This window comes from Pseudovibrio exalbescens (assembly GCF_028737195.1).
Lineage (GTDB): Bacteria > Pseudomonadota > Alphaproteobacteria > Rhizobiales > Stappiaceae > Pseudovibrio > Pseudovibrio zosterae.
In genome coordinates this window covers 1-57671 of record NZ_JAQZAJ010000006.1, presented here as the reverse complement: position 1 = coordinate 57671, position 57671 = coordinate 1, and the positions used below count along the sequence as shown (strand labels likewise).

Annotated in this window: 52 protein-coding genes (1 of these 52 running past the window's edge); 16 read left to right on the top strand and 36 right to left on the bottom strand. The window is 56.4% G+C overall.

Annotation, left to right across the window (positions count from 1 at the left end; genetic code table 11):
• The 3 genes from hydA to PUV47_RS16220 all read right to left on the bottom strand — a co-directional run.
• Window positions 1-1350, bottom strand: the 5' portion of a protein-coding gene (gene hydA / locus PUV47_RS16230) for a dihydropyrimidinase (RefSeq protein ID WP_274219639.1). It extends 105 nt beyond the left edge of the window; the window shows 1350 of its 1455 coding nt (coding positions 1-1350); its start codon is at window positions 1348-1350; the stop codon falls past the left edge of the window.
• A 66-nt stretch (window positions 1351-1416) separates the two neighbouring features.
• On the bottom strand, window positions 1417-2685 hold the full coding sequence (locus tag PUV47_RS16225; RefSeq protein WP_274219638.1) for a Zn-dependent hydrolase: 1269 nt from the start codon (window positions 2683-2685) through the stop codon (window positions 1417-1419).
• 152 nt (window positions 2686-2837) lie between these two features.
• Entirely contained in the window at window positions 2838-4166 is a 1329-nt protein-coding gene (locus PUV47_RS16220; protein ID WP_274219637.1) for an aspartate aminotransferase family protein, read from the bottom strand.
• Window positions 4167-4911: 745 nt separating this feature from the next.
• Here PUV47_RS16220 and cofG point away from each other — a divergent pair.
• From cofG to PUV47_RS16180, 8 genes are all read left to right on the top strand, one after another.
• The gene (gene cofG, locus PUV47_RS16215; protein WP_274219636.1) at window positions 4912-6051 is read left to right on the top strand and encodes a 7,8-didemethyl-8-hydroxy-5-deazariboflavin synthase CofG; all 1140 of its coding nucleotides are present in this window, start codon (window positions 4912-4914) and stop codon (window positions 6049-6051) included.
• A complete protein-coding gene (gene cofH / locus PUV47_RS16210; protein ID WP_274219635.1) occupies window positions 6048-7355 on the top strand; it encodes a 5-amino-6-(D-ribitylamino)uracil--L-tyrosine 4-hydroxyphenyl transferase CofH in 1308 nt (435 codons plus the stop codon). The genes cofG and cofH overlap by 4 nt, the downstream gene beginning before the upstream one ends.
• A 4-nt stretch (window positions 7356-7359) precedes the next feature.
• Complete coding sequence (gene cofD / locus PUV47_RS16205; RefSeq protein ID WP_274219634.1) at window positions 7360-8340, top strand: 2-phospho-L-lactate transferase; 981 nt, start codon at window positions 7360-7362, stop codon at window positions 8338-8340.
• On the top strand, window positions 8337-9029 hold the full coding sequence (gene cofC / locus PUV47_RS16200; protein ID WP_274219633.1) for a 2-phospho-L-lactate guanylyltransferase: 693 nt from the start codon (window positions 8337-8339) through the stop codon (window positions 9027-9029). Before cofD ends, cofC begins: the two co-directional genes overlap by 4 nt.
• Window positions 9026-9838 (top strand): coenzyme F420-0:L-glutamate ligase, encoded by an 813-nt coding sequence (cofE, locus tag PUV47_RS16195; protein ID WP_274219632.1) that lies wholly within the window; start codon window positions 9026-9028, stop codon window positions 9836-9838. Before cofC ends, cofE begins: the two co-directional genes overlap by 4 nt.
• Window positions 9835-10503, top strand: a complete 669-nt coding sequence (npdG, locus tag PUV47_RS16190) for an NADPH-dependent F420 reductase (RefSeq protein WP_274219631.1) — start codon at window positions 9835-9837, stop codon at window positions 10501-10503. The genes cofE and npdG overlap by 4 nt, the downstream gene beginning before the upstream one ends.
• Before the next feature lie 50 nt (window positions 10504-10553).
• Window positions 10554-11582 carry a TIGR03842 family LLM class F420-dependent oxidoreductase gene (locus PUV47_RS16185; RefSeq protein ID WP_274219630.1) on the top strand — a complete coding sequence of 343 codons (1029 nt, stop codon included), beginning with the start codon at window positions 10554-10556 and terminating at the stop codon, window positions 11580-11582.
• Window positions 11583-11864: 282 nt separating this feature from the next.
• Window positions 11865-12491, top strand: a complete 627-nt coding sequence (locus PUV47_RS16180) for a TetR family transcriptional regulator C-terminal domain-containing protein (protein ID WP_274219629.1) — start codon at window positions 11865-11867, stop codon at window positions 12489-12491.
• A 69-nt stretch (window positions 12492-12560) separates the two neighbouring features.
• Here PUV47_RS16180 and PUV47_RS16175 read toward each other — a convergent pair whose 3' ends face one another.
• The 4 genes from PUV47_RS16175 to PUV47_RS16160 all read right to left on the bottom strand — a co-directional run bounded on the left by PUV47_RS16175 (window position 12561) and on the right by PUV47_RS16160 (window position 17396).
• Window positions 12561-14360 carry an IlvD/Edd family dehydratase gene (locus PUV47_RS16175; RefSeq protein ID WP_274219628.1) on the bottom strand — a complete coding sequence of 600 codons (1800 nt, stop codon included), beginning with the start codon at window positions 14358-14360 and terminating at the stop codon, window positions 12561-12563.
• Window positions 14361-14406: 46 nt separating this feature from the next.
• The gene (locus PUV47_RS16170) at window positions 14407-15729 is read right to left on the bottom strand and encodes a TRAP transporter large permease (RefSeq protein ID WP_413697816.1); all 1323 of its coding nucleotides are present in this window, start codon (window positions 15727-15729) and stop codon (window positions 14407-14409) included.
• A complete protein-coding gene (locus PUV47_RS16165) occupies window positions 15729-16292 on the bottom strand; it encodes a TRAP transporter small permease subunit (protein ID WP_274219627.1) in 564 nt (187 codons plus the stop codon). The genes PUV47_RS16170 and PUV47_RS16165 overlap by 1 nt, the downstream gene beginning before the upstream one ends.
• 78 nt (window positions 16293-16370) lie before the next feature.
• Window positions 16371-17396 carry a TRAP transporter substrate-binding protein gene (locus PUV47_RS16160; protein WP_274219626.1) on the bottom strand — a complete coding sequence of 342 codons (1026 nt, stop codon included), beginning with the start codon at window positions 17394-17396 and terminating at the stop codon, window positions 16371-16373.
• Window positions 17397-17567: 171 nt separating this feature from the next.
• On the opposite strand from PUV47_RS16160, the gene PUV47_RS16155 reads away from it, so the two are divergent.
• Entirely contained in the window at window positions 17568-18602 is a 1035-nt protein-coding gene (locus PUV47_RS16155; RefSeq protein ID WP_274219625.1) for a LacI family DNA-binding transcriptional regulator, read from the top strand.
• 106 nt (window positions 18603-18708) lie between these two features.
• Here PUV47_RS16155 and PUV47_RS16150 read toward each other — a convergent pair whose 3' ends face one another.
• The 4 genes from PUV47_RS16150 to PUV47_RS16135 are packed head-to-tail and all read right to left on the bottom strand — an operon-like array spanning window position 18709 to window position 23978.
• Complete coding sequence (locus tag PUV47_RS16150; RefSeq protein WP_274219624.1) at window positions 18709-19197, bottom strand: DUF2306 domain-containing protein; 489 nt, start codon at window positions 19195-19197, stop codon at window positions 18709-18711.
• Window positions 19198-19242: 45 nt separating this feature from the next.
• Window positions 19243-20424: an osmoprotectant NAGGN system M42 family peptidase gene (locus PUV47_RS16145; RefSeq protein ID WP_274219623.1), complete on the bottom strand. Its 1182-nt coding sequence runs from the start codon at window positions 20422-20424 to the stop codon at window positions 19243-19245.
• A complete protein-coding gene (gene ngg / locus PUV47_RS16140; protein WP_274219622.1) occupies window positions 20421-22199 on the bottom strand; it encodes an N-acetylglutaminylglutamine synthetase in 1779 nt (592 codons plus the stop codon). The genes PUV47_RS16145 and ngg overlap by 4 nt, the downstream gene beginning before the upstream one ends.
• 3 nt (window positions 22200-22202) lie before the next feature.
• Window positions 22203-23978, bottom strand: a complete 1776-nt coding sequence (locus PUV47_RS16135) for an N-acetylglutaminylglutamine amidotransferase (protein WP_274219621.1) — start codon at window positions 23976-23978, stop codon at window positions 22203-22205.
• A gap of 85 nt (window positions 23979-24063) precedes the next feature.
• On the opposite strand from PUV47_RS16135, the gene PUV47_RS16130 reads away from it, so the two are divergent.
• Entirely contained in the window at window positions 24064-24540 is a 477-nt protein-coding gene (locus PUV47_RS16130) for a MarR family winged helix-turn-helix transcriptional regulator (protein WP_274219620.1), read from the top strand.
• Between the two features lie 42 nt (window positions 24541-24582).
• On the opposite strand, the gene PUV47_RS16125 is transcribed toward PUV47_RS16130, so the two are convergent.
• Together PUV47_RS16125 and PUV47_RS16120 are read right to left on the bottom strand one after the other, a co-directional pair.
• Window positions 24583-26415, bottom strand: a complete 1833-nt coding sequence (locus tag PUV47_RS16125) for a PHA/PHB synthase family protein (protein ID WP_274219619.1) — start codon at window positions 26413-26415, stop codon at window positions 24583-24585.
• A gap of 226 nt (window positions 26416-26641) precedes the next feature.
• Complete coding sequence (locus PUV47_RS16120) at window positions 26642-26950, bottom strand: ArsR/SmtB family transcription factor (RefSeq protein ID WP_274219618.1); 309 nt, start codon at window positions 26948-26950, stop codon at window positions 26642-26644.
• 250 nt (window positions 26951-27200) lie between these two features.
• Here PUV47_RS16120 and PUV47_RS16115 point away from each other — a divergent pair, with 250 nt between their 5' ends.
• The 4 genes from PUV47_RS16115 (at window position 27201) to PUV47_RS16100 (ending at window position 30454) form a co-directional block, all read left to right on the top strand.
• The gene (locus tag PUV47_RS16115) at window positions 27201-28088 is read left to right on the top strand and encodes a LysR family transcriptional regulator (protein ID WP_274219617.1); all 888 of its coding nucleotides are present in this window, start codon (window positions 27201-27203) and stop codon (window positions 28086-28088) included.
• 112 nt (window positions 28089-28200) lie between these two features.
• Entirely contained in the window at window positions 28201-28833 is a 633-nt protein-coding gene (gene wrbA, locus PUV47_RS16110; RefSeq protein ID WP_274219616.1) for an NAD(P)H:quinone oxidoreductase, read from the top strand.
• Window positions 28834-28835: 2 nt separating this feature from the next.
• Window positions 28836-29480 (top strand): DsbA family oxidoreductase, encoded by a 645-nt coding sequence (locus PUV47_RS16105; RefSeq protein ID WP_274219615.1) that lies wholly within the window; start codon window positions 28836-28838, stop codon window positions 29478-29480.
• A gap of 104 nt (window positions 29481-29584) precedes the next feature.
• Complete coding sequence (locus PUV47_RS16100; protein ID WP_274219614.1) at window positions 29585-30454, top strand: EamA family transporter; 870 nt, start codon at window positions 29585-29587, stop codon at window positions 30452-30454.
• 30 nt (window positions 30455-30484) lie between these two features.
• On the opposite strand, the gene PUV47_RS16095 is transcribed toward PUV47_RS16100, so the two are convergent.
• From PUV47_RS16095 to PUV47_RS16045, 11 genes are all read right to left on the bottom strand, one after another.
• Entirely contained in the window at window positions 30485-31075 is a 591-nt protein-coding gene (locus PUV47_RS16095; RefSeq protein WP_274219613.1) for a TetR/AcrR family transcriptional regulator, read from the bottom strand.
• A 163-nt stretch (window positions 31076-31238) separates the two neighbouring features.
• Entirely contained in the window at window positions 31239-32021 is a 783-nt protein-coding gene (gene phnX, locus PUV47_RS16090; RefSeq protein ID WP_274219612.1) for a phosphonoacetaldehyde hydrolase, read from the bottom strand.
• 12 nt (window positions 32022-32033) lie between these two features.
• On the bottom strand, window positions 32034-33230 hold the full coding sequence (locus PUV47_RS16085) for a 2-aminoethylphosphonate--pyruvate transaminase (RefSeq protein ID WP_274219611.1): 1197 nt from the start codon (window positions 33228-33230) through the stop codon (window positions 32034-32036).
• A gap of 55 nt (window positions 33231-33285) precedes the next feature.
• Entirely contained in the window at window positions 33286-34047 is a 762-nt protein-coding gene (locus tag PUV47_RS16080; protein WP_274219610.1) for an inositol monophosphatase family protein, read from the bottom strand.
• 98 nt (window positions 34048-34145) lie between these two features.
• Window positions 34146-35648, bottom strand: coding sequence for a sulfatase-like hydrolase/transferase (locus tag PUV47_RS16075; RefSeq protein ID WP_274219609.1), 1503 nt, complete (start codon window positions 35646-35648; stop codon window positions 34146-34148).
• On the bottom strand, window positions 35648-36154 hold the full coding sequence (locus tag PUV47_RS16070; RefSeq protein ID WP_274219608.1) for a GNAT family N-acetyltransferase: 507 nt from the start codon (window positions 36152-36154) through the stop codon (window positions 35648-35650). The genes PUV47_RS16075 and PUV47_RS16070 overlap by 1 nt, the downstream gene beginning before the upstream one ends.
• Complete coding sequence (locus PUV47_RS16065) at window positions 36151-37182, bottom strand: ABC transporter ATP-binding protein (protein WP_274219607.1); 1032 nt, start codon at window positions 37180-37182, stop codon at window positions 36151-36153. The genes PUV47_RS16070 and PUV47_RS16065 overlap by 4 nt, the downstream gene beginning before the upstream one ends.
• The gene (locus PUV47_RS16060; RefSeq protein ID WP_274219606.1) at window positions 37179-38180 is read right to left on the bottom strand and encodes an ABC transporter ATP-binding protein; all 1002 of its coding nucleotides are present in this window, start codon (window positions 38178-38180) and stop codon (window positions 37179-37181) included. Before PUV47_RS16060 ends, PUV47_RS16065 begins: the two co-directional genes overlap by 4 nt.
• Window positions 38180-39301 (bottom strand): ABC transporter permease, encoded by a 1122-nt coding sequence (locus tag PUV47_RS16055; protein ID WP_274219605.1) that lies wholly within the window; start codon window positions 39299-39301, stop codon window positions 38180-38182. The genes PUV47_RS16060 and PUV47_RS16055 overlap by 1 nt, the downstream gene beginning before the upstream one ends.
• Window positions 39301-40305 carry an ABC transporter permease gene (locus tag PUV47_RS16050; protein ID WP_274219604.1) on the bottom strand — a complete coding sequence of 335 codons (1005 nt, stop codon included), beginning with the start codon at window positions 40303-40305 and terminating at the stop codon, window positions 39301-39303. The genes PUV47_RS16055 and PUV47_RS16050 overlap by 1 nt, the downstream gene beginning before the upstream one ends.
• Window positions 40306-40381: 76 nt before the next feature.
• Complete coding sequence (locus PUV47_RS16045) at window positions 40382-42415, bottom strand: ABC transporter substrate-binding protein (RefSeq protein ID WP_274219603.1); 2034 nt, start codon at window positions 42413-42415, stop codon at window positions 40382-40384.
• 129 nt (window positions 42416-42544) lie between these two features.
• Between PUV47_RS16045 and PUV47_RS16040 the strand changes: the two genes are divergently transcribed.
• Window positions 42545-43423, top strand: coding sequence for a LysR family transcriptional regulator (locus PUV47_RS16040; RefSeq protein WP_274219602.1), 879 nt, complete (start codon window positions 42545-42547; stop codon window positions 43421-43423).
• A 93-nt stretch (window positions 43424-43516) separates the two neighbouring features.
• Here the strand turns inward: PUV47_RS16040 and PUV47_RS16035 are convergent, their stop codons facing one another.
• The 7 genes from PUV47_RS16035 to PUV47_RS16005 form a co-directional block, all read right to left on the bottom strand.
• Entirely contained in the window at window positions 43517-44563 is a 1047-nt protein-coding gene (locus tag PUV47_RS16035; protein WP_274219601.1) for a M42 family metallopeptidase, read from the bottom strand.
• 140 nt (window positions 44564-44703) lie between these two features.
• A complete protein-coding gene (locus PUV47_RS16030; protein ID WP_274219600.1) occupies window positions 44704-46146 on the bottom strand; it encodes a carbon starvation CstA family protein in 1443 nt (480 codons plus the stop codon).
• 162 nt (window positions 46147-46308) lie between these two features.
• Complete coding sequence (gene btsR / locus PUV47_RS16025; protein WP_274219599.1) at window positions 46309-47019, bottom strand: two-component system response regulator BtsR; 711 nt, start codon at window positions 47017-47019, stop codon at window positions 46309-46311.
• Window positions 47019-48701, bottom strand: coding sequence for a sensor histidine kinase (locus tag PUV47_RS16020; protein ID WP_274219598.1), 1683 nt, complete (start codon window positions 48699-48701; stop codon window positions 47019-47021). Before PUV47_RS16020 ends, btsR begins: the two co-directional genes overlap by 1 nt.
• 169 nt (window positions 48702-48870) lie before the next feature.
• Window positions 48871-49644 (bottom strand): heme ABC transporter ATP-binding protein, encoded by a 774-nt coding sequence (locus tag PUV47_RS16015; RefSeq protein WP_274219597.1) that lies wholly within the window; start codon window positions 49642-49644, stop codon window positions 48871-48873.
• 12 nt (window positions 49645-49656) lie between these two features.
• Window positions 49657-50760: a FecCD family ABC transporter permease gene (locus tag PUV47_RS16010; protein WP_425313781.1), complete on the bottom strand. Its 1104-nt coding sequence runs from the start codon at window positions 50758-50760 to the stop codon at window positions 49657-49659.
• 14 nt (window positions 50761-50774) lie between these two features.
• On the bottom strand, window positions 50775-51617 hold the full coding sequence (locus PUV47_RS16005; protein ID WP_274219596.1) for a heme/hemin ABC transporter substrate-binding protein: 843 nt from the start codon (window positions 51615-51617) through the stop codon (window positions 50775-50777).
• Window positions 51618-51964: 347 nt separating this feature from the next.
• Between PUV47_RS16005 and PUV47_RS16000 the strand changes: the two genes are divergently transcribed.
• Window positions 51965-52279, top strand: coding sequence for an antibiotic biosynthesis monooxygenase family protein (locus PUV47_RS16000; RefSeq protein WP_274219595.1), 315 nt, complete (start codon window positions 51965-51967; stop codon window positions 52277-52279).
• Window positions 52280-52543: 264 nt separating this feature from the next.
• On the opposite strand, the gene PUV47_RS15995 is transcribed toward PUV47_RS16000, so the two are convergent.
• From PUV47_RS15995 to PUV47_RS15975, 5 genes are all read right to left on the bottom strand, one after another.
• Entirely contained in the window at window positions 52544-52930 is a 387-nt protein-coding gene (locus PUV47_RS15995; RefSeq protein ID WP_274219594.1) for a RidA family protein, read from the bottom strand.
• Complete coding sequence (gene pdxY / locus PUV47_RS15990) at window positions 52927-53796, bottom strand: pyridoxal kinase PdxY (protein ID WP_274219593.1); 870 nt, start codon at window positions 53794-53796, stop codon at window positions 52927-52929. The genes PUV47_RS15995 and pdxY overlap by 4 nt, the downstream gene beginning before the upstream one ends.
• Before the next feature lie 33 nt (window positions 53797-53829).
• Window positions 53830-55101, bottom strand: coding sequence for a tryptophan permease (gene mtr / locus PUV47_RS15985; RefSeq protein WP_274219592.1), 1272 nt, complete (start codon window positions 55099-55101; stop codon window positions 53830-53832).
• A gap of 76 nt (window positions 55102-55177) precedes the next feature.
• On the bottom strand, window positions 55178-56578 hold the full coding sequence (locus PUV47_RS15980; protein ID WP_274219591.1) for a tryptophanase: 1401 nt from the start codon (window positions 56576-56578) through the stop codon (window positions 55178-55180).
• Window positions 56579-57372: 794 nt separating this feature from the next.
• Window positions 57373-57671, bottom strand: a 299-nt coding sequence (locus PUV47_RS15975; RefSeq protein WP_274219590.1) for a hypothetical protein, incomplete at its 5' end; no start/stop codon positions are given.

Here is a 57671-nt window from a genome sequence, read left to right as displayed (position 1 = left end):
AGCGATGAACTCGCCCTTTCCGGGTTCGGCCTTCACCATGTTTTCTTCAATGGCAACACGGCCACGTGTCAGGGTAAAGCGCGGAAGGCCGGTCACTTCCTTGCCTTCGAACACGTTGTATTCGATCACCGATTGCTGGCTGGTCGCGCTGATGGTCTTGGACCGGTTCGGATCCCACACCACAATGTCTGCATCCGCGCCTTCCAAAATGGCCCCCTTGCGAGGGTAGATGTTCAAGATCTTTGCAATGTTGGTGGAGGTCACGGCCACGAACTCGTTCATGGTGAGCCGGCCGGTCCCCACACCATGGGTCCAAAGCATGGGCATACGGTCTTCCAGGCCACCGGTGCCATTGGGGATCTTGGTGAAGTCACCAATGCCAAAGCGCTTCTGCTCAATGGAGAAAGCGCAGTGGTCCGTCGCCACCACCTGCAAGGACCCCGCCTGCAAGCCGGCCCACAGACTGTCCTGATGCGCCTTGTTGCGGAACGGCGGCGACATGACGCGCTGTGCAGCATGGTCCCAATCCGGGTGCTTGTACTCGCTTTCGTCTAGTGTCAGATGCTGGATCAACGGCTCTCCGAACACGCGCATTCCCTTCTGGCGCGCACGGCGAATGGCCTCATGCGCTTGCTCACAGGATGTATGCACGATGTAAAGCGGCACACCTGCCATGTCGGCAATCATGATTGCGCGGTTGGCGGCTTCCCCCTCCACTTCAGCAGGGCGAGAATAGGCATGGGCCTCAGGACCGTTGTTGCCTTCTTCCAGCAGTTTTTGCTGCATGGTGGCAACCACGTCGCCGTTCTCGGCATGTACCAAGGGCATGGCGCCAATGGCCGCGCAGCGACGGAATGAGTCAAACATCTCGTCGTCGTCCACCATCAAGGCCCCCTTGTAGGCCATGAAGTGCTTGAAGGTGTTGATGCCTCGATCGACAACCTGTTGCATCTCGTTGAAAATCTGCTCGTTCCAGGAGGTGATCGCCATGTGATAGGAGTAGTCGCAGTTCGCCGCGCCCGACTTGCGCTCCCAGATCTCCAGCGCCTCCAACAGAGATTGGTCCGGGGTAGGCAGGCAAAAGTCCACCACCATGGTCGTTCCGCCAGCAAGGCCTGCGCGCGTACCGCTCTCGAAATTGTCCGCAGAAAAAGTCCCCATGAAGGGCATTTCAAGGTGCACGTGGGGGTCGATCCCGCCCGGCATCACATAGCAGCCGCTGGCATCCAGCACCGTATCGCCAGTCAGGTTCTCGCCAATCTCCACAATGCGATCGCCTTCAATCAGAACATCCGCCTCATAGGTCAGATCAGCGGTTACAATCGTGCCGCCCTTGATAACTGTTGTCATTGTTGTCCCTCCTTCTATGGAAAGGGCGCTGTCTCATCCCGCGTTCGGGAGAGCAGCGCCCTGTTTTTATTCCGCAAGCTCGGCTGTCTCGACGATGCCAGCCGTTTCCAGCACCGCATGGTAGAGAACATCGGCCCCCGCCTTGGCCCAGTCCTTGGTGATCTCCTCATCCTCGTTGTGACTAAGACCATCCACACAGGGGCACATGATCATGGCTGTGGGCGCAAGTCGATTGATCCAACAGGCGTCATGACCCGCACCGGAAATGATGTTTTGGTGCGAGTAGCCCAGTCGTTCGGCTGCCTCCCGCACCTTGGATACGCACGCAGGGTCAAAGGTCACGGGATCAAAATGGCCGACAACCGCAATGTCTATGCCCAGTCCCAGCTCCGCAGCAATCTTCGGCGCTTCTGCTTCCAGCTTTGCCTTCATGCCATCCAGCACGTTCTGGTGGGGGGAGCGGAAATCGATGGTGAACACCACCTTGCCCGGGATCACGTTTCGAGAGTTGGGATAGACGTCGCAATGGCCGATCGCCCCCACAGCCTCCGGCTGGTTTTCCATGGCGATCTGGTGCACCAGCTCGGTGATGCGGGCCATTCCCAGACCGGCATTCTTGCGCATGCCCATGGGGGTTGAGCCGGTGTGGCTGTCCTTGCCGGTCAGCGTCACTTCCAGCCACCACAAGCCCTGCCCGTGGGTGACAACGCCGATGTCTTTTTGTTCCGCTTCCAGAATAGGGCCCTGCTCAATGTGCAACTCAAACATTGCATGCAGCTTGCGCTGGCCCACAGGCTCTTCGCCCACATAGCCAATACGCTTCAGCTCATCGCCAAACTTCTTGCCTTCAGCATCTTCCCGGTCGTAGGCCCACTCTTGGCTGTGCACGCCTGCAAACACGCCCGAGGCCAGCATGGCCGGGGCAAAGCGGGTGCCTTCCTCATTGGTCCAGTTTACCACTTCAATGGAGCGCTCGGTCTTGATGCCCTGATCGCGCATGGAGCGCACCACTTCAAGGCCTGCCAAAACACCCAGCACACCATCATACTTGCCGCCTGTTGGCTGTGTATCGAGGTGCGACCCGATCATGACCGGATCAAGGTCCGGATTGGTCCCTTCAAGACGGGCAAACATGTTGCCCATGCTGTCGATGGCCATGGTCATGCCCGCCTCCTCACACCACTTGGTGAACAGGCGGCGGCCCTCCGCATCCTCGTCGGTCAAGGTTTGCCGGTTGCATCCACCGCGCACACCCGGGCCAATCTTGGCCATTGCCATCAGGCTGTCCCATAGACGGTCTGCGTCGATGCGGTGGTTGGACCCTGGATTGCTCATTGCTCTCCCCCAAACGTGAGTGGTCACGGGCAGCCGTGCGCGCGCCCCTCGTCTTGATGATTTTCACGGTCTGCACGCGTCGGAAGGTGATGTTGTTATAAGTGTCGCGTGCGGCTTTAGGCGGCGGGTTTCCCCGCCACCGAAAATGAGTGTCAGTCCAGTGACTTCAGGACGTCCCCAAGCGTGCCGATCAAGGTGTCTATCTCGTGCTTTTCAATGATCAGCGGCGGTGACATCGCAATGATGTCGCCCGTAGTGCGGATCAGCACACCCTTTTCATAGGCCTTCAGGAACGCGCTGAACGCACGCCGGGTTGGCTCACCCGCGATCGGCTCCAGCTCTACCGCGCCGATCAAGCCCCCGCAGCGGATGTCGATCACAAAGGGATGATCCTTCAGGCTGAACAACGCCTCCTGCCAATAAGGGGCCAGCTCATGCGCACGCTCAAAAAGCTGCTGCTCCTTGTAAACGTCCAGCGAGGCGAGACCTGCCGCCGAAGCCAGCGGGTTACCGGAATAGGTGTAGCCGTGGAACAGCTCGATCATGTATTCCGGGCCGTTCATGAATGCGTCGTGGATTTCATCACTCGCCAGCACAGCCCCCATGGGCACAATGCCGTTGGTCAGGCCCTTTGCCGTGGTGATCATGTCCGGCTGGACACCAAAGTAGTCTGCTGCAAACGGCGCGCCAAGGCGGCCAAACGCAGTGATCACCTCGTCAAAAATCAGCAGAATGCCATGCTTCTTGGTGATCTCACGCAGGCGTTGCAGATACCCCTTCGGCGGGAACAGCACCCCGGTAGAACCGGCCATCGGCTCCACAATACACGCCGCCACAGTCTCCGGCCCGTGCAACGCAACAATGCGCTCCAGCTCGTCAGCCAGCTCCATACCGTGCTCCGGCATTCCGCGGGTAAAGGCATTCTTCTCCGGCAGATGTGTATGCGGAAGGTGATCAACGCCTGTCAGCAGGCTGCCGAAATGACGCCGGTTGTTGACGATCCCGCCTACCGAGATGCCGCCGAAGTTCACACCATGATAGCCGCGTTCGCGGCCCACCAGCCGGGTGCGCGAGCCCTGCCCTTTGGCCCGATGGTAAGCAATGGCAATTTTCAGCGCGGTCTCAACCGACTCCGAACCGGAGTTGGTATAGAACACGTGGTTCAGATCACCCGGCGCCAAATCGGCCAGCCGGTTTGCCAGCTCGAACGCCTTCGGATGCCCCATTTGAAATGCGGGCGCATAGTCCAGTTCCGCCACTTGTTTCTGAATGGCTTCAACAATCTTTGGCTGTTTGTGCCCTGCATTCACACACCAAAGCCCAGCGGTTCCATCCAGCACCTGACGCCCATCCGCCGTGGTATAGTACATGCCCTCAGCAGCAACAAACATGCGGGGTTCACGCTTGAACTGGCGGTTGGACGTGAACGGCATCCAGAATGCGCTCAAGTCATTTGGTGCCGATGTGGAAGCTTCACTCATAGTCCCCTCCTGGCCTTTTTTGACCATTTGATAAATTCTGATGGATTTTGCAGTCTAGTCAACAATCCTGATTTATCAGATTGGCGCTGCTCTGCGTATCAACGCCCTTTTTCTGGGCTCATCAAAGTTTTTTATTTAGAATTTCAATCAGGTAAGCATGGTTATTATTTGGCCTGCATACGCTAAAATTTGCGCATCTCAGCCCTCTACAAACCCTCCTCCCGGAATTATTATGTACTCTCGTAGGGTCGGCAGCTCCTCTTTAAACAAAACACGATGGATGAAACGGATTCGCATTTTCGCTCCCGCAAATGCTCATCTTTCGTTTCGGACCATGCAACTTGCTGCCATCCGCTTCAATGAGCATAAAGGTCAAGGCCCCTCCCCGCGCATCACCTTGCGTCATAAGGGAATATATTTTTATCTTATGGTCAAATAATTTTTTCGCTGGAGCAGTCTCACCGGCATCAATCACTGTCGCCAGTCAATGAATCATGCACCTTCAGACCCGAATCTCGTATAAGCAATAAAAATATTCAACCGTCGCACATGCATTAATCATTCTTCTATTTTTTGATCAATTCGATATCATTGTGATATTTTCCAGTAATATTCAAACTTTGATTGCGCAAAATTTTATTTTCAACCATTTCAATAACCTAGGGTCATCTTGCTGCGCGCATCACGAAATCCGAGTTGACAGATTTTTACCTACCGATAAATTTTTTATCAGGAGGTAAAATTTATGATTTCACTTCATGACGCGAAAATGCTCGCTGATGCCTCACCAGCTGTCCTAGAGGAACTGATGCAAGCGGCCTGCGAAGTACGCCGCGCCCACTGGGGCGATACCGTGACGTATTCGCGCAAAGTGTTCGTACCTCTTACCAATATGTGCAGGGACACCTGTGCGTATTGCACTTTTGTCAAACATCCGGATCACCCAGAGGCAACCATCATGTCGCCGGACCAGGTGCTGGCCGTTGCAAGGCGGGGTGAGGCCGCAGGCTGCAAGGAACTTCTGTTCAGCCTCGGAGAAAAGCCGGAGCTGCGCTATGAGAAGGCGCGCAAGGCGCTGAACATGCTCGGTCACGACTCCTTGGTGACCTATCTGGCGGAAATGTGCCAGTTGGTGCTGGATGAAACCTCCCTGCTGCCCCACGTGAACGCGGGCACATTGGCAGACGATGAGATCGACCAGCTGCGCCCTGTCAGCGCCTCCATGGGCATGATGCTTGAAACCATAAGCAAGCGGCTGACGAAAAAAGGGGAAGCGCACTACGCCTGCCCCGACAAAGTGCCCCTGCAACGCCTCAGAACGCTCGAGCGCACGGGTCAAAAAAGCGTCCCCTTCACAACAGGTCTGCTCATCGGCATCGGCGAAACCTGGGAAGAGCGTATTGAAGCCCTCTTCGCCATCAACGAAGCGCACAGGCAGTACGGCCATATACAGGAAGTCATCATTCAGAACTTCCAGCGTAAGCCGGACATCGCCATGGCGAACCATCCTGAGCCCACCCTTGATGACATGCTGCTCACATTGGCCGTGGCCCGCCTCATGCTTTCGCCCACGATCAGCATTCAAGCACCGCCCAACCTGCACAAGCGCCACGCCGATTATCTTGCCGCTGGCATCAATGACTGGGGCGGCATTTCGCCCGTCACCATTGACTACATCAATCCCCAACACGAATGGCCGCAGATCGACCGGCTTGCACAGGCCAGCGCCGAGGCGGGCCTTACCCTGCAGGAACGGCTCACGGTCTATCCCGCCTATCTGAAGAAACCACAGCAATTTCTTGATGAAAAGTTGGTGTCCCGTGCAACAGCCATGGCCCGTGCCGATGGCCTTGCCCGTCACCAGGTTGCAGGAGGCACCCAATGACCCACGCTTTTGACAATGTGGTGCCTTTGGCATCCACCCGGCACAACGTTTCTCTTGAAAGTCTTGGGGTCGACAGCGCCGGGCTGTCCGCGCCCGTGCGCAGCGCCTTGGAGCTGGTTCTTGATGACGGCGAAGTGTCCCAAGCGCAGGGCAAAACGCTTTTTGAAGCACAAGGCGCTGACTTGCAGGCTATTTTGCGCACAGCGGATGCCCTGCGCGCGCGTACCAATGGCGATCGGGTTGGCTTCGTTGTCAATCGGAACATCAACTTCACCAATGTATGCTACATGGGCTGCAGGTTCTGTGGCTTTGCCAAGCGCACGGAAGATGCGGGGGCAGAGTGGCTAACGCTTGAGCAGATCGTGGGCCGCGCTCAGGAAGCATGGGACCGGGGCGCAACAGAGCTGTGCATTCAAGGAGGCCTCCATCCGAAAATGGATGGCACCTACTACCGGGATATCTGTCTCGCCATCAAGGCAGCTCTGCCGGATATGCACCTTCATGCCTTCTCCCCCTATGAGGTCTGGTATGGGGCGCAAAAACGGCGCATGTCGTTTGCCGACTTCCTGCAGGATCTCAAAGAATGCGGCCTTGGCTCCATGCCCGGCACTGCCGCCGAAATCCTTGATACGGAAATTCGCAGGCAGCTGACCCGCAACAAGCTGAGCACAGAGAACTGGATAGAGATCATCCGCGCCGCCCACAGTGTTGGCATTCCGACCACTGCAACCATCATGTACGGCCACATTGATGGTCCGGAACATTGGGCCGCCCACATCGCCTTGCTGCGCGACATTCAAAAAGACACGGGCGGTTTCACGGAGCTGGTTCCCCTCAGTTTCGTTCATACGGACAGCCCGCTTTATCTGGAGAACCCGGAGAAGGTGCGTCAGGGGCCGACCGCCAACGAGGTGGACAAGATGCACGCGGTGAGCCGCATCATGCTGCATGGCTGGATCGACAACATTCAGGTGTCTTGGACCAAGCTCGGCGCAGAACGCGCCCGCGCTTTGCTTGCCTACGGCGTCAATGATCTGGGCGGCACCTTGATGAACGAGAGCATTTCTCGGGCCGCGGGGTCAGACCATGGTCAGGAAATCACCGCCCACGAAATGGTGCAGATCATCCGCAGCGCAGGACGCGTCCCCTATCAGCGCAACACGGTCTACCGGGAGCTGGAATGCTTCGAGCATCACGACCCCAAAGAGCAGAAGCCTTTGGTGGAGCGGAAGGCCCAGCATCAACCACTGGATTTTTTGGAGATGTTCCCAGAAGTCGCCCCACAGACTGCAACAGGAGCATGAGCTGATGTGTTGCCAACTGCTCGAAAAGCCCAAGGTTGTTCTGCTTGCTGGCGGCGTCGGCGGTGCCAAGATGGCAGAAGGCCTTGCAGGGATTGCGGGCATCGACTTGAAGATCATCGGCAACATTGCAGATGATGAGGCCTTCCATGGTCTTTGGGTCTCTCCAGACATTGACACCCTGACCTACTCTCTGGCTGGCGTCATCAATCGGCAGCAGGGTTGGGGGCTTGCCGATGAGGGCGACCGCGCACTCACAATGCTCAAGTCCTTGGGCGCAGATACCTGGATGTTCCTTGGCGACAAGGACTTCGGCCTGCACATTTACCGCACGGCGCGCCGGGCAAAGGGTGATCGCCCCTCACAAATCGCAGCAGACATAGCCACGTCACTTGGCGTTTCAGTTCCTCTTCTGCTGCCCACCGACGACGTGGTTCAAACCCGCGTCCAGACCGACGACGGATCTATTTCGTTTCAGGAGTACTTCGTCAAACTGAGGTGCGCACCAGATGTGCGCGCACTTTCGTTTGAGGGAGTAGAGCAGGCAAGGCCCACTTCGGAAACCTTGGCTGCAATTGAGGCGGCGGACCTGATCGTCTTTGCACCATCCAACCCGCTTGTGAGCATTGGGCCCATTCTGGCAATTCCGGGCATCAAGGAGGCGCTCCTCAATGCCCCTGCCCGCAAGATTGCTGTCAGCCCAATCATTGCAGGCGGTGTGGTGAAAGGCCCTGCAGACAGAATGATGGCATCCCTTGGGCTAGAGGCCAGCGCCCTGGGCATTGCCCGTCATTATGCGCAGATCATTGATGCGTTGGTGATTGATCGGCAGGACGCTGACAGCGCCAAAAACATTGAGGCCCTCGGCATTGCGGCCTTCAGCGAAGACATCCTCATGCGCTCCAAAAAAGACAAGATCCGTCTTGCTCATGCGGTTCTGGACTATGGGTTTGCCATGTCGGACTACCATGTGGAGGCCTTGCCATGACACCGCATCAGGCGCTCCCCCAATCAAGACTGCTGATTGCCATCCCCATGAAGGACCCGCAGTTTGCCAAGTCCCGTCTGGCAACCGTCTTGCCGGAGGAAGCGCGCAAGCGTCTTGCCATGGGCCTTTACAAACAGACACTTGCCTTCTTCAGCGCCTTTCGGAAAACGTCAGGTATTCGCTACGATCTTCTTGTTGTCACCGGCAGTGAGCAGGTTGCTGATTTGGCGCGCGCTCACGGCGCCTACACATTGCCAGAGGATGCTTGCGAGGGGCTCAATGGCGCAGTAAGTGCCGCAGCACAGTGGGCCGCCGCCAGTGGCTATCACACGCTTTGTGTAGTGCCAGCTGATATCGCTGATCATGATGAGGCCGAGTTCACCCGCTTGCTTTCCTGCGAGATGGCAGAGCGCAGCGTGGTTTTGTGTCCTGCGCACGATCAGGGCACCAACGCGCTGCTGGTGTCCCCTCCAACCGCGCTGCCGTTTGCATACGGCAACAAGTCGTTCCACCGCCATCTTGCCCATGCAGAGCGCCTTGGCCTTTCCACGCGCATTCTGCCGTTACCGGGCATTGCGCAGGACATTGACACCTCAACGGATCTGGCCCTCCACCTGCCCGGTTTCTCTGAAGGAAAACCGGCGGCGGGTCGAGGTGCAACCGGCAGTGTTGTGAGGTCACCATCATGAACTCAGCGATCCCCAACCCGTTCGCGCCCCAGTCCGGGCTGTGCACCCTACAGATGGCAGCGGTACCGGGCATCCCGGAAATCCATGAGGGGGACAATCTCCCTCAGATCATTGGCGATTGCCTGGAACGCGCGGGCCTGCATCTGGTGGATGGGGATGTCATCACCTCCGCGCACAAGATCTTCTCAAAGGCTGAGGGCTGTGTGGTGAACATGGCCGACGTCACGCCCGGGGAAGAGGCCCACCGTTACGCTGCAATGCTGAACAAGGATCCGCGCAAGGTGGAGGTCATCCTGCGCGAGAGCCGGTCCGTGGTCAAAGCCTTCAAGCACCCTGCGCAGCGCGAAGGCACCATGATCTGCGAGCACCGGCTCGGTTTCAAGTCGGCGAATGCCGCCGTTGATGAGTCCAACACCGGGGAGGATGGCGCGCTCATTCTCCTGCCCAAAGACCCGGATGCCAGCGCCCGTGCGCTGCGTGATGCGCTGTCAAGGCGCTTCCGGGCGCGGATCGGTGTTGCCATCACGGACACCTTTGGCCGCCCATGGCGCCTTGGGCAGGTCAACGTGGCCGTCGGGCTTGCGGGCGTTCCTGCAACCATCAAGGAGCAAGGCAATGAAGACGCCTACGGCCGCCTGCTCAGTGTCACCGAACCCGCCTTTGCCGACGAACTTGCCGCCGCTTCTGGCCTCGTCATTCGCAAAGCAGCCCAAACCCCGGTGGTGCTGTTCCGGGGGCTGGACTGGCAGGAAACAACAAGCAGCGCGGCGCATCTGCTTCGCGCCCAGAAGGAGGACATGTTCAAATGACCATTGCGATACTCGGAGGCACCGGCCCACAAGGCCAGGGTCTCGCGCTTCGCTTTGCCCGCGCCGGTGTGCGCGTTGTGCTCGGCTCCCGTGACGGGGCCCGCGCGGCGGAAATCGCGAGCGAACTTGCAGCTAAACTGCCTGCTGGTTCTGCCGAAATTGCCGGCATGGACAATCTGGCGGCAACTGAAGCGGCGGAAGAGTTCGTCATTCTCGCCGTGCCATTCGCAGCCCACAACGCCACCCTTGAGGCTTTGAAGCCTGCGCTTGAGGGCAAGATCCTCGTTGATATCGTGGTCCCGCTTGCGCCCAACGATCCAAAGCTCGTGGAAATGCCACCGGAAGGCTCAGCCACCGAAGCGGCTCAAGCTCTGCTCGGCCCAGACATTCCGGTCATTGGCGCGCTGCACAACGTTTCAGCGGTCACGCTCAACAATCTGGAGTGGAAGATCAACTGCGACATTCTCATCTGCGGCAACTCGCTGGATGCGCGCAAGAAGGTGATGGCGCTGGTCGATAAACTGGAGGTGCAAACCTACAACGCCGGTAACGCCCAGGCGGCACGCTGCATTGAGGCCATCACGCCCATCCTTATCCGCCAGAACATTTCCAAGACCGTTCCCTTCACCCACGCCGGGATCAAGATCTGGGCACCAGATCACTGAAAATCTAGATAAAACCATATAAAACAACACCTTGCCAGAGGAGTAGCACTATGGAGTTTGGGATTTGCTTTAAGGGCTTTGTAGAGCCTGAGCGCGCTCGCGCACTTGTACGTCAGGCCGAAAACGCCGGTTTCACCTATTGCTGGTTCTACGACAGCCACATTCTTTGGCGTGAGAGCTACATGGCCATGGCTATGTGCATGGAGCACACAACAAAGATGCGCTTCGGTCCCTGCGTCACCAATCCGAACACCCGCGACTGGTCGCTGGCCGCGTCCATGTTCGGCTCGCTCGCCAAGCAGTCGGGCGGCCGCTTTGACATTGGCCTTGGCCGCGGCGATAGCGCGGTGCGCGTCATGGGCAAGAAGCCTGCCCCGCTGAAACGCCTTGAAGAATTCACCCATGTGGTCAAGGCGCTGGTGCGCGGTGACGAAGCGCAATACGGCGAGTGTCCGGAGCCGGTGAAGTTCCCTTGGGCCACCGGGTACGAGCTGCCCGTATGGGTCGCAGCGTACGGTCCAAAGGCGCTGTCTTCGGCAGGCCGCGTCGGCGATGGTCTCATCCTGCAAATCGCGGAACCAAAGATCTGCAAGTGGCTTGCCGATCAGGCAAAAGAGGCTGGAAACGCCGAGGGCCGCGACATGTCCGGCTTCCGTGTCATGGCTGCCGCCCCAGCTCACACCGGCCCGCTGGATGAGGCGATTGAGAAAGTGCGCTGGTTCCCGGCCATGGTGGGCAACCACGTGGCGGACATTGTCGAGAAATACGGCACCGACAACAAGGACATCCCTTCCAGCCTGACCTCCTACATCGAGAACCGTCGCGGCTATGACTATTCCAAGCACGGCCAGAGCGACAACCCGTATCTGGACTTCATCACGGAAGACATCGTGAAGGAGTTCTGTGTTCTGGGCACACCGGATGAGCACATCGCCAAGCTCAACGAGCTTGAAGCTGCTGGCGTTACCCAGTTCAACATCTATCTGGACAGCGGCGACGAGGAGAAGATCATCGCGGATTATGGCGACAAGATCATTCCGGTCTTCAACGAGAAGGCAAAGGTGAAAGCCGCCGCCTGATCCTTGGCGAATGCACCCGGCTCTTCTCAGGGCCGGGTTGCCTTGCCCTGTTGGGCACAGCTTGGAGCCCTCACCCTTGGTCGTCCCAGAAGGTTCGTTTGGCAGCGGCAGAACGATCTGCTATTTGCTCCTTCAAAGGTCACTGTGCGGTGAGAGCGACTGAGTGCAGCAGGTTCAACTTTGGGCCTGCAACCGTTGGTCACGCTCTCATAAAGAGAACCGGGATGTAGACTTCACCGTACTATATGGCCTGACAACAAACCAACGGGACGACAAACCGGCATGGCACGCGCTGCGAACTCAAAGGGCAGAACCCGCATTCAACAGGAAAAGACGGAGAAGATCCTTGCTGCCGCTCTGGATGTTTTTTCTGCCTACGGCTTTCGCGGCTCCACCATTGATCAGGTGGCCGAGCGGGCAGGCCTGTCCAAACCCAACTTGCTCTACTACTTCGACAACAAGGAAGCGATCCACGCCGAACTGATCAAGCGCATGCTCTATATCTGGCTTGATCCGCTTCATCAGGTCCGTGAAGAAGGGGACCCCATTGAGGAGATCTGCGCCTACGTCCAGCGCAAGCTGGAGATGGCACGTGACTACCCTCGCGAAAGCCGCCTGTTCGCCAACGAGATGTTGCAAGGGGCACCGCGCATTGGCCCGATGATCTCCGGTCCGCTGAAAACCATGGTGGATGAGAAAGCGGCCCTTATCGAAAGCTGGTCAAAGGCGGGCAAGATCGCCGATGTGGACGCCTACCATCTTCTGTTTTCCATCTGGTCCACTACCCAGCACTATGCAGACTTCGACGTGCAGGTCACAAAGCTGATGGGCAAACGCGCAAAGCACCGCTTCACCGACGCCTCCAAGTTCCTCGACCACTTGTTCCGCAGCGCATTGCAGCCCGAGTGAACATATGAACGGCGCGATCCACCGACCGCGCCGCATTCATTCATCAAGACTGTTCGTATTCGTGCCGGGTCAGTGACTGTGGCGCGGCATGATGGCGTTGCCAATATCACGATACTTGTCGGCATCCTCCAGGATCATGCCTTCGCTGAATGGACGCACGTGCTGACGGAAGATCTGCTGCCACGGGGTCTGACTGTCCGGGCAAGCGAAACCTCCTTGCTCTTCCAGCGCCTTGTGCCGCGCTGAAATCTCTTCAGCGCTGAGCTGCAACGTCACCTTTCGCAGCTTCAGATCAACGCGCAGCCGGTCCCCATCCATCAAGATCGCGAGATTGCCGCCATCCGCCGCTTCCGGGGATGCATTCAAAATGGACGCCGAACCGGATGTGCCGGATTGTCGGCCATCGCCAATACAAGGAAGTGTGTGTACCCCCTGCTTGATCAGGTAGGACGGTGGCCGCATGTTCACCACTTCCGCGCCGCCCGGATAGCCCTTTGGCCCCGCCCCGCGCATCACCAGAATGCTGTCCGGCGTAATGCCAAGTGCTGGATCGTCAATGCGTTTGTGGAAGTCCTCCGGGCCTTCGAACACAAACACCGGGCCTTCAAAAGCCAAGGGGTCGGCGGCATTGGACAGGTACCGATCGCGGAACTCGTCGTTGATGACGGAAGTTTTCATGATCGCCGTATCAAACAGGTTTCCAGTCATGTTCAGGAAGCCTGCGTGAGCCGTCATTGGCTGATCCAGCGGCTTGATCACCTCTGTATTCTCAATTTCACAGTCGCTGTAGAGGCTCTCGAACGTCTCGCCGGTGGCCGTTACAACAGACGGGTGCGGGATCTTGTTGTTGCGCAAGAGCTCGCCAATCACCGCAGGCAAACCGCCTGCCAGATGGAAATCCTCACTCAGGTACTCACCTGCTGGCTGCACATTGGCAATCAGCGGCACCTCATAGCCAAATTTCTCCCAGTCTGCGTTGGTCAGCTCGATGCCAAGCTGACGCGCGATGGCATTCAGGTGGATCGGTGCGTTTGTCGAGCCGCCAATGGCGGAGTTCACCGCAATGGCGTTTTCAAAGGCCTGGCGGGTCATGATCTCGGAGGGCTTCATGTCTTCGCGCACCATCTCCACAATGCGCTTGCCGGTATAGTACGCCATCTGCGCACGTTCACGGTATGGCGCGGGAATGGACGCAGACCCCGGCAACTGCATGCCAAGCGCCTCGGCAAGGCTGTTCATGGTGGAGGCGGTCCCCATTGTGTTGCAGTAGCCAACGGAAGGTGCAGAAGACGCAGCCATCTGCAAGAACTGCTCGCCATCAATTTCACCTGCGGCATGCATTTGGCGCGCCTTCCAGATCACCGATCCGGAACCGGCACGCTCCCCTTTGTGCCAGCCATTGAGCATGGGGCCCACAGAGAATGCCAGCGCTGGAATGTTGACAGTGGACGCCGCCATCAGCAGCGCTGGCGTGGTCTTGTCACAGCCGATTGTCAGCACAACACCGTCAATCGGATAGCCAAACAGAGACTCCACCAGACCCAGATAGGCAAGGTTCCGGTCCAGCATGGCGGTCGGCCGCTTGCCGGTTTCCTGAATTGGATGAACCGGGAACTCCAGAACAATGCCGCCTGCATCGCGAATGCCTTCGCGCACCCGTTTGGCCAGTTCAAGGTGATGTCGATTGCACGGTGACAGGTCTGACCCAGTTTGCGCGATCCCGATGATCGGCTTGCCAGAGCGCAGTTCTTCCAGTGTGTAGCCGTAGTTAAGGTAGCGCTCGATGTAGAGCGCAGTCATTTCCGGGTCACTGAGGTCGTTGAACCACGCCTCTGAGCGCAGAGGCTTCTTGGGCGTTCTTGTTGTCATTGTCTACTCCTTTCCGGCGGAGGGAACTGGCCTGCTGAAAGCAGGCTCAGCGACCCGTGATGCCGGGGAACATGATGAGCACAGCGAGAGCAAGGATTTGCAGGCAGATGAACGGCAGCAGAGACCGGAAGATTTCACCAAGGGAAATGTCATCCGGTGCCACGGACTTCAGATAAAACGCCGCCGGTCCGAATGGTGGGGACAGGAAGCTCACCTGCATGTTCATGGCAAACACAACACCGAACCAGATCGGATCATAGCCAAGGCTTTTCACGATCGGCACGAAGATCGGCATGCAAAGCAGCGCAATCCCGACCCAGTCGAGGAACATGCCAAGCACAAACAAGATCGCCATCATGAACAGGATCACGATGATCGGCTCCTCGGAGATGCCAGTGATCAGACCGGAAACGAAGTTGATGCCACCCATCAGGTTGAACACGCCAACCAGAGCTGATGCACCAATGCCGATCCACACGATCATGCCAACGGTCCGCAAGGTTTGCTTGGCTGCGCCGATTACCAACTCTCTGGAGAACTCACCACGAATGATGGTGGAGAGCGTAACGCCGATAACACCAATTGCAGAGGCTTCCGTCACCGAGGCGATCCCGCCGTAGATTGAGCCAAGCACAAAGATCACCACCAGAACCGGAAGGAACAAACCTTTGAGCAGGCGCATCTTTTCGCGTGCGCTGATCTCTTCTGGCTCCGCAATCGGGGCCAGCTCCGGGTTCATGTAGGCGCGGATCAAAATGTATGCGGCATAAAAGCTGGCCAACATGAGACCCGGCACGAAAGCCGAAGTGAACAGATCCCCAATGGAAACGTTTGCCGTCAGGCCGTAGATGATCAACACGATGGAAGGCGGCACCATGGTACCAAGAGCTCCACCGGCACAGCACACGCCAATCGCAAGCCGGCGGTCATAGCCCAGGCGCAGCATCTGCGGCAGAGCGAGCAAGCCGAGCAAGATCACTTCGCCGCCAATAATGCCGGACATGGCCGCCAGAATTACCGCCACCAGAAGGGTCTGGATCGCCACACCGCCACGGATACGGCCAGCAAGCACCTTCATGGCGTCGAACAGGTCGCGGGCAATGCCCGAGCGGTCGAGAATGGCTGCCATCAGCACGAACATTGGCACCGAGACGAACACAAACGAGTTCACAAAGCTGAAGATACGGCTTGTGATCAAGGGCAGCGCCATGGGGCCGAACCAGCCCAAAGCAAAAATCAAGGCAACCAGAAGCGTCACGAACGCCAAAGGCATGCCGGTGAGAAGCAGTGCCAACAGCGCGGCGAACATCGCCAGCGTCGCACCCTCGATGCCGAGGGACTGCAGGTCAAAGAGGAAGGACATATCCATCAGTCAGCTACCTTGCGCCGCGCGTAGTTGAACGCCAGCACCAAAAACTGAATCGCCAGAACGATAAGAATGAAGAAGAGAAACACCTTCAGATAACCCGGAAACGGCGGGTTCCAGGCACTTCCGCTGGTCTCGAAGTGCAGGTCGCCAGTTGGCGTCCACACGGCACGCTTGACACTCTGCCATGCCGCCCAGGCAAAAAAGCCGGAGGCAATCATGCAAACACCTGAGATCACCACGTCGAAGGTCCGGCGCAGCCATGGGCTCAGATTGTCGTAGAACAGCACGACACGGATGTGCTTGTTCAGCGATGCAGCATAAAGGCCGCCGAAAATGAAGGCGGAGGCGTTGAGGAATACAACCGTCTCATGCGCCCAAACGGTTGGCGCGTTGAAGACATAGCGCATGATCACTTCCCAAAACAGGATCAGCGCGGAAATCACGATGCCGATGGCAAAAACCAGACCGACCTTGACAATCCCGGCACCCAAGATGCCGGCTTCTGGGATGGCGCGATCGGGATCGTGATGCAGTAATTCTTTTTTTTCGGAAGGCTCGGACATATCAACCACCCCTTGTTCATGCCCTCAAAGTGTCCTTCCGACGGGGCGCCGGAAGGACGAACGATCACAAGGTGGCGATCAGTTTGCCAGCATGCCGTTCTTTTCAAGGTAAGAAATCAGAGTGTCGTAGACCTTCTGAGAGTTTGCGGAGGCTTTCGCAGCTTCCTCCCACTGGGTGCGGGCGATAGAACGGAACTTTGCGCGCTCTTCAGCAGACCAATCGTGAACGGTCACCTTGCCAGCAGCTTTTGCTTCTTCGACAGCCGCCAGATCGCGCTCGTTGATTGTGTCGGACTGATAGGAAGAGAACTCGACAACACTTTCTGTCAGCGCGTTTTGCAGTTCCTCAGGCAGCGCGTCCCACTTTGCCTTGTTCACGCTGACTTCAACCAGCGGCATGGAGTGGAAACCTGGATAAACAGGGTGGTAGGCGATGTCGTGCAGCCCCTGCGCCTGGTTCGTTGAAAAGGCGCTGTAGTCAGCAGCGTCAATGACGCCTTTGTCCAGAGCCGTGAACACTTCAGAACCCGGCAGGTTTACCGGAGCAGCGCCTGCTGCCGCAAATACCTTCTGCACCATGCCTTCCGGCGCGCGAAGCTTGAGGCCCTTCAGGTCGTCAACGCCATCAAGCGGCACCTTGGAGACGAACGCTTCAAGACCCGGTGTCGTTGCACCAATGAAATGCAGGCCATACGGCTGAAGCATTTCGTTCATCAGCTCCTTGCCGCCACCAGTATTGATAAAGTCAAACATTTCCTGAGGCGAAGACCAAGCTCCCACTGGGTTTGCGATCAGGCCGAACGCTGGATCTTTACCTGCGAAATACGAGGTGTCAGTAAAGTGACCATCCAGAATGCCCGCAGCAACGGCATCCTGTGTTTCGCTATGCGCCACGATTGTGCCAACCGGCAACATCTGAATTTCAACGCGGCCATCTGTCTTCTGCTTCACCATCTCAGCCCATTCCTGCTGGAGCTGATAGTTGGTGTTGCCTGCGGGGTCAGATGACTGAATGCGGAACAGATATTCCTGCGCCATAGCGCTTGAAGCCATCAAGCTGGCTGCAACGCCACCCAGTACCATTAGTTTCATCTTGGAAAACATGTCGTCTTTCCTCCCTGGTCTCCACAAGTGCCTCAGTGATCAGTCCGCCAAGAACTCTATGAATCGGCCCCTGAACAACGCGAGTATTTGCACATTAATGATTGCGCTATCATTTGTCAAAGGTGTATACTGCGTACTGATGTTTCAGAACGGTTAGGCCTTGTATTAGCTATGAAAAAAAATGCGGATCTGTCTCCCGGCAGCATAACGCTGGTGGATGTAGCGAAAGAAGCAGGTGTTAGCGCTATCACAGTGTCGCGCACGATCCGCAGCCCTGAAATTGTTTCAGAAGCTTCCAGAAAAAAGGTTGAGGCGGCCATCGCCAAGCTCGGCTATGCGCCGGATCCGGCGGCATCTGCTCTGGCGTCCAAAACGACTTCAACCATCGGCTTGCTTGTACCTTCACTCACCAACAACGTTTTTGCCGATGTGGTGCGCGGGGTTTATGACGGCATTGAAGGGACACGCTATTTCGTCCAGATCGGAAACTTCCGATACAGTGCCTTGAAAGAAGAAGATCTGCTCCGGGTCTTCCTTCGCCAAAAGCCTGCAGGTCTGATCGTCTCTGGCTTTGACCAAACCGCACAAGCTTGCGACCTGCTGCGCACTGCGCCCTGTCCGGTGGTTCAGATCATGGACTTCGGACCCGAGCCTGCGGATATGGCCATTGGCTTTGAGCATCGTGACGCAGCGCGAGCCGCAACACAACATCTTTTGGATAGCGGTTACAAGAAACCCGGCTTTCTGGGTGCCCGGATGGACCCACGCTCCCAAGCGCGCCTGGAAGGCTTCAAGGATGTGTGCCGTGCAGCAGAAATTATGGATGAGGCACGCATAGTAACTACACGACAACCCTCCAACGTGGGCATGGGACGCCAGCTGTTCGAGCTGCTGCTCTCGCGCGCGCCGGATACGGATGCCGTTTTCTGCAACAACGATGACTTGGCCATCGGCGTTCTCATGGAGGCCCAACGGCGGAATATTACCGTCCCGACGGATTTTGGCGTCTGCGGTTTTAACGACATCGAGATCGCTCGCAACATGGTCCCAGAGATGACCTCTGTATCCACACCGCGCTATGACATCGGACGCCGCGCCATCCAGATGATCCTGGACGAGATCAAATCACCGGGCTCGGTTGAGGACAGAAACTGTAATCTGGGTTTTGAGCTCATTGAGCGCAGTTCCACGCTCAGAAGATCCTGAATTCTTTCAGAGCAACGCAAAACCAACGCAAAGCGACCGGCCGAGAACCAGCACCTGAAGCGCCACCGCGCAGCAACCGTCAGCCGTGCGTTATTCATGAGAGCAGCTAAGCCATAGCCTTCTGTCGTCGTGCCGCGTAAAGGATCACGGCAAGTGTGATGACACCCACCCCAATGAAGCCCAGCCAACTACCGCCAAAGAGCATCTCGTTCATCAGCCGGCCAGGCAGGAATGCCAAAACACCCGCCCCGCCAAGCGCGTAGGCCGCAAGCTGGCGCATGGTGCTGCTATGCAGGTCGATCTGCTTGCGCCGCGCCTGAAAGAGAGCGCGAGTCAGCTGGATCAGCGTGTAGATGGACAGCAGATGGATCGGACTGAAAGGCCCAACGATTTGAAAGCCTTGCAGCCCAAAAGAACTAACGGCAAGCACGGCCATTGCCAGAACCCAGCTATAGCCCAACAGTCTGTGCAGCGTGTCTCCCTTCCGGCGCCCCAGAATAGCGGGCAGGAAGATGACGGCGGCAACAGCCGCCCCAACATGGACCTGCAAAGCCAAGTCGGCATCCAGCAATCGCCCAAAAGATGCGTCTTGCATCGGCTCCCCCTCGCCTTCGCCCCCTAGGCGACCAGCCTGAGCCGCCTAGCTTTGAGCATCCGCTGCCAGCTTGTCCGGCTCATTGACCTCGGGCACAAGTTCTTGATCCGCCTCACCAGTTGGCTGGTGGGTAAAGCCCTTGATACTGGCAAACTCGCGCGCATCGCGGGCAATTTCCACCGGACTGAGCGCATAACTCACGCACAACTCCGCCAAAGACCGGAGAGCATGCATGTGAATGCGCTCATAACCGTGACTGGCATCAACACCAAAGGTCGCCAGTGCCGTGCGTACATCCGCGCCCGCTTCTACGGCAGAGGCCGCATCAGAGCGGTAGTAGCGGAAAATATCCTTACGCACCTTGATGTTATGCTCCTTGCAGAGGTGCACCAGCTTTTGAGTGAGGTGATAATCAAACGGACCAGTCTGGTCTGCCATGGATATCGTCACCCCGAACTCGGCAGAGTTCTGCCCCGGCGCGGTGGTGCCGTTATCAATAGCCACCATGGAAGCAATTTCCGGCGTCAAGATGGACGTAGCGCCGTGACCGATTTCCTCGGCGATCGTGAAGAGCCAATAAACATCCACTGTCGGCTTTCGGTCGCACTCAACGAGCGCCTTCATGGCCGCCAACATCAAGGCAACCCCGGCCTTGTTGTCGAGATGGCGAGAGACGATGTACCCGTTCTCCAGAAACTCTGGCTGCGCATCGAAGGCAACAAAGTCACCAATCTCAATACCAAGCTTTTCCAAATCGCTGGCGGTGTTGGCATAGGCATCTACCCGCAGCTCCACATAATCCCAACCGATCGGCATGGTGTCGACGCCGTCGTTATAGGTATGTCCTGAAGCGCGAAGCGGAAGGACGGTTCCCGTGTAGGAACCGCGCTCACTAAACAGTGTCACCCGGCCGCCCTCTGCAAAACGGGCGGACCAGTGCCCGATCGGCACCAGCTCCAAGCGACCGTTTTCCTTCAAGGATTTGACTTGAGCACCGAGCGTGTCGAGATGGGAAACCATTGCACGCGCGGGCTTGCTGGCCTGTCCCTTGATACGGGCACGGATCGCCCCACGCCGGGTGAGCTGATAGGGAATCCCCAGCCGGTCGAGTTCTTTACCAACCCGATGCGCAATTTCATCTGTATAACCGGTCGGGCTTGGCAGATGCAGCAGATCCTTGAGCGTCGCCGCCAAATACTCAAGGTCGATCACTGGAAGGTTCGTCACGTATCCCTCGCTTGATGAGCCGTCTCGATTGAAGTTTTGGTCAAGGGAAACAAAAAGTCGATAAATTTTTCTGCAGTTGGCTGTGGTTCGTGGTTTGCAAGACCCGGACGCTCATTGGCTTCGATGAAGCGATACTCCGGCTCGCGCGGTGATTTCACCATCAGATCAATGCCTGTTACCGGAATACCAATAGCTTTCGCCGCCTCTATGGCCGCATTTATCAGCTCGCGGTTGGTCTCACCAGTCACGTCATGAATGGTGCCTCCAGTGTGCAGATTCGCAGTCCGCCTTACGAACAGACTTTGGCCTGCATCCGGCACACTTTCCAACGTGTATCCCGCAGCGCTCAAACAGCGTTCCGTTTCCTCGTCAATCGGGATTTGGGATTCCCCGCCCGTGGCGGCGGAGCGGCGGCGGCTTTGCGCCGTAATCAGCTCCTTGATGGAGCTGCGTCCGTCTCCGGTCACCTCCGCTGGTCTGCGCACGGCAGCAGCCACCACACGGTAATCGATTACGATAAGGCGCAGATCCTGCCCTTCGACAAACTCTTCAATGAGAACATCAGAACAGTATTGCCGTGCGGTTTCGATGGCAGCATTCACCTCATCCAAGGTCGTCAGTCCAACGGAAACGCCCTTGCCTTGCTCGCCGCTTGCCGGTTTCACCACCGCCGCACGATGCCGGGTCAAGAACTCTTCAATCGCCTCGTTGTCTTCACTGCCCAACCGTTCCGGCACATGAATGCCGACCTGCTCGACAAGTCTGCGCGTCACTGTCTTGTCATCGCAAATGGAGAGAGCGACAGCACTGGTAATCTCGCTCAAGGACTCCCGACAGCGGATTGTTCGCCCGCCATGGGTCAGGCTGAAGAAGCCTCCCTCGGCATCGATGATTTCCGTGTGAATGCCACGCCGGCTCGCTTCATTGACGATGATGGCACCGTAGGGATTAAGGCCATGCCCCTTCGTCTTGCCGATAAACAAGGACTCGTTGATCGGATTCTTGTGCTTCACGGCGAAGAACGGCACACGCGTAAAGCCCAGCTTTTCATAGAGACTGATGGCCTTGTCGTTGTCGTGCATGACAGACAGGTCCATGTGCGGGTTGCCGCGGGCCTGAAACAGTTCTGCCAAGCGACGCACCAACTCCTCCCCCACACCGGCAGGTCGTGCCTGCGGGGAGACAGAAAGACACCAGAGCGACGAACCGGGATCACCGCCCTTGGTCGCCCGATTGTGGTCCACGCCCATCGCGGTGCCGATGATTTCACCGGTGTCATCGTCTTCCGCAACCAGCACAGCCAGCACCTTGGGGTCCATGGCATCCCAGAAGAAATCCGGCGGGATGGTGACCATCCCCCGCGCCGCGTACAGCACATTCAGCGCTTCGGCATCCTCACGGGAAGACAGGCGCCGGATCGTGAACCCACGACGGCGATTGCGTCCCGCGCGATACGTGGCAAGCATCAACCGGTAGGTGTGAGACGGGTCGAGAAACAACTCCTGCGGCGCGGACGCGATCAGCACATGCGGATCGCGCACGTAAAACGCGATATCGCGCCTGTCACGTCGCTCTTGCCTGATTGTCTCCAGAAGAGGCTCTGGCTCCATAAAGGTACTGCCGAGGATCAAACTACCCCAACCGCAATCAACGCTGACATTCTCAAGCGTCTGTTCTTCGCCTTCTCGCAGTTCATGCGGCATCGCGTTGTCACGCATCCGGCGCAAACGATGATCATAGGCAGCCTTGAGACGGTGGTTCACCTGATCAGCCATGCCTTATACCTCCTGTGACTGCAGCCACATTTCGAGAAGCGCAACCTGCCACAGTTCCGAGCCACGAAGCTTGGTAATGTGGTCGCTTGGGTTAGCGAAAAGTTGATCCAAATAGCCTTGATTAAACAGACCGCGCTCACGAGCCGACTGGCTGGAAAGCGCATCGCGCACCATGTCCAGATAGCTGCCTTCCAGATACTTCAGTGCCGGAACCGGGAAGTATCCCTTCGGACGGTCGATCACTTCGCTCGGCACGACCAGACGGGCTGCTTCCTTCAAAACGCCTTTGCCTTCGTGCGCCAGCTTGTGGCGCGAAGGAATCCGGTTGGCGAGCTCCACCAGTTCGTGGTCAAGGAACGGCACCCGAGCTTCAAGGCTCCATGCCATGGTGTGGCTGTCCACGCGCTTGACCGGATCATCCACCAACATCACGTTGGTGTCGAGCCGCAATGCTTTGTCTACCGGGTCGGTCGCCCCGGACAACGCGAAATGTTGCTCCACAAACGCGCGGCTCTCATCCCGATCGGTCCAATAGTCCTTGGAAAGATGCGCGCGCATCTGATCAAACGAGCGATCGAAGAACGCGTCCATATAAGCTTCTACCGGGCTGTTGGCCCCAACCATCTTTGGATACCAGTGATACCCGCCGAAGACCTCGTCCGCACCCTGCCCGGATTGCACCACGCGAATGTGCTTGGAAACTTCACGGGACAGCAGATAGAAGCCGATGTTGTCATAGGACACCATTGGCTCTGACATGGCGGCGATAGCATCTGGCAGATGCTTCTGCATCTCACTGGATTCAATGAAGATCTTGGTATGGTTTGTGCCATAGTGCTTGGCGATCAGATCAGAGTAGACGAACTCGTCGCCGCGCTCGCCGTTCGCTGCTTCAAAGCCGATGGAGAACGTGGCCAACCCTTGCTGCCCCTGCTCTGCCAGCAACCCGACAATCATGCTTGAATCCACGCCGCCAGACAGGAGGACCCCCACCGGTACGTCTGCAATCATGCGGCGGTCCACAGAAGTGCGCAGGCCTGACAACACCATGTCGCGCCATTCTTCCATGCTACGCTCTTCATCCTCAACGCTACGCTCAAAGCTTGGAGCCCAGTAGACGCGGTCAGTGACGTTTCCGTCGCGGTCGTAGCGGCGGATGGTTGCTGCAGGCAGCTTTTTGACGCCGTTTAGAATGGTGTGGGGTGCGGGTACAACAGCATGCCAGCTCATGTAGTGGTTCAATGCGATGCGGTTGATGCTGGTGTCAATCTCACCGCCAGCCAGCAACGCCGGCAAAGTGGAGGCAAATGCAACACGGCCGTTGCTCTGTGAATAGTAGAGCGGCTTGATGCCAAAACGGTCTCGCACGAGGTGAACCTCGCCGGTCTCATGGTGGTGAACGGCAAAAGCGAACATGCCATGGAACTTCTCGGGAGCCTTGTCACCCCATTCAGCCCAGGACTTCAGGATCACTTCCGTATCGGAGGAGGAGAAGAAACGATAGCCTTTGGCGCTCAGCTCTTCGCGCAGTTCTTTGTAGTTGTAGATACAGCCGTTGAACACCAGCGTCAGGCCCAAGTCCGGGTCCTGCATGGGCTGGGTGCCGCGCTCGCTCAGATCGATGATAGTCAGGCGTCGGTGGCCAAAGGAAACCCGGCCTCTGGTGGTAACACCCATGGCGTCCGGACCGCGTGCCGCCATCTGGTGAGCCATCCTCTCGACACGCGCGGTATTCGCGACTTCGGCTCCGAATACAAACTCACCACAAATACCACACATACCTAATTCTACCTCCATACATTCAGATTGACGCGCTTTACATAGGCCTCTAATCATTAGAGGTCAAATTATCGGAACTCGAACCATGGCAATAGAACACTCAGACCGGATTTTTAAATCGATCCGGCGCATCGTGCGGGCCATTGATCTTCGCTCACGTGAAGTAGCCCGTGCCAGCGGTCTTACAATTCCGCAAATTGTTGTTTTGCAAGGGATTAATGATCTTGGAGAAGTCACTTCAAAAACCCTTGCCCAACATGCTGACCTATCGTCAGCTACCATTGTGACAATTTTGGATGCGCTGGAGAAGAAACAACTTGTGGAACGCTACCGCTCCGGCAAGGATCGGCGAATCGTTCACACGCGTCTGACGAACGACGGCACGGCGGTATTGCAGAGCGCACCCGCGCTGCTCCACGAAGATTTCAAGGATGAACTGGCCCAGTGCTCGGAGGCGGATCGGGAGGCGTTGTGTGCTGCAATTGAGCAGATCGCTGAAATGATGAACGCCCACAAACTGGATGCCTCCGCAATCTTGACAGTCGCCTCAGTGCCGAAGTGAAAGGGCTAGGGCTTAGCCCAACCCTTCCTTTCTCTCGGCGTTTTACAGCTGGTGAATGTACTCACCCGGCGCATCACAGAGCACCTTGTAGCCCTTGCGCGGTGCGCCCATTGTCGGCGGCTTGCCCTTCTCACCAGACCGCTCGGCCAGCCAAGCGTGCCATTCAGGCCACCAGGAACCCTCTTTGGTTGGGGCCTGTGCCTGCCAAGTGTCTGGATCCACGTAAGGGTCGCCAGACTTGATGGTCTGCACCTGATAGTGGCGACGTGGATGGCCCGGCTCGCTCACGATGCCCGCATTGTGCCCCCCGCTGGTGAGCAGGAAGGTCACATCTGTTGCCGGATGCGCGGTAATTTTGTAGGCGGAGCGCCATGGTGCCACGTGATCCTTCACCGTACCGACCGCAAAGATCGGTGCGCGAATGTCTGCGATATGAATTGGGCGGTCTCCAACCATATAGCGCCCACTTGCCAGATCATTGTGAAGGAACAGCTTGGTCAGATACTCCTTGTGCATGCGATACGGCATGCGCGTCAGATCCGCATTCCAAGCCATCAGGTCGTTCACGCCAGTGCGTTCGCCAATCAAGTAGTCATGCACGAGGCGAGACCATACCAGATCGTTTGACCGCAAAATCTGGAAAGCACCTGCCATCTGCATCCCGTCCAGATAGCCCTGCTCCCACATCATGTTGCTCAGGAACGCGATTTCACTGTCGCGAATGAACAGCATCAGCTCACCCGCTTCGGTAAAGTCCACTTGCGCGGCCAGCGTGGTCAGAGAGGCAAAACGGTCATCGCCATCACGGGCCATCGCCGCTGCAGCGATCGAGAGCATGGTGCCGCCAAGGCAATAGCCCACGCCGTGAATTTTCTGATCCGGCACAATGGTGGAGATGGCATCCAGCGCGTCCATGACGCCCTGCTGGCGGTAGTCGTCCATGCCAAGTTCGCGGTCTTCCGCAGTAGGATTGCGCCAGGACACCATGAACACGGTGTGTCCTTGCTCGACCAGGTACCGCACCAAAGAATTTTCTGGAGACAGATCAAGAATGTAGTACTTCATGATCCACGCAGGAACGATGAAGATCGGCTCTGGATATACAGTTTCCGTGGCCGGGCTATATTGAATGAGTTCAATCAGATGGTTGCGGAAGACCACTTTGCCTTCGGTAGCGGCCACCGCTTCACCCGGCTTGAACTGGTCCAGACTCTCCGGTCGCTTGCCCGACGCATATTGCTCAAAATCTTCAGCGAAGTTCTCTGCGCCGCGCACAAAGTTCATGCCGCCTTCCTTCAGTGCAGTCTTGAGCACTTCCGGATTGGTTGCAATGCCGTTCGAAGGAGCAAACATGTCCAGCAACTGACGGGCAACAAAAGACACCTCGCGTTCGTCTTTTGAGGAAAGGCCATCCACATTGGTGGTCGCCTCCTGCCACCATTCCTGGTTCAGAAGAAAAGCCTGATAGAGATAGTTGTAGGGCCACTTCTGCCAGTCTTCGCTGGAGAAACGACGATCGCCGTTTTGGGGCTTGGCAAAAGGCTCTGCTTTTGCCCCCATCGCTGCGTCACCCAAATGGCTCCACAGCAGCATGTTGTTTTTCAGCGCCTTTTGCGCCAGCAACATTTGCTTGCCGGGAGAAAGAGCCAAGTGTGCTGCCCACGAAAAGCCTTTGGTCGCCATGCCCGCTGGCGACAGGCCTTTGGTCATATGGGCAATGCTGGACTTGAACGCCTTGTCGATCACGTCCGCCGCACCTTCCATGTCGGCAGGTGCCTGTATTTTGGCAACAGGCTTGCCGCGCGCACCGCTGGCGGCAGCTGAGCGTCCATCCGCATGTTCAAATTGGGCTGATGATTTCGAGAAATTCCGCATCGTCCAAGTTCCTCCCGGTCTGGCGCGATGCGCCGTGACTCAACTGTAGCGGTTCAGCTTGCAGCTCTGACGCATAGGTAGTGCCTAAGGGGAAGGAATAACGAATACCGCAGGGGCATGTCAACAAAATTGCTGCATCGCAACAATCATGCCGGGCGAAAATTGTGCTGTGCACGCAAGCGAAAATGAAGGCCTGACAACATCTAAGCTAAGATGAGCAGGCTCCTTACAAATCGCGCTTCAACTGTTGAAGAAATGCCGCGATATTCTCCTCGTCGCGCTTGTAGTAGGTCCAGGCACCAATGCGCTTTGACACAACCAATTGGGCCCGTTGCAGCGTTGCCAGGTAAGAAGAGATCGTCGACTGAGACAGCCCGGAGCGCTCCTGAATCAGGCTCACGCAAACGCCCTCTACGCCCGCATCCACTTGCTGACGCGCAACATCGAAGTTCTCGAGTGGCTCTTTCAACCACTTCAAGATATCCATACGAACCGGATTGTTGATTGCCTTGAGGGCTTCGCCCAGATCTACCATTTCCGCCTGCTCAAAATGCGTAATAGCGAGGTATTACGATATCCACTTACGCAGGTAAAGCCTATCAAAACGACGATTTGGACCGTGGCCGTTGGTGAAACAAGCTGCGAAATGGGCCTACCTTTTAACGCGACACACGTTTACCACCATTGAGCCGTTCCATTTGGCATTCCTTAAGTGGCTGTGCTACCTGTTCGTTTGGTTGCTCCCCTTCAAGCTGCCACCTTTCTCAAGCCCAAGAAAACTCACTATGGATAAACTCAGTGTCATGCGTGCCTTTTGCCGGATTGTGGAGCTGAAAAGCTTTTCAAAGGCCGCAAAGGATCTTGGTCTTTCTCCCGCCATTTTGAGCCGAGAGACCAAGCTGCTTGAAGAAAGTCTCGGCTGTGTGCTGCTCACGCGCACCACCCGCAGCATGACGCTCACCGAGCACGGCGCCCACTACTACGAAGAGGCCCACCGCCTGCTTTCTGAAGTGGAGGCCTTGGAAACCGGCATTCAGGCCCGCGCGCAGCAGCTCAAAGGCACCTTGCGCGTCAATGCGCCCCTGTCCTTCGGCATCGCCGTTCTTGCCCCCATCACAGCAAAGTTTCGGGAGCTTTATCCTGACCTTCATCTCGGCATCACATTGGATGACCGGGTTGTCGACATGGTGGAGGGCGGCTTCGACATCTCCATCAGGGTGCTGCGGGAACTTCCCGATTCCTCCCTGATCGCCCGCCGAATTGGCCGGTCGGATCAAGCGCTGTTTGCGGCCCCAAAATACCTGTCCGAGCGCGGCCGCCCAACCTCCCCTGAAGACCTTTCAGCTCATAGCAAGCTCGGCTTTTCCCTCGCCGATCACGAACACACGTGGCAACTGGAAGGCCCGTCCGATGGCACGACGCTGCTGGTCACTCCCGAAGTGAGTGTTAATAATAGCCTCTTCATTCGGGACATGCTGCTTGCCAACCAGGGCATTGGCTCTCTGCCAAGTTTCTTGTCGGCTCCTTTGGAAGGAAGCGGCGTTCTTGAACGGGTATTGCCCGAATATTCATTACCTTCGCGCAACATCTACGCCGTGTTGGCCAGTCGTCTGGCGGCAGATGCCAAGGCCCGCACCTTCATCGAGTTTCTGGAAAGTGAACTCAGCGCCTAAGTGATTTTTTACTCCTCGTAAAAAGTCCTCTCACTTTCACACGGTTATTCACGCCGCGGCTCTCCCTCATAGTCAGCACAGATCACAACCCAACCAACCAAGTGAGCGTGTTATGACTAAAGTACTTGTTCTGTTTTACTCCAGCTACGGCCACATCCACACCATGGCGCAAGCTGTTGCAGAAGGGGCGCGCCAAGTGCCAGGCGTCACTGTTGATGTGAAACAGGTGCCAGAAACCGTGCCACAAGAGGTGCGCCATAACGCTGGTTATCAAGACTTCGAAGTGCCCGTGGCCACTGTTGCCGAACTTGAAACCTATGACGCCATCATCTTCGGAACCCCATCCCGTTTCGGCAACATGGCTGCACAGATGAAGCAGTTCATCGACCAGTGCGGCGGCTTGTGGGCGCGCAACGCCATGGTTGGTAAAGTCGGCGGCGTTTTCACCTCCACCGGCTCTCAACACGGCGGCCAGGAAAGCGTGATCCTGTCATTCCAGATTGCACTTCAGCATTTGGGCATGTTGATTGCCGGAATGCCTTACACCTTTCAGGAGCAAACGCGGATTGACCACATCATCGGCGGCTCGCCTTACGGTGCAGGCACTGTCGCTGGCGGGGCGAGCGAACTGCAGCCCACAGAAACCGATCTGGCCGGGGCTCGCTTTCAGGGCGCACACATCGCACAAATAGCTGCACGTCTGGTGGCCACTCCATCTGTCACTGAACAGCCTGAACTGGTGTAACCATGGCCCGCCCCATGCTGACACTCGACTTCTTCCATGACGTGGTGTGCGGCTGGTGCTTCAACCTGTCACCTCGCCTGCGCACGCTGTCCTCGGAGTTTGCTCTGGAGATCATCCATCACACGTTTGTTCTGCAGGAAACCAGAGAGCAGATGATTGCCGCGTTCGGCTCCATGCCAGAGGCCAAGGAAACAATCCTTGGCCATTGGCAAGCCTGCAAGGCCGCTTCGGACACGCCTGAGCGGATCAATATCGCCGCCATGCGGGCTGCGCCCTTCGAATACCCGTGGGGCCTCGTTGCTGCCAAGGCCTGCAAGGCAGCGGAACGGCAAGGCGGTCAGGAGGGCCATTGGGCGTTGTTTGATGCCCTCCAACAAGCGCACTTAACGGATGCCCGCAATGTTGCCGACCCGAAAACCGTTTTGGATGTGGCTGCTTCCATCGGCTTTGATGGTGAGTTGATGGAGCGCGACATTCAAAGTGACCGAATTGCCGAAGCGGTCAGCGCAGATCAACTTCAGGCCCGGCAGCTTCATGTGCGCTCGGTTCCAACCGTCATCGTGCGCGAAACGGGAATGCGTCTCATCAACACGCCGTTGGAAGACTTGCGCGAACAGCTATTGGCCAACATGCGTCTGGCTCTGTAACAACTAAGGATTACAAGGTTAGCTGCAGGGCACTGGTGCCGCCCGCTCCACCCCCAATTTCAGGGCGGCACCAGAAACACAAGAAACAGAAAAGGAGAGGAACAATGGTTCGCCTCTCAGACATTCTTTTAACCGCGCTTGCCCCGGCAATTTGGGGCAGCACCTATTATGTAACCACGGAATTTTTGCCTCAGGGCTACCCGATTACTATGGCGGCCCTGCGGGCGCTGCCCGCCGGGCTTTTGCTCCTGTTGCTGGTGCGCCGCCTTCCCTCCCGCGAATGGGTAGGGCGCATTTTCCTGCTCGGGGCATTCAACTTCGCGATTTTTTGGGTGATGCTGTTTGTCGCCGCCTACCGGCTTCCCGGTGGCGTCGCCGCCATTGTGGGTGCCGTGCAGCCGCTTTTCGTCATCTTCATCGCCTTTTATCTCATCAAGACACCCATCTTTCTGTTTGCTGTGATTTCGGCCATAGGTGGCATCTTCGGCGTGGCGTTGTTGTTGCTTGGTCCATCCGCCGCTCTTGACCCCATTGGCATTATCGCCGGGCTTGCTGGCGCACTGTCCATGGCGTTCGGCACGGTTCTCAGCCGCAAATGGAAACCGCCCGTGTCCTTGCTGACCTTTACTGCGTGGCAACTCAGCGCTGGCGGCCTCTTGCTGCTGCCCCTTGCCTATTTCATGGAGCCCGCCTTGCCGCCGCTGACCTCCACCAACATCCTTGGCATTGCGTATTTGGGTCTTATCGGTGCTGCGCTTACCTACTACATCTGGTTTCGTGGCGTCGGCCTGCTTGCCCCATCGGCGGTCTCAACGCTTGGCTTCCTGAGCCCAACAACGGCCGTCATTCTGGGCTGGGTCCTGCTGGACGAAAGCCTGACACCAGTGCAGATGCTGGGTGTAGGGGTTGTGCTCGCAAGCATTTGGGTCAGCCAGATGGCGGGGCGCAAAGCTCCAGCGCCAAAACCGGCCTAGCGGTAGTCGCAAGTGTTCCTCAGCGGCCTGTTACTTCAAGCCGCTGCGGAACAGTTCAAGAGAACTCTCGACCATCGCACGGTACCGGTCCTCGCCAAGTGAGAACAAGCCGCGATGCAACAAAAGCCCGTCAACCTGAGCTGCCAAGGCCCGTCCCATAACATCAGGGTCGATGGAGGACCGCACCTCCCCCTTTTCCTGCAGCAGCTTCAATTGTGCTGAGTACGTCTGACCAAGACGCTCAAAGAAATCGGAGATGCTGCCCGTAAAGGCCTCTGATCCGAAACTGGGGCCCAAAACCTCAAAGAATACCGGAATAGAGCGTGCGTGCTCATCCGTGATGCAGAGCGTCTTTCGCACAACCGCGAGGAACGCCTCAAGGGTCTCGGTCTGACCGGACCTCATGTAGAGAGTTTCAGCCTCAGCAAAATGGCGTTCCGCAAGCGCCGTTGCCAACGCCTCTTTACTCTTGAAATAGAGGTAAATCGTGCCCTTGCCGAGCCCTGCCACACCTGCAACGTCATTCATGGTCGTGCTGTGATAGCCACTGTCGCGGAATGCCTTCATGGCGGCGTCAAGGATGCTGTTCTGCATCTCGGCTCTATCGACGATCTTCGGCAAACCGGGCTCCGTTTCCTGCGTGTTTTGAATATGTTGCGCTAATCTCGCACACATCCATACGGACCTGCAACGCTTCTGGATGCACCTGCCAGCCTGGCACTTGCAAAAAGAGGCAGCCCCGTGGACTGCCTCATGCCTTCATCACCGTGGTTAAGCGATTGCTCTATTCAGCTTCCAGTTTTTCAAGAAGCGCTGGAAGATCGGCAACCGTATCAATCACATGGTCAGCACCAGCTTCCTTCAGGATCCGTGTCGCCTTCTGGCGCAGGGCATCAACGTCTGCTTCTGGAAGCGCGGCCAGCTCCTCGGGCGTCAGGCCAACGGCATTTCCCGACAGCGCGACCCCAACGGTCACACAGCCAGCGGCGACGCCTTCTGCGATACCCGGTGCCGTGTCATCCACTTTCACCACAGCAGAAGGTGGATAAACGGCCAGATCAACAAACGTCTGATACATGCCGAGCGGGCCTGGTCGACCTTCAGCCAGATCATCAGCGCAGATCAGGTTGTCCGGGCTATAGCCCTGTTCCGCAGCTACAGGAAGGACACGCTCCATGATGGAACGCACGTATCCGGTCGTGGAGCCGATCTTCATGCCTTTGGCGCGCAAGCTCTCCACCATTTCCCTGGTACCGGGAACCAGCGTGGCATAGTCCACCACAACCTCTTCATTCATCGGCACGAAGATCTTGTAGACCTCATCCACATCCGCATCCGTTGGGGTGCGGCCATACTTTTCCTGCCACTGCGCGGAGATTTCAGGCACATCCATCATGGCGCGAATATGATCCCACTTCGGCGCGCCCATGGGGCCGCGGGCCTGTTCGATTGTGGCGTTAATGCCAAATTTTTCAAAGGCTTTCACAAATACGCCCATTGGCGCAAAGGACCCAAAGTCAATGGTGGTGCCAGCCCAGTCGAATACGGCAGCTTTAAACTTTGTCATCTTTTCTCTTCCTTAGGGTTGAACTGGCCATGCAGCCAATGCGGCACGTTCTTTCAAGGCCGCAGCGGGTGGCGCGGCACTGGTGACACCAAGCTCGGAGAGGCTTTCGGAAGCGGCCACCACAACGTCGCGCATCACGTGCTCATCCATCTGGCCGATACAGCCGACGCGGAAGCTGTCCACTACGGTGAGTTTGCCCGGATAGATGATGAAGCCCTTCTTCTTCATCAGGTCGTAGAACTGCGTGAAGTCGAAGTTCTCATGCTCCGGACAGAAGAAGGTCACGATGATTGGCGAGAGCCACTGGTTGTCCAGCAGGGTCTCAAAGCCCAGCTCCCGCATTCCGGCCACAAGGACGTCACGGTTGTTGGCATAACGAGCCCCGCGTGCGCGCACACCGCCTTCGGCCCTGTGCTCTTTCAGGGCCTGAATGAACGCCGCAACAACGTGGGTTGGCGGTGTAAAGCGCCATTGGCCGGTCTTGTTCATGTGGGCCCACTGGGCATGCAGATCCAGCGACAAGGAGTTGCTGTTGCCTTTTGCCGCTTCCAGTTCATCCTTGCGGGCCAGCACAAAACCAAATCCGGGAACGCCCTCAATGCACTTGTTGGCCGAAGAAACCACCGCTTCATAGCGAATGTCTTCCGGCTTCAACTCTATTGCGCCAAACGCGGACATGCTGTCCACCAGCAGTTTGCGGCCTGCGGCGTAGGTTGCCTCGGAGATTTCCTTGATCGGGTTCAAGATGCCCGAGCTGGTTTCACAATGGATAGCAATTACATGGGTAATCGCCGGATCTTCGCTCAGGATCTGGGTGACCTCTGACCCGCGTGGCGGCAGATAGTCCCCCTTGTCCAGCAGGGTGTAATCACGGCCCAGATAGTCAAGAGTCTGCGCCGCGCGCTTGCCGTATGCTCCGTTTGCCAGCACCAGTGCCTTGCCATCCTTGGGGATGAAGGAACCCAGCATGGCTTCCACCACAAACGTTCCGCTGCCCTGCAAGGGCACGCAGTCAAACGCGTCCTTGCCTTCGCCGAGCAGCGCCAGCAGGCGCGCGCGCAAATCACGGGTCATGGCGCGAAAATCGTCGTCCCAGCTGCCCCAGTCGCGCAGCATGGCCTCCTTCACAGTGAAAGACGTCGTCAACGGACCCGGGGTGAGCAGATAGGGCTCACCAAGCTGTGGCGCTTTCAATCGGTTATCGCTCATGTTCTTGTTCCTTTTCGTGCAAAACACCCGCGCTCCCTGAAGCGGGCATCAATTCTCAAGAGGTCTCGTTGAGTACTTTCAAAAGCGCAGCATGAAGTTCAGGCGTTGCCGCCGAGACCACCGCCCCGCGTGACTTCACATCCAGCGCGTTGCCAGACCAGTCGGTCATCACACCGCCAGCCGCTTCCACCACCACGCACACCGGCAGAATGTCATAGGGCTCAAGGCCGTAGTCGATCACCGCATCCACATAGCCCGCTGCGACCAAGGCGTGGGGGTAGCAGTCAAAGGCCAAGCGGCGGTTCTTGCCCACGCAAAGCAGCCGCTCGAACACCTCGGGGCGATCGCGGTAGAGCCGTTCGCCTTCGTTGATGTAGATGTTCGCCTCAGAAAGATCGGTCTGCCCCGAGCATGAGATTTCCCCGCCGTTCAGCTCCGCAGGGCCGCCCTTTTTTGCGGAAAACACCTCTCCCAGCGCCGGCATGCAGATCACGCCCACATCCGGCTGCCCTTTGTGCAGGTGCCCCAGCAAGAAGCCGAAGAGCGGATGGCCCGTCATGAAGGAGCGCGTGCCATCAATAGGGTCCACGATCCACATCTCGTCGCGGTCACCGCCCTCGATGCCTTGCTCTTCACCAAAGATGCCATGCTCCGGAAACTTTGAGGCAAGAAGGGCCCGGACTTCGTCTTCGATGGATCGATCTGCTTCGGTTACCGGACTGAGGTCAGATTTGACCTCAATGCGAACGGGCTTGCGGAAGTAGTGACGTGCCTTGTCAGCTGCCACCGCCGCAATTTCCCGAGCCTCTTCCAACATTCTTTTTGTCCTTGTTTTGAGTTCCATGCGGCAATAGCCGCCCATCCGCGTAAAAGCGTCCTGTGACGCCCGCGTCCAGCATTCGAGTTGCTTGCTGCCTACTTGAGCAAAACGTTGTTTGCGCTTTGGGTGTCGTCCGCCGCCCGCATACGCGCCGTCATCATGGCTTCCAGAAGCGGGTAGGCGATCTCCTGACCTTCCGGGGTTTCAAACAGGTTCACCGTGCAATCAGGGTCGGTTTCCAGATCGAACAACACCGGAGGAACGGAGGGCGAATACGCCAGCAAATAACGCTCATCACGGCGCACCATCAGCTGATAATCGGTCACCCGGCGACCTTCCGTGTCCAGCCAACCCGGCTCGACCATGTAGCGGAAGTCAAACTCCCACAGCGCCGCATCGCGCCAGCCCACTGGGGTCTCACCCGCCATCAGCGGCATGAGGGATTGCCCATCGAGCGCGTTCTTCGCCTCAATGCCCGTCATCTCCAGCAGCGTGGGGAACAGATCGACAGCAGAAGTCATCGCCTTGCATGGGGCCTGCGGTGCCATGCCCGGCACCTTGATGATCAGCGGAATATGCTGGCTTTGATCGTAAAAGCCGCCTTTGCCCAGCATGCCGTGGTCGCCCATCATCTCGCCGTGATCGGAGGTAAACACAATTACGGTGTTATCCCAGGCGCCCATGGTTTTCAGATGATCAAACAGGCGCCCAAGCTGCGCATCAACTTCAGTGATCAAGCCATAGTAAACCGCCTTGATCCGCCGCAGATCCTCTTCACCGAGGTCCTCAACCAGCCCTTCGGTTCCGGGCACAAAATCACTAGCGCTCATCTTGCGGCGCATGAGCGCCACAAGCGGATGCGACGCCGCCACCAGATCATCATGGCCAGTGCCCTTGAAGCCCGGCACGTTTTCCGGCGCGTACATGTCGTTGTAAGGCGCTGGAGCCACGAATGGCGGGTGCGGGTGAATGTAGGAGAGATGCGCAAACCATGGGCGTTCAGCCGGTTGCTCATCGAACCACTCCATGAAGCGCTCGGTCAAATAGGCCGTCTGGGTTTCTTCTGCGGAGAATACGGCCGGGCCATTTGGAATGGTGTGCCCTTCCTGCTTCGGCAGCAGGTACGGCTGGCTTACATCTTCTTTTGCATGCCCCCGGCGGCGCAACCAAGCCTTCCATGGCGCTTCATCGCCAATCAGCGCCTGCTCCACTTCAAATCCCGGAAGCACCCCTTCGTAAGTCTGCCCGGCTGGGTCGTTGGGGTCCAGCGTGCGCGGGTCCGCTGCAATATCGGTATACCCGAAAAGCGTTGGCGTATAACCGGCGCGCCGCGCTGCCCTTGCGAAGTTGTCAAACCGATTGTCCAGCGGTGTACCATTGGCGACCACACGGTTGTTCATCTGGTAAAGGCCGGTATACATGGCCGCCCGGGCTGGCGAACACGGTGCAGCCGCCGCGTAGTGGCGCAGGAAGGCACGTCCCTCGCCCGCCAGCGCGTCCACATTCGGCGTTTGCACCACCGAGTTTCCCGCATAAGCCACGCTGTCGCCGCGCCATTGGTCTGCTGTAATGAACAAGATGTTTGGGCGCTTCTGCATTACTCACCTGCCTCCTGAAACAGCGGCTTCACACTGCCGTTTTCAGTCACTTTTCTCGCCATGAATATTCTCGTGAGATCGTCTTTTTGGGTTGGGTGTCGGCCTTTGCGTTCCAGCACGAACCCCAGCCGCTCATAGAAGCGGCGCAGGTGGCCATATTGCTCCAGCGTGTACAGCTCCAGAACATGGAAGCCACGCGCCGCAACCTCATCCACCACGGACGCCATCATCTGGGCACCTTGCCCGGTACCCTGTTGGTCGGGCGCAAGGGCGAGCATGGAGAGCGTCACGCGGCCCTCTGCTGTCCCGCCGTCCAAAACAACGATACCCGCGCGGCCCTTCCAGAACAGAACCATTTCGCGGTCGACACTATCCGCCAGCCACGGGTACGGGCCGGTTTGAGAACGGCCCGCCCCTCGGGCATACTCAGCAAACCCCGCATGAAGCAGCTGTTCAGCTTCCTGCACCTCGTGAGGCTTCACCACTTTCAGCACTGCACTGCTCATGCACTCACCGATTGCGTTGCTGTGCTTTGAGCCAGAACGGGCAGGTCAACCAGGTGACAGGCCACCTTGTGCTCCGCATCACCGCGCATGATCGGCTCCACCACACGGCAACGGTCGGTTGCATGCGGGCAGCGGGTATGGAACTTGCAGCCCGCTGGTGGATTGACGGGACTCGGGATCTCGCCCTTGAGCTTGATCGCCGTGCTCTGGTGATCAGGATCCAAGGACGGGATCGCCGAGAGCAGCGCTTGGGTGTAGGGATGGCGCGGCGCTGCAAACAGCTTGCGAGGCGGTGCAACTTCAACAATGTTGCCAAGATACATGACGGCAACCGTGTCACATGTGTGCGCCACCACGGAAAGGTCGTGGCTGATAAACAGGAAGGTCAGCCCCATGTCGCGCTGAAGCGACTTCAGAAGGTTCAAGATGTCCGCCTGAATGGACACATCCAGCGCTGCCACACTCTCATCCGCCACGATGTAGGACGGCTGAGTTACAAGCGCGCGGGCGATGGATATGCGCTGACGCTGCCCCCCTGAGAAGGCATGGGGGAAACGGCGCAGATGCTCCACGTTCAAGCGGCACCGGGCCGCAATCTCGCGCACACGCTCATCAGTTTCGGCGCGAGATTTGGTCAACTTCATCACTTCCAGCGGTTCGGCGATGATGTCTCGAACGGTCATGCGCGGGCTAAGGGCAGCGTAAGGGTCTTGAAAGATCAACTGCGCGCGACGGCGGAAGTCTTTCTCTTCCTTGCGGTCCATTTCAGCGAGGTCAAAAACACGGTCTTCACTGTCCGTGAAGGTGATATTGCCCTTTGAAATGGGCGCGGCATGAAGGGTTGCCCGGCCAAGAGTGGTCTTGCCGGACCCGGACTCGCCCACCAGACCAAAGAAACTGCCGCGCGGAATGTCGAGGGACACACCGCCCACAGCCGTCAGAATTGGCGGCTTGCCAAACATTGACTTGCCGATGGAGAACTCAACCGAAAGGTCCTTGATGGAAACCGCGACTTTCTTGTCGGTCATGCCGCTACTCCTTGGCGCTCTTCACTCAAGAAACAGGCTGAGGTGTGCCCCGCAACCACCTGCACTTCAGGCGGCACCATCTGGGCGCATTTGCCCTCGATGGCGCGCTGACAACGTGTATGGAACACGCAGCCGCTTGGCCGCTCCAGCGGGCTGGGAATATCGCCCGGCACTGGCGTTAGCGGCGCGTCCAGATTTTCCAGTTTCGGCAGCGCGTTAAGCAGGCCCTGCGTATAGGGATGGGCCGGATTGCGGATCACTTCACGAACAGGGCCGGTTTCGATGATCTTGCCCAGATACATGACCGCCACCCGGTCAGCGGTTTGGGCAATCACGCCCAGATCGTGGGTGATAAAGATGATGCCCATGCCAAACTCAGCGACAATCTCCTTCATGAGATCAATCACCTGCGCCTGAATGGTCACGTCCAAAGCGGTCGTGGGTTCATCGGCGATCAGCAGCTTCGGCTTGGTGGAAAGCGCCATGGCAATCATTGCGCGTTGGCGCATGCCGCCGGACAGTTCGAAGGCATATTGATCGAACCGTTTTGACGCTTCAGAAATGCCAACCCGGTTCAGCAGATCAACGGAAAGCTCTCGTGCTTCGGATTTGGTCATTTTCCGGTGCAGCATCAGCTGCTCGGTCATCTGCTTGCCAATGGTGATGGCGGGCGCAAAGCTCGCCATGGGCTCCTGAAAGATCATGGAGACCAGATCCCCGCGCACCTTGCGCAGTTGCTTTGGCGTCTTCAGGCGAAGGATGTCCACTTCCTCCTCACCACTGCGCAGGATCATGGAGGAGCCTTCGCCATAGCGTGTGTTGCCTGCGTTGAGACGCATCAGAGAACGGGCGGTAACGGACTTGCCGGAACCACTTTCCCCAACAAGGCCAAGCACTTCTCCCGGCTCCAGCTCAAACGAGATCTTGTCAACGGCGGTGATTTCGCCCTCAGCGGTTGCGAACTTCACCTCGAGGTCTTTGACGGTCAAAAGGGTCATCAGTGTCGCTCCGAGTAAGGGTCAGCCGCATCGCGCAAGCCATCGCCGACGAACACAAACGCCAACACGATGGCCACGAAAATAGGCACCGGAATGAAGTACCAGTGGTAGTTGAGGAGCACGTCTACCTTGGTCACGTTCTGGAGCAGAACACCCAGCGAGTTCACGGGGTCTTTCAAGCCCAGCCCGATGAAGCTGAGGGAGGTTTCGGCGAGCACCATGTAGGGGAACGAGATCACCAGATCCACGATGATGTAACTGGTGAAGCTGGGCAGCAAATGACGCCCGATAATGTGGGCCGGACCGGCGGATGACAGCTTGGCAGCCAGCACATAATCAGCGGTGCGCTCCGCCAGAACATGGGTGCGGATACGGCGTGCCAACGTTCCCCAGCCCAGAAAGCCAAGGATCATGGAGATGAATGCAAAGCGCATCTCGGCAGACCATTCGTCTGGAATGAAGGCTGCGAGCGCCATGAACAGCGGGATGGTCGGCGTCGTCTTCACCGTGTCCATCAAGGCTTGCAGCACTGTGTCCACCCAGCCACCGAAGTAACCCGCAACACCGCCAATAATCAGCGCCAGCACAAAGGAGATCAGAACGCCGATTGTTCCAACCGCAAGAGAGATGCCGATGGCGTGAAGCGTACGGGAGAAGATGTCTTTACCGGCCGCATCGGTGCCAAACAGGTGAATGAAGCCTTCTTCCACGCCAAACAGGCGGTGTTCCATCGGGATGCCAAGCATCCTGTAGGGCTCCACCTTCGGCAGGAAGGTCATGTAGTTTCGCTCGTCGGTCTGGCGTGTTACCCAGCGAAAGTTCGTGTCCATTCCGCGGTAGCGTTCCACCTTGTGAATGAACGGAACCAACGAACAGCCATTGTCATCACAGAACTGGGGAACTTGTGGTGCCCCATTGGTGTAATCCGCATTGCGGCCCGCAGCGGTGGGCTCGTAAGGGCCAATGAAGGCGGCGAACACCCCGCACAGGATGAAGAAGACCAAGAAACCCGCCGCCACCATGGCAGAGCGCTTCTTTTTGAACCGGGCCCAGACAAGCTGCATCTGGGACGCGGTGTAGTAGTCTTCTTTCTTGACGGTTTTGGCAGAGAAAAGACCCATCAGAAGAACCCCCGGCGTACGCGCGGATCAATGATCGCGAGAATGATGTCGGTGATGAAATTCAAAGAGACGATTGTTGCGGTCATGATCAAAATGATCGCACCGGCCAATTGCTGGTCGTTTGAGCGGGCCAGCGCGTCCAGAAGCAGCGCCCCTGCATCAGTCAGCGCCAGAACGGCAGCCACAATCGGCAAGTCATTGAAAATGCGGTTCAAGTCAAACCCGATGGAGTTGATCACCGGCCCCAGGGCGTGACGGGCGGGATAGCGCAGCAGCAGCGCAGAACCGGAAATGCCCCGTGCCCGTGCAGCCGTCACGTAGAGCTTGCCCTGCTCGTCGGACATGAGCGCGCGGATGGTCTGAAGCTGAATGGCGGTGGCAGACCAGCCCAGAATGACGATCGGCAGCCACGCCCGGCTCATCATGTCGCCAAACTTGGCAAGGCTCCACGGGGCATCGCGGTACTGTTCGCTGAACAAGCCCGTCATGGTGTCACCAAAGTAGATGGTAGCAACCAGCATGACGCCGAGCGCCAGAAGGAAGTTAGGCAGGGCGAGGCCCAGATAGCTGACAACGCGCAGGGAGCTGTCGAACCAACTGTCCCGCAGGCTTGCGGACAGGATGCCAACCGGAACAGCAATAATGTACGTGAGTATGAGCGCAGCGAAGGACAGCCCAAGGGAGATCGCGACCTTGTCGCCAATCAGCTGGGTTACATCCACGCGCCACAGGCAGCTTTCACCAAGGTCAAAATGGAGGATCGCGTTGGTCACCCACTTGGCCCACCGTTCCAGGTAGGGTCGGTCGAGCCCCATGCGGATCTCTTCGGCCAGCACGTCGGCTTCGGTGATCATCTGGCCCTGCGTTGTCTTGTAGGCGATGTAGCGCTCTGCGCAGTTGCCCGGGACCAGCTCCATCAAAGTGAAGACGATCAAGGACACCAACAACATCGTCACGACGGCGGCGCTTAATCGGATTCCGACAAATTTCAGGAATGCTGCCATGTTTTCGCTCCTGTGAGGCAGCAAGGGCAATCGCCTGTGGTCGCCCTTGCCGTTAGTTTTCAAAGGACTACGTCGCTTACTCGCTCAGGAACCACTGCTGAGCGCGGTATGGATAGGTGCGGTAGTAGTCGTAGGAAGACGTCTTCGGCGTTTCGAAGTTCTGCAGCTTGTTGGAGCGGTAAATTGGTGCAGGAGCTTTCACGGTACCGATCATCAGGAAGTTGTCGTGGAAGATCTGGATGATCTCGTTGCCAACCTTGTTGGAGGCATCCGTGCCGGGAACCAAAGACTGCCATTCGGTGATCTTGGCTTCCAGTTCCTTCGTCCATGCTGGCGGCTCCATGCCTTCAGCACCGTTGGTGTCCTTGTACTGAGCCCATAGCATGCCGTTGCGCAGACCGAAGAAGTCATCGAAAGGAACGATGAAGTCCTTCGCCGTGCCCTGAATCACAGGGATCGGCTGCCCCTTGGTCCATGCCAGAACATCCAGTTCATTCGCGGACTGAGCCGAACGGTATTCATCGGAAGTAACTTCCTTGATGGTGGTCTGTACGCCAACGTTGGACCAGTCTTGAGCCACCAGTTCAGCAACAGTGGTCGGAACGCCCTGAGTGGAGAACTGCATGTTCAAGGTCAGCTTCTTGCCAGATGGCAGGTCGCGCCAGCCGTCGCCGTCCTTGTCCACCAGACCGATCGCGTCCAGCATGGAGCCCGCCTTGACCGGGTCGAACTCGGTTGCGAACTTCCGCTGCTCTGGCGTTGCAAACTCTGGAGCCGGATCGAACGCGATGTAGGCCATTGGCTCGCCGAGGTCGAAGTAGGCAACGGAATTGATCTCATCGCGGTTGATCGCGTAAGACATGGCAAGACGGAAGTCTTTGTTGCCAAAGATTGCCCGCTTGTCGTCGTCCGTGGACGTCACGTTGAAGGAGAAGGTTGGCAGGCCAATGGTTGGGCGCAGTTCAACGGTGTAGTCACCCTTTTCCTGACCATCCAGAAGGGTCGGTGCGTCTGGCAGGTTTACGGACTGAGACTTGTAGTCCATTTCGCCGTTTACCAGCTTGAGAACACGCACTTCATTGTCAGAAACGTAGGACTCGTTCACTTCGTTGATGTAAGGCAACTGGTTGCCGGCGGTGTCGACCATATGGAAGTATGGGTTTGCAACAACACGGCGACCTTCAGTGGTGTCTTCAACAACCACGTGGCTTTCCAGAGTTGGCACAACTGCGCGTGGCAGCTTTTCGACCTTAGAAGCATCCTTCAGGAGTGGGGACGGAACGTCTTTCCAGTCAGACCCGCCATAGTAGAAGTTGATGACTTCATAGCCGTTTTCGAAACCAGCAGCCTGCGCCAGTGCATCCGCTTCCGGGTTGATGGCTGGGTGGAACTGGCCGAGGAAGTGCTTCGGCTGGAACGGCTGCGCGTAGTTGGTTGCCAGCGCGGAGAGAAGGCCAGGCTTCGGAGCCTTCATCTTGAAGACCACAGTCTGGTCGTCGGTTGCAATCACTTCGATCGGCTCGCCGCCAGCACTCCAGAGATCCTTCGGCTTTTCAACGACCTGCGGATCCATGGTCATGTTGTTGTACCAGAACGCAATGTCATGGGCGGTGAAGGGCTCACCGTCAGACCACTTGTGGCCTTTGCGCAAGGTGAAGGTCAGCTCGGTGTAGTCGTCGTTCCACTTGTAGTCCTTGGCCACATTGGGAACGATTGTCACGAGGTCGTCCGAAAAGCGAACAAGGTTCACGTGACGAACAGACAGAAGGTCAGAGGAGCCCGCTTCGGTCGCATTGGACATGCCGTCCAGAACGCCGCCGTAGTTCCCGATCTGCTGGTAAGGTGCCACAACAAGTGGCTCTTCCGGCAAACGCTGCTCAACCGGCGCAAGGTCCTTGTTGCCGATGATGCGAGCGTTCAGCTCTTCGATTTCAGGGTTCTGAGAGAAAGTCAGCTCGCAGTTGGCTGCTGATTCAAATTCAACCAGTTCGAACTGCTGCGGGTACTTGCCAGCCAGATCCTGGGCATCAGCCACTGTGATCTGCGGGCATTCGGCAGCCATGGCAGCCGATGAAAGAACAATCAAGCTTGCGGAAACGAGGTATTTCATTGCGGCATTCCTCCTTGTAAGACCGAGGCCGCAAAAACACATAGGGACCGCTTGCGAAAGGCGAATGACAAATATTATTGTTACTATAAAAGCATAACATGACCTTATAGAATGAGATAAGCCGAATTCATGAGAGCAGCTCAGGCACCTACCATTCGCCAACTTCAGGTATTCATTGCGGTAATTGACGAGGAGAGCGTCAGCGGTGCCGCGCGAAAGCTGGGCGTGAGCCAGCCCGCTGTCACAAACATGATAAAAACCCTCGAAAAAGAAATGGGCACCGCCCTGTTTCGTCGCATCGGTCGCAAGATGCTCCTCACCACTCCGGGCAAGAAAGTAGAGCGCGCGGCCCGCAACACGCTTCACGAAACGAGTCGCCTTCTGGACACCGTGAAGTACGCCGTCGGCAACACAGTCGCCCCCCTGCGCATTGGCTATACGGCACCTCAGCTGGTGCTCACCGCCGCCCGCAAGTTTCAGCTGGTCGATCCGCTTGTGCCGCTGGAGTTCCATGCAGCCAACACCTCAACGCTCTTTGACATGTTGGATGACTATCAGGTCGATCTGATCAGCATCGGCATCAACAACCCCTCCGATGACTACTACTACCAGCTATTCGCCCGTCAAACCTTGCACGTTCTTATGCGCGTTGATGATCCTTTGAGCCATCTCGCCGAAATATCGATTGCAGAAATGGAGGGACTGCCGATGGTCCTGCGCGAAAAGGGCTCCTACACCCGCCAGTCCTTCTTGGATGCCTGCAACAAACAGGGCGTCCGGCCCAACATCGCGCTGGAAATTTTTGGCCGTGAGTCCGTCAAGGAAGCATCAGCCCAAGGGTTTGGCTACGGCATTGTGCTGCACCGGGAACTCACCCCAGACGCAAGGCTGAAGAGCATTCCCATCAAGGACAGCAAGGACATTGCCAGCGAGTATCTGGTGTGCCGCAAGGCCGCCATGAGCTTCCCGCCTCTCAAACGCTTCTTTGAAGTGAACAAGCGCGCCTGAGCCATAAAAGAACAGCGCACCGGTAGCCGATGCGCTGCGCTCCATTTAATAAGCTGCAGAGAAATCCGCCCCGTAGGCGTCTCTCTTTCGCTGCTAGTGGCGCTTGAGATAGGCCGCCAGAATGTCCCGCGCTGCAAGCAGGTCTGTGCGATCAATCATTTCCGTCACGGTGTGAACGTAGCGGGTGCCCACCATGATACCGACAGCTTTTGCGCCTGCTGCAGCCTGCTGAGCGGCCGCGCCGTCCTGGCCGCCGCCCTTCAACATGGTGCGCTGGTACGGGATCTCTTCTTCAATGGCAATCTGTTCCACGTCCTTCACAAGCCCCAGATCCGCAATGAACGCACTGTCTTTCACGTGCAATCCGAACCCTTTGCCCTGCTGAGTGGTCTGCTCCTGCTCGGCCACACCCGGCGTGTCGCAAGACAGCGTTATATCAACGCCAAAGCCAATGTCCGGCTTCACCGCATAGGCCGCCGCTTTTGCACCCCGCAGGCCAACTTCTTCCTGGCAGGTGAAGGCAACATAAATCTCGCAGGCGTGCTCCGCTTCTCCGAGAGCCCGGATGGCCTCGATGCCAAGCCAGCAGGCAACACGATTGTCCAGCGCTTTGGAAACGACCTTTTCGCCCATTTCGATCAGCGGTTCATCAAGTGTCACCATGTCACCGACTTTGACCACGTCCTTTGCCTTTTCTCCAAGGCCCAGATCGATGATGAACTCGGTCACTTCCGGAATCTTCTTCCGCTCTTCTGCGCTTGCGGTGTGAATGGGGCGCCCGCCCGGGTTCATCACCCCTTTCAGGTCCCCTTCGTCCGTCGAGACCAGCACACGGCGGGAAAACAGGTTACGCGGATCAAAGCCACCAACCGGCTGAACATAGATAAAGCCCTTGTCAGTGATGTGGGAGACGAGGAAGCCGATCTCGTCCATATGACAAAGCAGCATTACCTTTTTTGGCATCTCGCCATTGGCCGCAGGCTTGCGTGCAGCACGACGGCAAATGAGGGATCCCAGCGCATCGGTATGCACTTCATCAAACAGGCCCTCGATTTCCTTCAGGATGAGCTCGCGAACTCTATGTTCATGACCAGGAACACCCGGTGTTTCACAAAGGCGGCGTAGCAGATCTATGTTCATGACAACTTTCAATTCTTGATAGAGATAGCGTGCAACATGCAGCCAAACGCATGGGCGCGCAATGAAACATAGAGCCTAGATACAAAAAAGCAGCGCACCGATGACCGGCGCGCTGCGTTTTTTGGTGAATGGACTGGGGCTTATGCAGTTTCTGCAACGTCCTCTGGGTCCACTACCTTGCCTTTTGCTTTCGCAATGACCAGCCCGGCGATTGCGATTGCAGAGACAACACCGATTGCTGTTGCAACGCCGATTGGAAGGCCGAAGCCGAGGGTTGCAGAGCTTGCGATGAAGCTGACGACAACGGTGGTCATGAAGGTTGCTGGGATGGTGCAGATCCAGTGCAGCTTGTGATGACGCAGCAGGTATGCAGCAGCAGTCCAGAGCATCATTGCAGCGGTTGCCTGGTTAGCAACACCGAAGTAACGCCAGATCACACCGAAGTCCACTTGGGTCAGGATGCCGCCCAGGATGAACAGTGGGATAGCAAGCATCAGGCGCTTTGCAATTACCTTCTGGTCCATGTTGAAGAACTCAGAGAGGATCAGACGTGCGGAGCGGAATGCAGTATCGCCAGAAGTGATTGGCAGTACGATCACACCGAGGATCGCCAGCACGCCACCAACTGCGCCAAGCAGGCCGTTAGATGCTTCGTACACTACGTTAGCTGGGCTACCACCCATGCCTGCCTGCAGACCTTCGACGCCGCCGAAGAAAGACAGGGCAATCGCACACCACAGCAGAGCGATGATGCCTTCACCGATCATTGCGCCGTAGAATACGAACCGACCGTTGGATTCATTCTCCATGCAACGTGCCATCAAAGGAGACTGAGTTGCGTGGAAGCCAGAGATCGCACCACAAGCAATGGTGATGAACAGCGCTGGCCACAGTGGCATGTCACTTGGGTGGTTGTTCTGGAAGAAGTTACCCAATTCAACACCTGGCAACAGAGTGTGGTCAGGAGAGAATACGAGTGCCAGCGTCAGACCAACAGACATGAACAGCAGCAGTGCGCCGAAGAATGGGTACAGACGACCGATGATCTTGTCGACAGGAACGATTGTTGCGACCAGGTAGTACACGAAGATCACGCCAAGGAAGATCATCATGTCCATGCCGGTGAGCTTGGCAAGCAGACCTGCTGGAGCGGAAATGAAGACCACGCCAACGAGCAGCAGCAGAACGATCGCGAAGACGTTCATGAAATGCTTTGCGTTTGTGCCAAGATACTTGCCGACCAGGTTTGGTACAGACTGACCGTTGTTACGAACAGAAAGCATACCTGAGAAGTAGTCGTGTACTGCACCAGCGAAGATACAGCCGACAACGATCCAGAGCATGGCAGATGCGCCATACATGGCACCGAGGATCGGGCCGAAGATTGGGCCCACGCCAGCGATGTTCAGAAGCTGGATCAGATAAACCTTCTTTTTGGACATCGGGACGTAGTCCACGCCGTCCGTTTGGGCAAATGCCGGTGTCTGACGACCAGGCTTGACACCAAACACTTTTTCAACAAATGCGCCGTAGATGAAGTATCCGCCTATCAGCAGCGCGATACACACGAGAAAGTACAGCATCTTTCATCCTCCTAATGAAAACCTCACGCATTTTTTATCAAGGTTTATCTAGCGGGGTTTGGAGGATCTCATGAGTGGTCGAAAAGAGCCCTTAAGCGGTCGAAATAGGGCCTAAGCGGTCGGCGAAAATTGGCTGGAATCGCGCCTAGTAGAATCTACTAATCAGTGATAACCGAACAATTGCTTAAGTGATTTCAAGTATCTACGAGAGATGGGAACTTTGGTTCCAGAGTGTGTAATGGCCTCTGCGCCGGACTCCAAAAGGACAATTTCAGAAATGGCTTCCGGCGAGATCAGGTACTGCTTGTGACTGCGCACGAGCGGCGTTTTTTCTTCCAGAACCTTCAAGGTAAGCTGGGTATGGACGTAGTCCTGACTGGTCGCAACATGAACGCCGCTCAGGTCTGTAAAGATGTACTCAACCGCTGACACCGGTACGACCTTGAGCTTGTTGCCAAGGTAACACGGCAGGTGTGTCAGGGTTTGCGGCACGATCTCCGCCATGACGCGAGGGGCCAGATCCCGGCGCACCTTTTGCAAGGTCTTCGCCAGCCGTTCTTCATCAATCGGCTTGAGGAGGTAATCAAAAGCGTGGTGCTCAAAGGCCTTGATGGCGTATTCATCATAGGCAGTGGCGAAGACAATGCGGGGCATGGTCTCGGGGTCGAGCATGGCGATCAGTTCAATGCCCGAAATCTGAGGCATCTGAATATCCAGAAAAACGAGCTGCGGCTTTTCCTTGTTAATTACCGACAGCGCGTCAATGGCATTGCCGCACTGGCCGATGATCTCGATGTCCGGGGTTTGAGAGAGCAGGTCCGCAAGCTCCTCGCGGCTGTAGGGCTCGTCGTCGACAATCAGGCATGTGATCATTAAGCCATCTCCGGCACAGTCATCGGCAGTCTGATATGCACTTTTGTAGACACATCAGGCTCACACTCAATCTCCAACCCATATTCTGGGCCATACTGATTTTTCAGCCGTTTATCAACCAGATTGAGCCCTAGCCCCTCGCTCTGCGGCTTGTGCTGAAACAAACCAGCATTGTCTTCCACACACAACTCGAGCACATCGTCGTGCTGCGCCCCAGTTACGGTTACCGTGCCCGGCCCCATCATTTGTGAGATGCCGTGCTTGACCGCATTTTCAATGATCGGCTGCAGCGTGAACGCTGGCAGTTTGACCAAATGCAGCTCGTTGGGAATATCAAAGTTGATTTCCAGGCGGTCGCTGAAACGCGCTTTCTCCACGTTCAAATAGGAATCGATGTGATCCAGTTCATCGCACAAGGACACCAGACCGGTGGTTCGCTTCAAATTGATGCGCAGGTATTTGGAAAGCTGGAGCAACAGTTTACGCGCATTTTCAGGGTCGCGTCGCGTAATGATGGCGATGGTGTTCAGCGCATTGAAGAGAAAGTGCGGGTTGACCTGCGCCTGCAACAGTTTCAATTCCGACTGCGTTAACAGGTGCTGCTTTTCTTCCAGCTGGCCGTATAGGATCTGGTTGGAGAGAAGCTTGGCGATCCCCTCTCCCAGCGTGCGGTTGATGTTCAAGAACATCTTGTTGCGTGCTTCATACAGCTTGATGGTGCCAATCACCTCACTGTCACTGGTAAGCGGAATGACAAGACAGGAACCAAGACGGCAGTTCCACGAGAGCGAGCAGCTGTAGGGAAAGTCCACGCCATCAGCAAACATCACGCGGTTGTACTTCATGCAGTCGATGGTCAGCTGAGAGGAGATCGGGCGACCGGGGATGTGGTGATCATCACCTATGCCGATGAAAGCCAGCAGCTTCTTGCGATCGGTAATCGCAACAGCGCCCACTTTGGTCTCTTCAATGATGATCTGCGCGACTTTTGCTGAGGACTTTTCATCAAACCCCTTGGCCAGCACCCCGACGCAGCGCTCCGCAATGCGCATGGCCTGATTGGTAAAGGAAGAAGACAGCTTGTCGTACATGGCCTTTTGGTCACGCACCATGCTCATGAACAAGGCCGTTCCGATGGAGTTTACGATCAGCATCGACGGTGCGATCTGCAGCACCAGATCCAGCGCCTGGTCGAACGGTCTGGCCACCAGCAGGATGATGGCCATCTGCATCATCTCCATGAACACGGTGAACCAGAACACGAACAGGGGTTTGAACCGCAAGGCGTTAAGGCCAATACTGCGGAAGTAATAGGCAATCAGACCCGCGGAAAGGCCTTCCATGGTGGTCGAGATTGCGCAGGCCAGATCAGTAAAGCCGCCGAATGAATAGCGGTGGATGCCCGCAGTCAGCCCCACTAGGAAACCCGTCACCGGGCCCCCCAACAGACCGCCCATGATGGCACCCATCACACGTGTGTTGGCGATGGCGTCGTTGATCTGTTCACCGAAATAGGTGGCCATGATCCCGAAGCCGGAGAACACGATGTAGATGACGACCTTGTGCGGCAGACGCGGCGAGGCCTCTGTCAGCACCTTGAAGAACGGCGTCTTGCTCACCAGGTAGACGATCACCAGGTACACGCACATCTGCTGGGTGAGTAAGAGAATAAGCGACATCATTGTCCGGTCGTTTCTTGCATTTCGCTCGACAATCCGACGCCGCAACGCGCTCCGAACCGCCCGCCTGTTTTAAGCCGTTTCAGGCCAGACAGGCAATCATGCAAAAAATCACGTTTTCTTTCAATTCCGTGCAAAACCTACGTATGGTCAACGCAAACAAGGAAGCGCCTCAGGCGAGCTGCTTCATGCCCCATTTCAGCTCGATCATCTCGTCACTGAGGCCATAGACCTGGCTCAACATTTTCCGCGTTACAACCACCTCAGGCGCGCCGGAAGCATGAACGCGCCCCTGCTTCAAGACCACCACGTGATCGGCATAAACACTAGCCAAATCAATATCATGGAGAACAGCAACGACACAGCCCCCCGCTGACGCATAGTCCCGCGCCAGCTCCAGAACGCCAATCTGATGCTTCAAGTCAAGGCTCGAGGTCGGCTCATCCAGGAACAACGCCGAAGGTATTCCATCCTTCACAGGCTCCCAAACCTGACAAAGAACACGTGCTAACTGCACACGTTGCTTTTCTCCTCCGGAAAGCAAGGCATAAAGCTGATCGGGGTAATGCCCCAGCCCAACACGCTCCAGCGCTTCGCTAACGCGCCGACCCACATCGTAAATAGGTTGCGATGAAGCCCCGGACCGAATGCCGAGGGCAACAACCTCGCGAAGCGTGAAGGGAAACGACAAGGTCGAAGTCTGAGGCAACACGGCCCGGCGCGCGGCAATTTCCTCACTGCGATAGCTGGAGAGCGGCTTGCCATCCAACATGACGGAGCCTTGATCCGCGTGCAGCTCGCCGCTTAAGCATTTGAGAAGTGTGGACTTTCCGGCTCCGTTTGGGCCGATGATAGCGGTGAATACGCCCGCTGGCGCGGCAAGGGTGGCTTGGCTCAGCAAGGTTCTGCCGCCGCGCACCAACGTAATTCCTTGTGTAGAAAACATGCATCTGCCCCGTTAAAGACTGATCAATGAACGTCGGCCGAGCAAGATGGATAGGAATACGGGCGCCCCTATCACCGCCATGATGATGCCGATCGGCAGCTCCGCAGGCGCAACGATGCTCCGGCTCACCATATCCGCCGCCACCAACAACGCCGCGCCGAGCAAGGCGCAACAAGGCAACAGCAAGCGGTGATCCGGTCCGATCAGAAGCCTCAACAGATGCGGCACCACAATGCCGACAAACCCGATTGCGCCAGCCGCAGAAACCGCCGCACCCGTCGCCGCGGCGACCACGATGATCAAAATTCGCTTCAGTTTCTGCGTGTTGAAGCCCATGTGGAAGGCTTCTGCCTCCCCCAACAAAAGTGCATTCAAGCCTTTGGAAAGAAACGGAATTGAGAACAACAATGCCAGAACGAATGGCAAGATCGAGAGCACCCGTTGCCATGTCGCAGCCCCCAAGCTGCCCATGCTCCAGAACGTGAAGTCACGCAGCTGAGCATCATCACTCTTGAAGATCAAAAGCCCAGTTACCGCTCCAGTCAGCGCGCCCAGAGCTATCCCTGCAAGCAACATGGTTGCGATGGATGTCTCGCCGCCGCGGGTGGACACCTTGTAGAGAACAAGGGTGGTGACCAGCCCCCCAAAGAACGCTGCAAGTGGAAGCAGATAGGTACCAGCGTGCACCGCCAGAGCCACCGGCAAATGGCTCGCCAACACAATGACTGAAACAGCGGCCAGGCTGGATCCGGAAGCAACGCCGATAAGACCCGGATCTGCAAGAGGGTTGCGGAACAACCCCTGCATCATGGCACCCGCTACCCCCAGCGACGCACCAATCAACGCACCCAGTACCGTTCGCGGCATCCGAATATCAAACAGCACCACCTGATCTCTAAGAGAAAGCGCCTCACCGCCAACAAAAGAGACCAGCCAACGTCCGAGCGCGCCAAAACTCACCGACGTGGGCCCAATGGCGACGGACAAAATCATCACGACAGCAAACACGACAGCAAGCGATGGCAAACAGATCGACTTCCAAAAGTCTCTCGGGCTCCTGGTTGCTCCTTGCCCAAATTCCGATGAATTTTCAAAGCTCTCTGCAACAGATGCCATAGCTGCAAACCTCCCTAACCCTTTGGCGCGAAGGCTTTGAGTTGCGCAGAAAGCTCACGAATGGCATCGGCTGTGCGCGGACCAAAGCCCAGCAGATACGCGCCGTTCATGGCAATAAAGGCTTGGTTCTGGCCCGCTGGAGTTTGCTTCAAAGCCGCGAAGCTGTTGAGGGCTTCCTTCATGTTTGCGCCGCCGTGACGGTCCATCATCAAGACCACGTCAGGCTTAGCGGAAAGCAGAGCTTCAGTGACCACAGGCTTATAGCCAGAAAAACCTGTCATGGCATTTTCTCCGCCGGCCAGCTCTATGATTGCCTCTGCCGCCGTGTCGGTTCCGGCAACGGTCAGCCGGTCACCAGCAATTGAGAGCACGAACATCACCTTGGGCTTTGCACCGCTTTGGGCTGCATCGTTGATTGCTGCATCCATATCAGCACTCACCTTAGCGGCGAGTACCTGCGCCTTATCTTCAACCTCAAGCGCTTCACCAATCACGCGGATCTTTTCGATGATTGCGGCCTTGGAAAAGCCCTCTGGAATGGAAATGAGTGGGACTGCCGACGCTTTCAGCACATCCAGCGTTGCCGCAGGACCGGCCCCTTCCATCATCAACACCAGCTCCGGCTCAACGGAAAGCAGACCTTCAGCACTCAGGGCACGAATGTAGCCCACATTTGGCAGCTTTGCTGCCGCCTCTGGGTAGGAACTGGTGGTGTCGACTGCGACCAAGCGGTCCTCTTCGCCCAGAGCATAAACAATCTCCGTGGCAGAGGAACCGATAGCGACCACCCTTGATTCTGATTGCGCGTTCGCGGTGAATGAAGCCTGAGGAAGCGCAAGCAGAACAAGGATGGCCACTAAACCAAATGCTGCTGATCTTTTGAAAAGGGCGCAGGCAGTAAAAGGTCTCATAAATCGTCCTCACAATCTGTTTCCAGCTTGGGGTTGATTTGAGAAGCCTCAACTCGCACCTACGCACTCTCTTGCGAGTCGCTCGCAAGTTATTTCTTGACTTTAGTACTCATATTTAAATAAGAAATCAACGCCCTTGTTGAGCCTCAAACACAATACCCGCTGGACCATGGGCGCAGCACACATCACCAAAACCCCTTGAACCCTGTTAGAGGGAACGCCAGCTAACCGGGATGGTACATCACTTCGCCCTGTTGCCAGCATCAACCGATCAATGAAATAGGAATTTAGGCATGTACATCGCAATGAACCGCTTCAAGGTTGTCCGTGGGCATGAAGAAGAGTTTGAAGACGTTTGGAAATCCCGCGAGCGGCACCTCAACACGGTACCAGGCTACCTTGAGTTCAACATGCTGAAGGGCGCGGTACACGAGGACCATACGCTGTATGCATCACACACTGTTTGGGACAGCGAAGAGAACTTCATTGCCTGGACCCGTTCTGAAGCCTTCCGCGCCGCTCATAAGGGAGCGGGCGATCGCAAGCACATGTACCTTGAAGGGCCGCACTTTGAAGGTTTCGAGGTCATTTTGACAGAGAAGCGCTAAAGTCTTAGAGGTCACACCGGTAGACAGGCCTCCCGCGACCCGTGCGGGTCATTGGTCGTTCGCCGACACCTGCGCTGCTGACCAGTGAACGGATGCTGCTTAGTGGAGCATCACATCGTCAGCGCGCTCTCTTGAGATATGCAAAGAAAGTCCCCGCCATAATAAATGGCGGAGACTTCCCATCAAAGCTGTCAGGCTTTACCGACCAACGCCAGCCCAAAGGGCTATCTTGGAGCCTGACGCCTCATCATACCGACAAGCGGATTAGCCGCGTGGGTATGCCAGAACTTCGATCTCGACCAGAGCATCCTTTGGAAGACGTGCAACTTCCACGCAAGAACGTGCTGGGAACGGAGCTTCGCGGTCTTCAAAGAACTTGCCGTAAACTTCGTTCACCTTTGCAAAGTCGTTGAGATCCTTCACAAAAACAGTTGTCTTCATGATATCGCGTACGGTCAGGCCGCCTTCTTCAACGATTGCCAGAGCGTTCTTCAGAGACTGAAGGGTCTGCTCTTCAACAGTCGCAGGCATTTCGCCGGTAGCGACATCAATTGGCAGCTGACCAGAAGTGATGACCAGATCGCCCAGAGTTACACCCTGAACATATGGACCAATAGCGGCAGGGGCGTCTTTAGTATCGATTGAGATCATGAAGTTGTCTCCATTATGTTTTGTGCACGGAGCTGGCTGGTTGGAACATCAAATTCGCGTTGTGCCGCAATGGTTTGAAGCTCCCATTCATCCAGCGCCTGAGTAGTTTTAAGGACACCGTAAACGGCGTTATGGGTATGCTCAAAAGCAGCCAGAGGACTGCGGCCGGTGAGCAAGCCGGCCATGAAAACTGCTGAAATTAAATCCCCAACGCCAACAGGCTGGCGTTCGAAGGTCAAATGCGGTCGCTGCGCCAGATAGGTTCCCTCGCCGGTCGCCATGACCATTGAGAACTCCGTCTCAGACATGCAATGCAAATGCTTCGCAACGACAATATCCGGACCCAGCTCACGCGCGCTTTGGCATAGCTCAAATGCATCCTTTAAAGTTGCAATTGGGCGACCGACAAACTGCGTCAGCTCAAATTGATTTGGGACCAAGATATCTGCCAGGGGCATTAAAGTGTGGATGAGGCTTTCAGCAACGCCTTCACTCACCACACATCCTTTCTCTGGCGAGCCCATTACGGGATCACACAGATAAAGACACTCAGGGTTCTCCGCTTTTACACGGGTTACAATGTCGGCAATGACATCACATTGTGAAGCATCGCCGATGTAGCCCGTAAGGATGGCAGAGACGTTCTGCAGGACACCCAGCCCAACAAGCCCCTCAAAAATCTCTGCAATCTGTTCCGTTGGCATCACTTGCCCCCGCCACCCTTCAGGGTATTGGGTGTGATTGGAGAAGTGCACCGTATGGATTGGCCAGACCTCCAGCCCCATGCGCTGCATTGGAAATACGGCGCAACTGTTCCCGGCATGACCAAAAGTCACATGAGACTGAATAGACAGAACACCCTTCACAGTACACCTCCCCTTTTCACTAGAGCCATTTCCTTATGGATAGACCGGCAGCAGGTGCATCATGCCAAGGATATGGCTGACTGCGATCAGCAGGCCGTATGCGACGATCAGGTAGATCAATGCCGTACCACCCCACACACGGAACTGTGGGTTACCAAACTTCTCGCGGCTGGCCTTGGCCATCAAAGCAGGCACAATTGCAGCCCAGATTGTTGCTGCCAGACCGGCAAAACCAATTGCGATGATGAAACCGTTCGGGAAGAACAGGCCACCGATGATCGGCGGGATCAAAGTCACCGCAGCCGTTTTCGTCCGGCCCGCCCGGCTATTGTCGAACTTGAAGAAGTCGGCGAGGAAGTCAAAAAGGCCCAACGCCACACCGAGGAACGAACTGGCTACGGCCATATTGCCGAAAGCAGACAGAAGGTTGGAAGCAGAGACGTTCTCTACGGTCCGGCCCAGAGCATCCACGAGAACACCGATGTTGCCGCCCTCTGCAATGACCTGTGCAAACTCAGGCCGAGGAATGTTACCTAAGGTGGCAAACAGCCAGACGATGTAAAGACACAGCGCCAGACCGGTGCCCAATGCCAGTGACTTGACAATCTTGCGCGGCTCTTTGCCGTAGTACTTCATCAAGCTCGGCACATTGTGGTGAAAACCGAAGGAGGCCAAGCAGAATGGCAGCGCCGCAAACATATACGGGAAGTAGCTGAGAACACTCTGATCGTTGCCGGTATCAAAGAAGACATCGGCCTTCATTTCAAAGGTGTAACCAGATACGGACATCACGAAGGTGATGACCATACCGCCAATCAGAATGGTGGTGAACCGGTCAACAGCCTTGGTGGAGTACCACACGAATGCCCCAAGGCCCAAAGCAAAGATGAAGCCCGCAATTATCTGCGGAGGCGCAACACCGACGGTTGCCATCAATGTGTGGTTCACGATGGACCCGCCGCCAGAAATATAGGCGTAGCACAGAATGTAGCCGACGAAGGCCACAGAAAGGTTGTTGATGATGTTCCACCCGCTCCCGAGGGTGTCTTTCACCATTGTGTCGAAACTCGAACCGACTGGGTAGTTCAGATTGGTTTCCAGGATCATCAGACCTGAATGCAGCATACAAAACCAAGTGAACACGAGCGCGAAGATCGCCCAAATGCTCCACATGCCCGCACTCACGGTTGGAACAGAGAACATGCCTGCCCCTACCGCCGTACCGGCAATGATCATCGCACCTCCCAGAAACGATGGACTTACTTTGGATTGGCCAGCAGCTTTGGCCTCAGTAACGTCGGTCATCTTACTTCTCTCCCATGAAGTAATGATTGATAATGAAAAGGGAGGCACATTCCCATAGGTGCCTCCCCTAAGTGCCTTATTTCACAGGCTTTAACCGAGCGGTGAAGTGACGCAGGACCGGCGGTTCATAGTCGAAGTCCAGGCCCTTCAGCTTTTCGGCATTCTTGACGACCTCGATGAGACCGTCAGCGATGTAGTCCATATGGTCGTTGGTGTAGACACGGCGTGGGATGGTCAGACGCATCAGTTCAAGCGGTGACTCCTTCTGCTTGCCGGTCTCTGGATCACGGCCCAACAAGAAGGAACCGATTTCCACCGGACGCACACCGGCTTCCAGGTAAAGCGCATTACAAAGCGCTTGCGCTGGGAACTGATCGCCAGGAATGTGCGGCACGATCTTACGCGCATCAACAAACACAGCGTGACCACCCGTTGGATACTGGATCGGCACGCCACCTGCGCGCAGGCGTTCACCCAGGTACTCAACCTGTGAGATGCGGTAGTGCAAGAAGTCTTCGTCAGCCCCTTCATGCATGCCGCGAGCCAACGCTTCCATGTCACGACCGGCCAGACCGCCGTAAGTTACGAAACCTTCCATTGGCACGCACAGGGTCTGAACCGCACGGAACAGATCTTCCTTCTCACGGATCGCGCACATGCCACCGATGTTCACCAGCGGATCCTTCTTGGCGGACATGGTCAGCATGTCGCCGTAGGAGTACATTTCGCGGATGATGTCGGTAATGGAGTGGTTTTCGTATCCAGCTTCACGCTTTTTGATGAAGTAGGCGTTCTCGCAATAGCGTGCGGAGTCAATCACGACCGGAATGTCGTTCTTGGCAGCAAGTTCATATACCGCACGCATGTTGGCCATTGAAACAGGCTGACCACCGGAAGAGTTACACGTCACTGTGGTGATGATCGCCGCAACGTTCTTCGAACCGTGCTTCTTGATTTCCGCTTCCAACTTGTCCAGGTCAAAGTCACCCTTCCAGTCATAATAGGAAGTGGTGTCATAAGCCTTTTCCGTGACCACGTTGATGGCCTTCGCGCCGTTCAATTCAATATGCGCAGCCGTGGTATCAAAGTGGTAGTTGGAGATGAAAACTGGGTTCTCACCGCCACGCACGTCGCGCATACGCTTGATCAGCGCTGGGAACAAAATCTGCTCAGCGCCACGGCCCTGGTGTGTTGGAACCACGTGCTTGTAGCGGAAGAAGTGATGAACAGCAGCCTCAAGGTTGTAGTAGTTGCGGCTACCGGCATAAGCCTCATCACCCATCATCATGCCTGCCCATTGGTAATCGGACATGGCACCAGTGCCGGAGTCAGTCAAAAGGTCGATGTACACATCATCGCTCTTCAGCAAGAACGGGTTGTAGCCCGCTGCTGCAAGGGCCTTTTCGCGATCATCGCGATTTGTCATCTTGATTGGTTCAACCATCTTGATGCGGAATGGCTCAGGAATGCGCTTCATCTTACTATCCTCGTCGAAGATCAAGCATCAATGTACTGCTCCCACAGCACAGAAATGCGAGAATTCATTTAATTTTCTTCACGCGAGTGGCGTGGTTACTCAGTCAAATTGTTGGATTTACTTCCCATCGCGCATCAACACGCAGCGCAGATTTTCCAAGCCTCAGGGCGTACCAACGTGCAAAGACGCAAAGCAGCCTTCATGGACTCATGAATCTCTAGTAATCGCTATGTATTGATTGGGGGCTTTAAATGATTAGACCGCGCGACGTGGGAAGTCGTAGGCAAGCATAATGTCTTGCGTAAACCACGCCTTGTAAAAATATACATTCTTCTGAGCAAAAAGCTCTGCGGATCTCATAACCTGCTCCTCACATCTTGCGTCTCGTAGAAAGAACGCCAGCAGATGAGTTCCATTCAATAAACAAATGGCGAAACTGTCAACTCAAATATATCTAAAACAGCACCGGTATTAATACCTAAACCCCGAAGGGCAATACTTAAAGTTATTTTATTAGCCTGAGATGCGCTTTTGCCATTTTATATTTCACAAGCCGCCTTTCAATCGACGATTAATTACAGCCAAGATTGCGGGTGATTGTGAATTATGTGCGCCGCACAATGCCTGACCTGACCTCAACAGATGAATCAAAAGCACGTATTGGCTTCCCCAAAGATTACAACGAGCAGCACACCAATGCTCGGCCATGCCAACAGCCGCAACCCATAAGGTCCAAGCGCCGACTACGGCCTCGTGAACGCGTGATATATCTTAAATGATCAATACCAATCATCTCAGGTGATCCAATTTACGTCCAAATCAACCCGCGCGGTAAACCCAATCAGTGAAATACAAACCGATTCACAAATTTTGTCCCGAATGGGCCCAGCAGCGAGAAAATCTATTTTTTTACAGTGATTTCCAGTTGGAAACTGACGACGAGCCAAATGGCCGCAGAAGCCGATTTCAAACCTCATTGCCATCAGGGCAACCCAAGGAGCTTGAGCCATCCCCTTGATAAATAGAGGAATTTTTGTGATCGATTTTGTTGTTTTTCTTGTACTTTTCCGTTTCCATTTTGCTCGTTTTTGTT

Coding starts and splice junctions, on each gene's coding strand:
- PUV47_RS16055 (WP_274219605.1), bottom strand. CDS start 39,301: ATGGGTCTTTTCTCTGCCAAAACCGTCAAGAAAGAAGACTACTACACC.
- cofC (WP_274219633.1), top strand. CDS start 8,337: ATGACACCGCATCAGGCGCTCCCCCAATCAAGACTGCTGATTGCCATC.
- PUV47_RS16170 (WP_413697816.1), bottom strand. CDS start 15,729: ATGGATATGTCCTTCCTCTTTGACCTGCAGTCCCTCGGCATCGAGGGT.
- PUV47_RS16030 (WP_274219600.1), bottom strand. CDS start 46,146: ATGCTGTACTTTCTCGTGTGTATCGCGCTGCTGATAGGCGGATACTTC.
- npdG (WP_274219631.1), top strand. CDS start 9,835: ATGACCATTGCGATACTCGGAGGCACCGGCCCACAAGGCCAGGGTCTC.
- PUV47_RS16050 (WP_274219604.1), bottom strand. CDS start 40,305: ATGGCAGCATTCCTGAAATTTGTCGGAATCCGATTAAGCGCCGCCGTC.
- PUV47_RS15980 (WP_274219591.1), bottom strand. CDS start 56,578: ATGAAGCGCATTCCTGAGCCATTCCGCATCAAGATGGTTGAACCAATC.
- PUV47_RS16165 (WP_274219627.1), bottom strand. CDS start 16,292: ATGTCCGAGCCTTCCGAAAAAAAAGAATTACTGCATCACGATCCCGAT.
- PUV47_RS16185 (WP_274219630.1), top strand. CDS start 10,554: ATGGAGTTTGGGATTTGCTTTAAGGGCTTTGTAGAGCCTGAGCGCGCT.
- cofG (WP_274219636.1), top strand. CDS start 4,912: ATGATTTCACTTCATGACGCGAAAATGCTCGCTGATGCCTCACCAGCT.
- PUV47_RS16040 (WP_274219602.1), top strand. CDS start 42,545: ATGAGAGCAGCTCAGGCACCTACCATTCGCCAACTTCAGGTATTCATT.
- PUV47_RS16125 (WP_274219619.1), bottom strand. CDS start 26,415: ATGCGGAATTTCTCGAAATCATCAGCCCAATTTGAACATGCGGATGGA.
- PUV47_RS16045 (WP_274219603.1), bottom strand. CDS start 42,415: ATGAAATACCTCGTTTCCGCAAGCTTGATTGTTCTTTCATCGGCTGCC.
- PUV47_RS16015 (WP_274219597.1), bottom strand. CDS start 49,644: ATGTTTTCTACACAAGGAATTACGTTGGTGCGCGGCGGCAGAACCTTG.
- PUV47_RS16080 (WP_274219610.1), bottom strand. CDS start 34,047: ATGTTGGAAGAGGCTCGGGAAATTGCGGCGGTGGCAGCTGACAAGGCA.
- PUV47_RS16175 (WP_274219628.1), bottom strand. CDS start 14,360: ATGACAACAAGAACGCCCAAGAAGCCTCTGCGCTCAGAGGCGTGGTTC.
- PUV47_RS16085 (WP_274219611.1), bottom strand. CDS start 33,230: ATGAGCGATAACCGATTGAAAGCGCCACAGCTTGGTGAGCCCTATCTG.
- PUV47_RS16100 (WP_274219614.1), top strand. CDS start 29,585: ATGGTTCGCCTCTCAGACATTCTTTTAACCGCGCTTGCCCCGGCAATT.
- PUV47_RS16075 (WP_274219609.1), bottom strand. CDS start 35,648: ATGCAGAAGCGCCCAAACATCTTGTTCATTACAGCAGACCAATGGCGC.
- cofD (WP_274219634.1), top strand. CDS start 7,360: ATGTGTTGCCAACTGCTCGAAAAGCCCAAGGTTGTTCTGCTTGCTGGC.
- cofE (WP_274219632.1), top strand. CDS start 9,026: ATGAACTCAGCGATCCCCAACCCGTTCGCGCCCCAGTCCGGGCTGTGC.
- PUV47_RS16120 (WP_274219618.1), bottom strand. CDS start 26,950: ATGGTAGATCTGGGCGAAGCCCTCAAGGCAATCAACAATCCGGTTCGT.
- btsR (WP_274219599.1), bottom strand. CDS start 47,019: ATGATCACATGCCTGATTGTCGACGACGAGCCCTACAGCCGCGAGGAG.
- PUV47_RS16130 (WP_274219620.1), top strand. CDS start 24,064: ATGGCAATAGAACACTCAGACCGGATTTTTAAATCGATCCGGCGCATC.
- PUV47_RS16220 (WP_274219637.1), bottom strand. CDS start 4,166: ATGAGTGAAGCTTCCACATCGGCACCAAATGACTTGAGCGCATTCTGG.
- mtr (WP_274219592.1), bottom strand. CDS start 55,101: ATGACCGACGTTACTGAGGCCAAAGCTGCTGGCCAATCCAAAGTAAGT.
- PUV47_RS16070 (WP_274219608.1), bottom strand. CDS start 36,154: ATGAGCAGTGCAGTGCTGAAAGTGGTGAAGCCTCACGAGGTGCAGGAA.
- PUV47_RS16035 (WP_274219601.1), bottom strand. CDS start 44,563: ATGAACATAGATCTGCTACGCCGCCTTTGTGAAACACCGGGTGTTCCT.
- phnX (WP_274219612.1), bottom strand. CDS start 32,021: ATGACAAAGTTTAAAGCTGCCGTATTCGACTGGGCTGGCACCACCATT.
- PUV47_RS16020 (WP_274219598.1), bottom strand. CDS start 48,701: ATGATGTCGCTTATTCTCTTACTCACCCAGCAGATGTGCGTGTACCTG.
- PUV47_RS16135 (WP_274219621.1), bottom strand. CDS start 23,978: ATGTGTGGTATTTGTGGTGAGTTTGTATTCGGAGCCGAAGTCGCGAAT.
- PUV47_RS16065 (WP_274219607.1), bottom strand. CDS start 37,182: ATGACCGACAAGAAAGTCGCGGTTTCCATCAAGGACCTTTCGGTTGAG.
- PUV47_RS16180 (WP_274219629.1), top strand. CDS start 11,865: ATGGCACGCGCTGCGAACTCAAAGGGCAGAACCCGCATTCAACAGGAA.
- ngg (WP_274219622.1), bottom strand. CDS start 22,199: ATGGCTGATCAGGTGAACCACCGTCTCAAGGCTGCCTATGATCATCGT.
- PUV47_RS16155 (WP_274219625.1), top strand. CDS start 17,568: ATGAAAAAAAATGCGGATCTGTCTCCCGGCAGCATAACGCTGGTGGAT.
- PUV47_RS16010 (WP_425313781.1), bottom strand. CDS start 50,760: ATGGCATCTGTTGCAGAGAGCTTTGAAAATTCATCGGAATTTGGGCAA.
- PUV47_RS16105 (WP_274219615.1), top strand. CDS start 28,836: ATGGCCCGCCCCATGCTGACACTCGACTTCTTCCATGACGTGGTGTGC.
- PUV47_RS16225 (WP_274219638.1), bottom strand. CDS start 2,685: ATGAGCAATCCAGGGTCCAACCACCGCATCGACGCAGACCGTCTATGG.
- PUV47_RS16060 (WP_274219606.1), bottom strand. CDS start 38,180: ATGACCCTTTTGACCGTCAAAGACCTCGAGGTGAAGTTCGCAACCGCT.
- PUV47_RS16160 (WP_274219626.1), bottom strand. CDS start 17,396: ATGTTTTCCAAGATGAAACTAATGGTACTGGGTGGCGTTGCAGCCAGC.
- cofH (WP_274219635.1), top strand. CDS start 6,048: ATGACCCACGCTTTTGACAATGTGGTGCCTTTGGCATCCACCCGGCAC.
- PUV47_RS15995 (WP_274219594.1), bottom strand. CDS start 52,930: ATGATCTCAATCGATACTAAAGACGCCCCTGCCGCTATTGGTCCATAT.
- PUV47_RS16000 (WP_274219595.1), top strand. CDS start 51,965: ATGTACATCGCAATGAACCGCTTCAAGGTTGTCCGTGGGCATGAAGAA.
- PUV47_RS16150 (WP_274219624.1), bottom strand. CDS start 19,197: ATGCAAGACGCATCTTTTGGGCGATTGCTGGATGCCGACTTGGCTTTG.
- wrbA (WP_274219616.1), top strand. CDS start 28,201: ATGACTAAAGTACTTGTTCTGTTTTACTCCAGCTACGGCCACATCCAC.
- PUV47_RS16115 (WP_274219617.1), top strand. CDS start 27,201: ATGGATAAACTCAGTGTCATGCGTGCCTTTTGCCGGATTGTGGAGCTG.